This window comes from Rhizobium sp. BIGb0125 (assembly GCF_024810055.1).
GTDB lineage: Bacteria > Pseudomonadota > Alphaproteobacteria > Rhizobiales > Rhizobiaceae > Agrobacterium.
This window is the reverse complement of the sequence record NZ_JANUDV010000002.1, coordinates 402,387-459,206: the sequence shown is the minus strand read 5'-3', so window position 1 is coordinate 459,206 and position 56,820 is coordinate 402,387. Positions and strand designations below refer to the sequence as shown.

Below are 56,820 nucleotides of genomic sequence, written 5' to 3'. Positions count from 1 at the left end.
TGAAAATGCGGCTGAAGCGTGGATAGCCCGTCGCAAGGAGCTTTGTATGTTCAAGGGATCCATTCCCGCCCTCATTACTCCGTTTACCGCCTCAGGCGCGGTAGATGAAACGGCTTTCGCCGCTCACGTCGAGTGGCAGATTGCGGAAGGCAGCAGCGGCCTTGTGCCGGTTGGCACGACGGGAGAGTCGCCAACCCTTTCCCATGACGAGCACAAACGTGTCGTCGAGCTGTGTGTGGAGGTCGCGGACAAACGGGTTCCAGTGATCGCAGGTGCCGGTTCTAACAACACCAGCGAAGCCATCGAGCTTGCAAAGCACGCACAGGACGTTGGTGCTGACGCACTGCTGGTGGTGACACCTTATTATAACAAACCAACGCAAAAGGGGCTCGTCGCTCACTTCTCGGCTATTGCTGAAGCGGTGAGCCTGCCTATCGTCATTTACAACATTCCGCCGCGCTCAGTCATCGACATGAGCCCGGAGACGATGGGTGCGCTTGCCAAGGCACACAAAAACATTGTTGGCGTTAAAGACGCTACTGGTAAGATTGAACGTGTATCCGAGCAGCGCATTTGCTGCGGCAAGGACTTTGTTCAGCTATCCGGTGAAGATGCCACAGCACTTGGCTTTAACGCCCATGGTGGTGTTGGCTGCATTTCCGTTACCGCAAACGTTGCTCCCCGCTTGAGTGCAGAGTTCCAGGCCGCCATGCTGGCTGGAAACTATGCTCTCGCACTGGATTATCAGGATCGTCTGATGCCGCTGCACAAGGCGATCTTCATGGAGCCAGGCGTGTGTGGTGCAAAATATGCACTTTCGAGAATTCGTGGCATCAACCGCACCGTTCGCTCTCCGCTAATGAGTTCGCTGGAACCAGCGACCGAAAGCGCTATTGACGCCGCGCTGAAACACGCAGGACTCATCAACTGATATCAACTGGTTGAGGTGCGTTGTGTTGCGTGCCTTCACATTCCGACATGCCTGCACTAAATAAGGCGTATAAAGCCGTTTGCGCATACAACGCGACGACATAACAAAAAAACGACAAAAGGCGGATCGGATTCCATGGCTCCCAAAGGCAGTCAGCGCACGGTAAAGAAGATTGTCGCGGAAAACCGCAAGGCACGCTTCAATTACGAGATTATTGATACCTACGAAGTCGGCTTGGTACTCACGGGCACCGAGGTCAAATCGCTGCGTGAAGGCAAGGCAAACATCGCTGAATCCTATGCGTCGGATGAAGGTGATGAAATTTGGCTGATCAACTCGCATTTGCCGGAATATCTGCAGGCCAATCGGTTCAATCATGAGCCGCGCCGCCGTCGCAAGCTGCTGCTGACCAAGCGTGAAATCAATCGCCTGCGTTCTGCCATAAATCGTGATGGCATGACACTTATTCCGCTCAAGATTTATTTTAATGATCGTGGCCGCGCCAAGATGGAGCTTGCGCTAGGGAAGGGCAAGAAGTTGCACGACAAGCGCGAGACGGAGAAGGAACGCGATTGGAATCGCCAGAAGTCCCGAATACTCAAGGGTGATTCCCGCTAAGCTTTCTATCCAAAAGAATGCCATCAAAAGTAGGCTTAAGATAAAAAAAGGCTCCAAAACCGACGTTTTGGAGCCCTTCTTGTTTTGTTGTACCTTAAGCTGCGCGGTAAACCGGTTGTTCGAAGCTCATCTGGGTAGAGACCTTGAAGCGGGAAACAAGATCCGCAAGGCTGCTGCTGATATCGCTGAGGCCGTGTGTCGCTGCATTGGTTTCTTCAACCATCGCAGCATTCTGCTGCGTCAATTGATCCATGCTTGCAACGGCGGTGTGAATCTCCTGAATTCCGGCCGCCTGTTCCTGCGCAGCCGTCGAAATCGCACCGATATGCTCTTGAATGCTGTCGACTTTTTCACCAATGGAATGCAGGGCTTCGCCGGTCTTGTTGACGAGAGAAACACCGTGCAACACATCCGCGAAGGACTTGTCGATCAGGGTCTTGATTTCCTTGGCAGCAGAGGCGGAGCGTTGTGCCAGTTCACGGACTTCCTGGGCAACCACGGCAAATCCCTTGCCGGCTTCGCCAGCGCGCGCCGCTTCAACACCGGCATTGAGTGCCAGAAGGTTTGTCTGGAAAGAAATTTCGTCGATCACGCTGATGATCTGGGTGATCTTCTGCGAAGAATCTTCAATTGCCCCCATTGCCTGAACGGTCTCGGCGACAATATCTCGTGATTTATTGGCTTGTTGGGCCGAACTGCGCACAATATCTTCGGCCTCACGCGTACGCTGGGCAGATTGGCGGGAAATTGTGGTAATTTGCTCGATCGCGGTCGAGGTTTCTTCGAGCGCTGCAGCCTGTTGTTCTGTTCTGCGCGCCATATCGTCCGTCGACGTTGTCAATTCACGCGTATTGGCTGAAATCTTGTGTGTCTCGACGACGATATTGGAAAATGCTTTGGAAAGATTGCTGACAGCCTGGTTGTAGTTATCGCGCAGTGATTCAAACTGCAGCGCAAGGGTTGCATCAATCTTGGTGGCGAGATCACCACTGGCCAATTTATTCAGGGCCTGGTTGAGAACTGCCAGAGCATTTTCCTGTTCAGCTTTCATCTGCTGCTGCTGAATTTCCGCTTTTTCACGTTCTTCAGCCAGCGCATCAAGATACACAGTGATGGAGTAATCCATGTCGAGCAGGGCGGCTTTGAGCACAACGGAAATGTCGCGCGTCAGTGCCTTGGCCTTGCTGTCGTAGAGAAAGCCTTTCAGCTGGTTTTCGATCAGCGCCTTAACAATGCCTTCGACAACAAGCGCATAGGCGCCGATATACCAGCGTGGTTCAAGTCCCAGCTTGGCATGGGTGTGGCCAATAGCACTGACGGCCTTGACGTAATCTTCGTCGAAACGACCGCTGGCAATGCGCGACCAGTGTTTGACCTGCATGCTCTTGGCGTGTGCAATATGCGCATCATTAGCGAAGAACTTTGCGGTATGGGGAACCGTCTTTGCCTTGTTGTAGAATGTATCCAGAGAGCTGCTCAGCGAATCTGTGATAACAGGCATGATGTTGTGAAGATCACGCTTTTGGTTTGCGGCGATTCCCAAAAAGGAAAGTCGTTCTTCCAGTGCCTGATAACTGTTCTGCTTGCCACTCATGAATTTAACTCGTTCATTTGCCCGAGGAGAAGAGTCTCCTGGTCCCGTGGCGTGACAAGGCCACAATTAGGTTTAATCAATTCCTAACAAAGGTTTTGATGAAATAGGCAGTGTGGAGCAGATAGTGCCAAGTATCCTCGGTTGCATCGCATATTTCTCATGCATCCAAGCGCAGCGGTTATCTTGCCCAAGTGTCCAGCAAGAATATAGATGGTTAGGTTAAGTTAAAAAAATTTTTTGCAGCAATTTGACTTTGAGCAAATTGAATGTGTGCTTAGTTTTATTCTGTTATTGTTTTGATTGCAGAAAATAATGCGGATTAAACAAAAACTATAAAATCCATTATGTGGAAATGCAGAGAATGTAAAAATGATACCGCACTGTCAAAGCACTAGGCTGTTCGACAGTGCAGTCTTGTGAAGATGAAGTATAAATTCCAGAACAAGATTTTATTCCTGAATTGCGCCTTCGGTAACACGCTGTGGTTTTTCCGACGGGTCACGGCCAATCTCTGCTTTCAAGGATACGAGATCGATGAAGTGATCTGCTTGGCGACGCAGGTCGTCAGCAATCATTGGTGGCTGTGTTGCCATGGTGGAAACGACGGAAACCTTGCGGCCTCTACGCTGCAGGGCATCGACGAGCGTGGTGAAATCACCATCGCCAGAAAATATGACAAGATGGTCGACAGTGTTGGATTGCTCCATGGCATCTACGGCCAGTTCAATGTCCATATTGCCTTTGATTTTACGGCGGCCCATGGAATCGGTAAATTCCTTGGCAGGTTTGGTCACAACCTTGTAGCCGTTGTAATCAAGCCAATCGATCAATGGTCGGATGGAAGAATATTCCTGATCTTCAATAAGGGCCGTGTAATAATACGCACGCAGAAGGTAACCTCTTTTTTGGAAAGCCTTCAGCAGCTTGCGGTAATCAATATCAAAGCCGAGATTTTTAGAAGCTGCGTAGAGATTTGCGCCGTCGATGAAGAGAGCAATTTTCTCTCGGGGATCGAACATGTATGGTTGGTCCTTCCTCATAAATGCGGGCCAGAAATGCTGACCAGGATTTCAAAACCGGTAGTAGCAAATCACTTTAGTTACTCATCATACATTATGAGCACGTCATATAAAGTTCATTATTCGAGGTTTAGCTTTATTCCAAGTCAATTATGGCTGATAATTCACCTAAAAGCGCAAACAATGCGCAAATCCTACTAAAGTTACGCCCATTCACGAAAAACTTGAATTTTGTGCCCAATCACTGTATCGGGCAAGCATACAAGCGATATAACGACCGCAAAGGACAGGCAATGGCCCGTGTCACAGTAGAAGATTGCATTGATAAGGTAGACAACCGTTTTGAGCTGGTGCTTCTCGCAAGCCACCGCGCACGGCAGATCTCTCAGGGCTCGCAGATCACGATTGATCGCGACAACGACAAGAACCCGGTCGTGGCTCTGCGCGAAATTGCTGACGAAACCCTGTCTCCTGACGACCTGAAGGAGGACCTCATCCATTCGCTGCAAAAGCATGTTGAAGTGGATGAGCCAGAGCCCGATCCCGCTGCTGTTGCGGCAAATGCTGCATCTTCCGACAGCGAAGAGGATGACCAGCCAGAAGCGATCACATTCGACCAGATGTCGGAAGAGGATCTGCTGGCCGGTATCGAAGGCCTCGTTCCGCCGGAAAAAAGCGACGATTATTGATTCTCTTATGTCGGCTAGGGCAGGCGGTTACCGTCTGTAAATCTTTGCTGTCATAATTTGATCCCATATGATGCAGAATTGTGCGCCAATCGAATAGATTGGCGCGCTTTCTTTTTAATGGCGGTTGGTTTCCAATGATGAGGCAATACGAACTCGTTGAGCGGGTTCAAAAATACAAGCCGGATGCAAACGAGGCGCTGCTGAACAAAGCCTATGTTTATGCGATGCAAAAACATGGCCAGCAGAAACGCGCCAATGGCGACCCCTACATTTCGCATCCGCTTGAAGTTGCCGCCATTCTCACCGAAATGCACCTCGATGAATCGACCATCGCTGTTGCTCTCCTGCATGACACAATTGAAGATACCTCTGCCACCCGTCAGGAAATCGACGAGCTGTTCGGTGAGGATATCGGCCGCCTTGTTGAAGGTCTAACAAAGCTCAAGAAGCTGGATCTGGTCAGCAAGAAGGCCAAGCAGGCGGAAAACCTGCGCAAGCTGCTGCTGGCCATCTCCGACGACGTGCGGGTGCTGCTGGTCAAGCTGGCCGACCGTCTGCACAACATGCGTACCATGGAGTACATGCCTGCGGACAAACGCAGCCGTATTTCCGAAGAAACCATGGAAATCTATGCGCCGCTTGCTGGCCGCATGGGTATGCAGGATATGCGTGACGAGCTGGAAGACCTGTCCTTCCGCTATCTCAATCCTGAGGCCTACGAAACCGTGACAAAGCGGCTCAGTGAGCTTGAAGAGCGCAATCAGGGTCTCGTCAAGAAGATTGAGGACGAACTGCGTGATCTGCTGGTAGCGAACGGAATAATCGGTGCCATGGTCAAGGGGCGGCAGAAAAAGCCCTATTCGGTTTTCCGCAAGATGCAGTCGAAGTCACTGTCGTTCGAGCAGCTTTCTGACGTTTACGGCTTCCGTCTTCTGGTTGGTGATATCCCGTCCTGTTACCGTGCATTGGGCATTGTGCATACGCGCTGGCGTGTGGTGCCTGGCCGCTTCAAGGATTATATCTCGACGCCGAAGCAGAACGACTACCGCTCTATACACACCACCATTGTTGGTCCGTCGCGTCAGCGTATCGAGCTGCAGATCAGAACCAAGCGCATGCACGAGATTGCCGAGTTCGGCATCGCTGCGCATTCACTGTACAAGGATGGCGAAAACGGCGAGGGGGATTTGCTCTCTCCGGAATCCAACGCCTATTCCTGGCTGCGTCACACAATCGAGGCGCTTGCCGAGGGCGACAACCCGGAAGAGTTTCTGGAGCACACCAAGCTCGAACTTTTCCAGGATCAGGTGTTCTGCTTCACGCCGAAGGGCAAGCTGATTGCGCTGCCGCGTGGTGCAACGCCCATCGACTTCGCTTATGCGGTTCACACCAACATCGGTGACACGACCGTAGGTGCGAAGATCAACGGCCGTATCATGCCTTTGGTAACGCGCCTTAATAACGGTGATGAAGTCGAGATCATTCGCTCCGGCGTGCAGGTGCCTCCTGCCGCTTGGGAAGAGATTGTGGTCACCGGAAAGGCGCGTGCCGCCATTCGCCGTGCAACCCGTATGGCCATCCGCAAACAATACGCAGGCCTTGGCTACCGTATTCTGGAGCGCACCTTTGAGCGCGCAGGCAAGGCCTTCTCTCGAGATGCGCTGAAACCAGCCCTGCATCGTTTGGCGCAGAAGGACGTTGAAGACGCGATCGCGCTTGTTGGTCGTGGCGAAATGTCGTCGCTCGACGTGTTGCGTGCAGTTTATCCTGATTATCAGGACGAGCGCGTCACCGTGAAGCTGAATGGCGATGACGGCTGGTTTAACATGCGCAGCGCATCCGGCATGGTCTTCAAGATCCCCGGTAAGTCGCGTTCTGTTTTGGAAGACGATGGTGCGGCAGAGATTGCCGAAGGACCTGATCCTTTGCCGATCCGCGGTCTGTCCGGAAATGTTGACGTACATTTCGGTTCGGCTGGTGCCGTGCCGGGTGATCGTATCGTCGGCATCATGGAAAAGGGCAAGGGTATTACCATCTACCCCATCCAGTCGCCGGCATTGCAGCGCTTTGATGATGAGCCGGAACGCTGGATTGATGTGCGCTGGGATCTGGACGAGGCCAACAAGTCACGCTTCATGGCGCGTCTGATGATCAATGCCTTGAATGAGCCCGGCACGCTTGCCTCTGTTGCGCAATCCATCGCCACGCTCGACGTCAACATTCGCAGCCTGAACATGATCCGCATCGGTACGGACTTCTCCGAGCTGTCGCTTGATGTCGAAGTCTGGGATTTGCGTCAATTGAATCAGCTTCAGTCGCAGTTGAAGGACCTCGATTGCGTCTCAACCGTGACACGTGCCTTCGATTGAGGCAGAAATTGCACGCAAAATAGACATTAATGCCGTTGTTATGCGTTGAGTGCATACCAGCGGCCTTTTCATGTCTGTAGTCAAGTTGCTCGTGCAGGACTATCTTCCAGATCAGAAAACAGGAACAAAGTTTCCGACGCCTTGGTGAAAACTCAATTCAGGGCCGGTTTGGAAGAAAAGGAAAAGATCATGTTTAGTCCTATTCGTAAGATTGCTCGTGCTGTTCGTGGTAAGACTGTCCAGGAACGCGAGTTTGACTACCTCAATGCTTCGATGTCGCAGGTTGATCTTGAGTTTCGTCAGCGCGAAATCGATCGCGGCCTGTTCCGCCGTTAATCTAGTCAGGTTTAACGGCAAGGCCTCTATGGATTGCATTTTGTAACAAACGCCGCTTGGCGGTTTTGAAACGATGCAATAAGCTAATCAGATGCCATTTCGCCGGAAAAAACCTGCTGGATTTGTGAAAAGATTGCGCGCGCTGATTTGGCCGCGCAAAGGGTTTAAGCGTTCGTTTCGCTATCTGGCGCTGCGACTTTCACGCCTCTCGGCGTCGCCGCATTCAATTGCGGCAGGCTTTGCCATCGGTGTTGCCGTTGCGTGGACGCCATTTCTGGGTGTCCACATTATTCTGGCATTGGCTGTGGGCTTCATATTGCGTGTCAGTCTTGTGGCTGCGGCACTGGGAACGGCGGTTGCCAATCCTTTGACACTTCCCTTCATCTGGGCATCCACATGGGAAATCGGTCGCCTGCTTTTGCGTAGGGACGAAACGGCTGCCACAAATAATCTCGATCTGGGTTCACTTATCCACCATGTCAGTTTCCGCGAACTCTGGCAGCCCGTGCTGGAGCCGATGATTGTCGGATCGGCGCTTCCTGCACTGTTAAGCGCCTTCATTGCATATTTTGGTGTCTTTTTTCTGCTGCGCGCCATGCGCCGGCAGCGTCAGCAAGCACTTTCTTTCTCCAATAACGATACAGGAATTTCTGCATGATAATCGGCATCGGCAGTGATCTCATCGACATTCGCCGGGTCGAGAAGTCTATTGAACGTTTTGGCGAACGTTTCACCCACCGCTGTTTTACGCCCATTGAACGGGCCAAATCCGACGGACGGAAAAACCGGGCTGCGTCCTATGCCAAACGTTTTGCAGCCAAGGAGGCCTGTTCCAAGGCTTTAGGCACCGGGCTTTCGCATGGCGTGTTCTGGACCGACATGGGTGTTATCAATCTGCCGGGTGGAAAACCGACCATGGCCCTGACTGGCGGGGCAGGTGAACATCTGGCAAAATTGCTGCCGGCAGGCCACGAAGCATTCATCCATCTAACGATCACAGATGAATTTCCTTACGCTCAAGCATTCGTGATTATTGAGGCGAGGCCCGTCAGCGCTTGAGCAATTTCCGCCAGGCAGTGGTGAAATTGCCGCCACGGTCTGGCATTGAAACAGAATACTTTCCTTTACGCTGGAAAGGTTCTAGAGAAGTCTTCGATTTTAGGAACGAGCAGGCAGGTCTTTAAGTGTCCGATAAAGCTGAAAAGAAGCAGAGCGCCCTTTGGGAAAACATCAAGGTCATCGTGCAGGCACTGCTGCTTGCGATGGTTATTCGTACGGTTCTGTTTCAGCCTTTCACCATTCCGTCCGGCTCGATGATGCCGACGCTGCTGGTTGGCGACTATTTGTTCGTGAACAAGTTCTCCTATGGCTATTCGAAATATTCGCTGCCATTTTCGCCAAACCTGTTTTCGGGCCGCATTTTTGCGAGCGAGCCGGAGCGTGGTGACATCATCGTATTCCGTCTGCCGCCAAACCCGGAAGTGGATTACATTAAGCGTCTCGTCGGCCTGCCGGGTGACCGTATTCAGGTGACCAATGGCGTGCTGTTCATCAATGGCAAGCCGGTTCCAAAGCAGCCTGACGGCACCTTCACCTCTGATTACCGCCTTGATCCAGGCTCTGACGTTCCGGTATTCCGCGAAACGCTCGATAACGGCGTGACCTATGATACGCTGGATCAGGTGCAGGATTCGCGCGGCGATAACACCCGTGAATTTGTCGTGCCGGAAGGCCACTACTTCTTCATGGGCGATAACCGTGACAACTCTCTCGACAGCCGTTTTGACGTCGGATTCGTTCCAGCGGAAAACCTGATCGGCCGCGCCAGCATCATCTTCTTCTCGCTGGGCAACGACACATCCTTCCGTGAATTCTGGAAATGGCCTGCCAACATGCGTTGGGACAGACTGTTCAAGGCCGTGGAATGAGCAAGGCAAAACCTCTTTCGCCGGAGGAAATTGGCCGTATCGAAGCTCTCATCGGTCACGTATTCACAGAAAAGGCGCGGCTTGACCGCGCCTTGACGCATGCAAGTGCCCGTTCTGCGTCCGCCGGAAATTATGAGAGACTGGAATTTCTGGGCGACCGCGTTCTGGGCCTGTGTGTTGCAGAACTTCTGTTTTCCACTTTCCGCTCTGCTGCGGAAGGTGAGCTGTCCGTTCGTTTGAACCAGCTGGTCAGCGCAGAATCCTGCGCCGCCATCGCCGATGAAATGGGCCTGCATCAATTCATTCGTACCGGCGCCGACGTCAAGAAATTGACCGGCAAAAGCATGCTGAATGTTCGTGCCGACGTTGTGGAAAGCCTGATTGCCGCGATCTATCTCGACGGCGGGCTGGATGCTTCGCGACGCTTCATTCTCAAGTTTTGGCAGAAGCGTGCCACCCGCATTGATGCCGGTCGCCGTGACGCCAAAACCGAACTTCAGGAATGGGCGCACGCCCGTTTTGCTGTCACCCCATCTTACAGGGTTGACGATCGCAGCGGACCGGATCACGATCCACGCTTTACAGTGACTGTGGAAATTCCCGGCGTCGCACCGGAAACGGGTGTTGAACGCTCGAAACGCGCAGCAGAACAGGTTGCCGCCACCAAATTACTCGAACGAGAAGGCGTCTGGCACAAAACGCCCGCCGCAGACTGATTGGACATTATGACCGAACATGAAAACACTGAAGGCCTGGGCGACGAAACCGTTGCCGCCGGTCCAACCCATTCCGGGTTTGTTGCGCTTATCGGCCCGACCAACGCCGGCAAATCGACGCTGGTAAACCGGCTGGTCGGTGCAAAGGTGTCCATCGTCAGCCACAAGGTGCAGACGACACGCGCCGTGATGCGTGGCATCGCCATTCATAACAATGCCCAGATCGTGTTCATGGACACGCCTGGCATTTTCAAACCACGCCGTAAGCTGGACCGCGCCATGGTGACGTCGGCCTGGGGTGGTGCCAAGGATGCGGATGTCATTCTGTTGCTGATCGACAGTGAGCGCGGTCTTAAAGGCGATGCGGAAGCCATTCTCACCGGCCTCAAAGATGTGCCACAGCCAAAGATCCTGTGCCTCAACAAGATCGACCAAGTGCAACGCGAAGATCTTCTGAAGCTGGCGGCCGCTGCCAATGCCGAAGTGAATTTCGAGCGCACCTTCATGATTTCGGCCACCAATGGTTCCGGCTGTGATGACCTGATGGATTATCTGGCGGAAAAGCTGCCGGAAGGCCCTTGGTATTATCCTGAAGACCAGATTTCCGATCTGCCGATGCGCCAACTGGCTGCTGAAATCACCCGTGAAAAGCTGTTCCTGCGTCTGCATCAGGAGCTTCCTTATGCATCGCATGTCGAAACCGAAAAGTGGGAAGAGCGCAAGGATGGTTCTGTTCGCATCGAACAGGTGATCTATGTCGAGCGCGACAGCCAGAAAAAAATCGCCCTTGGCAAAAACGGCGATGCGATCAAGGCAATTTCAACCGCGTCCCGTAAGGAACTGTCTGAGATCCTCGAGCAGACGGTGCATCTCTTCCTATTCGTGAAGGTGCGCGAGAACTGGGGCAATGACCCGGAACGCTTCCGCGAAATGGGTCTGGAATTCCCAAGGGGATAAGGCTGATTTTCAATGGGACGGTTGGAACAATTTTTAAGTGTACGAGTTGGTAATCGCATAACTTAATTGTTCACAACCGTTCTGAGATCAATGGCCCCTCGAAGTCCAGCTGGATCGTCAACCACCCCATGTGAAAAGTGTCCCTTGCGGCACATGCCGCATTTTCGAGATTTTTCTGGTAGTGAACTCGCATTTGTATCCCGTTTCAAAACCGGTGAACTGACCGTTGAACCGGGCGCGCTGATCCTGATGGAAGGATCGCACAGCGCCCACCTTTATACCGTGCTCGACGGTTGGGGATTTCGCTACAAGACGCTGGAGGATGGGCGCCGGCAAATCCTCAATTACCTCATGCCTGGCGATCTTGTCGGTCTTCAGGGCACGGTTATGGGAGAGATGCAGCATTCTGTCGAAGCGCTCTCTCCGGTCACCCTGTGCGTTTTTGAACGTGGCAGGCTGAACAACCTTTTCACCGATCATCCGACGCTTGCCTATGACCTGACCTGGATTGCCGCCAGTGAGGAGAGAATGCTGGACAGTCACTTGCTCAGCATCGGTCGACGCACTGCGCTGGAGCGTGCCGCCTACCTGATTGCATTTCTTTACAGCAAGGCGCGTGCGGTCAATCTGCTTGGTAAGGAAGATACTCTGCCGGTTACCCAGCAACATGTGGCCGATACGCTGGGCCTGTCGATCGTGCATACCAACAAGACCCTGCGCAAACTCTCCGATCGCAATCTGTTGCGCTGGACGGACAAAGGCTGTCTCGTGCTGGATGAGGCAGGTCTGGCGGCGGTTGCGGGTTGGGACGGTGACGACAAACAGAGTCGGCCGTTTATCTGAGCTAACGCCCAGGAACATGTCTTTTTTAAATGACGTCGTGGTCCGTATTTGCGATTCCATAATACGGGTCGCAGTGTTGCGAGGGCCGGGCAGACGGGTGAGGATAGAGAAAAGATATGGTGCGGCAACGAGCTCTCGTGCTGGAAGATGAATATCTCGTCGCGCTGGATATCGAGACAACCTTGCTTGGTATGGGGTTCGATACGGTTGACATCGCGACATCTATTGCAGGCGCAGTTACGGCTCTGGAAACGCACATTTATGATTGCGTGTTTCTGGACGTGAACATCGCAGGAGAAAACAGTTTTGATCTGGCGCGTGCGCTGGGCGAGCGGCAAATTCCCTTCGGCTTTATCAGCGGGTATAACGATACCAGTGGCTTCCCCGAGGATTTGAAGCAGGCGGTAGTGCTGGGCAAACCGTTTGATGACGGCGAATTTGCGACCTTTGTGTCCGGCATTCTCGGCAAACATGAAAAACGCGCCTCGTCTGAGGCGCGATAGTCTGTAAAGCAATTTCGCTTCACGGGCCGATGCTGTAGAGTGACTTGAATCAGCATAGCGGCAGTTTATTCCATGCAGTGGCAGGACGAGGCAATCATTCTTGGCGTGAAGCGCCACGGCGAAACGAGTGTTATCGCCGAGGTGATGAGCCGTTCGCGTGGCCGCCATTTGGGCATGGTTCGGTCCGGTCGTTCCCGTAGCATGCAGCCGGTGTTGCAGCCGGGCAATCTGGTTGATGTGACCTGGCGTGCGCGTCTGCATGACCATCTTGGTGAATACCGCATGGAGCCGGTGCGCTTGCGCGCCGCCCAGTTGATGGAAACCGCAACGGCGGTCTATGGTGTGCAGGCCATGGGTGCGCTTCTCAGATTGTTGCCCGAACGTGATCCGCATCCGCATCTGTTTGAAGCGATGAATGTGATTCTTGAAAACATGACCAATCCCGCCGATGCCGGGGAACTGTTCGTGCGGTTTGAGCTCGCCGTGCTGAACGATCTCGGTTTTGGACTGGATTTGAGTGAGTGTGCCGCAACCGGCACGCGCGACGAACTTGTCTATGTCTCACCCAAAACCGGGCGTGCTGTGTGTCGTGCTGCCGGTCAACCCTATGCAGACCGAATGTTGATGTTGCCGCCGTTCCTTGGGCATCAGGGCAGAGCTGCCGCCACCTGTGAGAGCCTGACCGCCGCTTTCCGACTGACCGGTCATTTCCTCAACCGCCATGTTTATGAGCCGCGTGGCCTAAACGACAATGCCGCCCGAGACGGTTTCGTCCAGGCGGCATTAAAAGCGTTGATGGCTGTCCAGCAGCCAGTGCTGGATTAGGCGATCGCTGGTCGCTCAACCGCCTGTTCGCGGATTGGCCAGTGAACAATGGCTGCAAAGATACCCATTCCGACACCAAGCCACCATACGAGATCGTAAGACCCGAGAATATCGTAGAGGTAGCCGCCCATCCAGACGCCAAGGAATGAGCCGATCTGGTGCGAGAGAAACACCACGCCACCGAGCATGCCCAAATGACGCGTGCCGAACATAATGGCGACCAGTGCATTGGTTGGCGGAACGGTGGACAACCACAACAGACCCATCACGGCGGCAAAGATGACCACGGAAAGCGGCGTCTGCGGCAGCAGCAGAAAGGCCGTCACGGCAATCGAGCGGCCAATATAGATATAGGCAAGGAAATAAGGCTTGGAGTAACGCTGGCTGATGTAACCTGCCGCCAGCGAGCCGATGACGTTGAATAAACCGATCAGTGCCATGGCAATGACAGCGTAACGTGGTTCAATGCCGATATCCCCGAGATAGGCCGGGAAGTGGGCGGTGATAAAGGCCACCTGAAAACCGCAGACAAAAAAGCCGGTTGTCAGCAACAAATAACTTTTGTGGCCAAGAGCTTCCCGCAGGGCCTCGCCAGCCGTTTGTTTAAACTGCGCCTGTGACTGCGTGCCGGATGTCGCGTTGCCGCGCAGCGGCCATGCCAGCAATGGCACGATCAGCATCATTGCACCGATATAGACAAGGCTGTCGGACCAGCCATAGGCCGAAATCAGGCCTTGGCTGATGGGCGCAAACAGGAACATGCCGGCAGAACCGGCGGCCGTTCCGATACCAAACGCCATCGTGCGCTGCTGCGGCGTCACATTGCGGGCAAAGGCCGACAGGATGACGCTGAACGAACCGGCGGCAATGCCAAGGCCGACCAGTACGCCGCCGCCAAAATGCAGCCAGAAGGGTGATGTGCCAAAAGACATGCACACCAGACCCGCAGCGTAAAGAATGCCGGACTGAATGAGCACACGGCCTGTTCCATATTTATCGGCAAGCGCACCGAAAAACGGCTGGCCAATGCCCCAGAACAGGTTCTGCAACGCCATGGCAAGCCCAAAGGTCGAGCGATCCCAGCCAGTGTCCTGCAACATTGGCAGCTGGAAAAAGCCCATGGCCGAGCGCGGGCCAAAGGTCATGACGGCAATCAGCGATCCGGCAATGATGATGAGCCAGGGCATCGGCTGGCGGATAGAATCGGGCATTCAGTAATCTCCTGATAGGCGCCCATATTAGCTTTCATCATATTTTCGCGCCAATCAGTTTTGTTGAGGTTGTGCATAATGCGCGTTGATGGAAACTGCATTTGGTGTCAAAAGCATCGCCACCATTCTATGTTGTATTTAAAAGGAAAATCTCAGCCAATGATATGTGTTCGCCGTGCCCGCTCTGCCGATGTCGACGCCATTTTTGATATCCGGACGAGTGTAACGCAGAACCATCTGACGCATGAACAACTGCTGGAGATGGGCATCTCGCAGGATGTGGTGACCGAAACGCTGGAGAGTGCAGAATGCGGCTGGATTGCCGAGGTGGACGGGCAGCCGGCTGCCTTCGCCATCGTGGACTTTGAAGACGCCTCGGTATTTGCGTTGTTCGTGAAACCGTCATTTGAAGGCCGTGGCCTTGGCCATCTGCTGATGGATAAAGCCGAGAAAGCCCTGTTTGCCAGCCATGAAACCATCTGGCTGGAGACGGACGCATCCCCGGATATTCGCGCCAATGGCTTTTACCAGAAACGCAACTGGATTGCCGTTGGCGTCGATGACAAGGGTGATGTTCGTTACGAGAAAAAGCGCGGTTGAGGTTTAACCGCGCTTCTTGATTGCCCAGCCGTCATTGCGGCTTTCGATAATGGTTGCCGTGTCACCCACGGCAATCTGGCCTTCACCACGCGGTGTGACGTTCCAACCGAAAAGCGGGCCGGGCACACGGCGGTCGGCCGACATGCGTAACCGCCCCATCGCCTTCATTGGCGACGCACCCTCGCGCGAGCCAGTCAACTGGTCCTGAGTGGTCATGATGCAGCGGGCACAGGGTTTGACCAGATCAAAACGGATGCCGTTGATGTCCAATGCTGCCCAGCGGTCTTCCGCCCATGGCTCATCCGTGTCGAGCACGATGTTGGGACGGAAACGATCCATGCCAATACCATCTTCGCCATTGGCGGCCATGTTTTCATTGAGTGCAGCCAACGAGGCAGTTGTCGTGACGAGGATCTGATAGCCATCGGCAAACGTGACGGGCGTTTCATCGCCAGCCCATTCTTCAGAGGCGATGCGCGTGGACGCCTCATCAAAAAACACCAGCTTGAGTTCGGTGCCCATCCAGCCTGATAGCACGGTGTTGATCTCATCCGGTGCCACGGCTGCATTGACTGTCGATTTCCACACCACGACATCCATGCGCTCTGTCGAGGGCAGGGCGAGAATCTCGCCATCCGTGTCGGTGGACAGGCGCAGTCCGCTGCCGGACTGCAAGGCGGTAATCCGCGCGATGGATGGCAATTCGCGTTGGGTAATGAACTGACCGGAAGCATGCACAAACATGGCGCGGCGATCGCCGGGCAAACCCTCCCAGGTGAAAGGGCTCTGCGAAAGCGGAATGCCGCGCGCACTTTTCAGCGGGTAGATATTCAGCGCAGATATGCGCATGCAAACCTCCTCAGATTTCATCCAGAAACAGATCCAACACCTGCTGTAATCTGTCATGCCGTTCCTTCGCCAGCGCCCTTCCGGTTTCTGTCTTGAAACCGTCGGCCAGCTTGAACAACTTCGTCTGGAAGTGGTCTATTGCAAATGTCCTGTCGTCAAGGGGGCGTTCTCTGGCGAGTGGGTCTTGCGGGTCATAAAGTGCTGAACCCAACCGACCAGCAATATAGAAACACCGGGCTGCCCCCACCATGCCAATGGCGTCCAGCCTGTCCGCATCCTGCAGGATTTTTGCTTCCAGCGTCTGCGGCTCCAGATTGGCGGAAAAACTGTGCGTGGTAATGGCGTGTTTTACCGCCTCGATATCTGCGGTCTGCCAATTTAGCGCCAGCAATATGCCTTCGGCCTTTTCCGCCGCCAGCCGTGAGGCCTGTGCCCGCAGCGGTGAGTTCTTCTCAACGGCCACGCAATCATGCAGCAACACACTTGCCGCCAGAACAGGTCCATTGCCGCCTTCGGTCGCATGAATACGCATTGCGTTGCGAAACACCCGGTGGATATGGGCCAGATCATGCGAGCCATCATCGCCCTCGGTTGCGTGAGGAATCAACTGCTCGGCAAGCGAAGCGAAGGGGGCGAAGGATTGGGCCTGCATATGTTCTTTCCTTGGAATTTTTCCGCTGTTTAGAACCAAGTGCAGGCCATGGCAATCTGCATCACGTCTTGCTTTCGGCGAGAACTGTCGCCGCTGATTTTCCGGTCAGTATCTTCTGGTAGAACAGGCCAATTCCGATCAGCACCACGCCCAGACCAATGAAGGAGAGGGCGCGCAGCACACCTTCAAGGTTGCTCATGTCAATGAGGAAGGCTTTGGCAACCGCCAGCAGCACCAGCCCTGCGGACGCAAGACGCAAGCTCTTGGCATCAAATTTCGAGCCGAGCGCCAGCAGCAGAACGCCGATTGCCAGCCATACTACCGAATAGGTGTAGGTTTCGCTCTGCAGGAAGCCTTTCCAGCTGGCGATATTTTCGCCCTGCCAGAAACGGCGCACCGACAGCGTTGCCCAGGCAAACAGAAGTGCTGCACCAGACAGTGCCAGCATCACCACATAGGCAAACGGGCGTTTGCCGCGCGCGTAGTAGGCAAGTCCGCCATAGGCGATCCCGGGCAACAGATAACCGATCAGCAGCAGGTTGAGGAACGGCCATGGTCCGGTATTTTCACCGCTGAAATACGGGTTGAGTGCGCCGAAATGCATGGTCAGAACATTGACCATGGCAATGGCACCGGCAATCATCGAGCCAACACGGAAGATCGGGCTTGGTGATTTCAGGTCGAGCGTCATCAACACGCCGGACATGCCAATGGTCAAAAGCGTATAGATCGACTGTTCACCAAGTGTCGGAACCGCGTCGTTCAGTATGCCGCCATTCATGGCGTGTCGAACGAGGATGGCAATCGCCAGCAGGCCCATGAGGCTGGCAATGGCCTGCAGGAAGTTCTTGATGCGATTTTCCGGCCAGTTGCGCAGCAGGTAAGCGGCAGCGATGGCCAGCACCGCGGGAATGCCGTAGCCGGGCAGCAGCGCGTTGAACACCGGCGTCAGCCCAAGGTTTTGTGGTCCGACGATTGTCGGTTCCCAGGCGATGCAGCCGAGAACGCCGACGCTGGCGATGGCCATGATCCACGGCAAAGCGTCCCATGTGCGCCAACGGGTGGCCAAAACATAGACAAAGCCCAGCACGGAAAGCAGAACGGTTGTTGCCAAACCATCGGTCAGCGTATGCAGGGTAAAGGCGAAGGCGATAAATGAGCCTGTCACCAGCAGGTTGAGCGGCATCCGATAAGCAGCATCCTTCTCCTGCCTGTGCAGCCACTCTGCCCCGGCAATCAGGATAAGGCCAAGTGCCAGACCATAGGCTGCGTGCAGCCAGTCGCGGGTCAGGTTGCCATATTCAACAAAGCTAATTGTGCCGAGCCATACGGGAATGATGGCTGCAATGCCGGCCCAAAGCAACGCAAAGTCAGGATCTTGCTCGCCCTTGCGCTTGAGGAAGGCAAAGCTGCACAGCAGGAAAATGGCGCCAAGGCTGAGTGCGATGGTAATATCGGTACCATTGCCATGTGCGACTGCCGGCAGGGCAATGTTGGTGCCGGTAATCATTCCCGAGAAATAGAATACGCTACGGGTGGTCAGTGTGACGATGGCAAGGGCGCCAAGTGCGGAAAATACCGCCGGCCATACGGCAAAATGGCGGCTGGCACCCAGCGCCGCGAGGGCAGCGATCATGCTTGCCATGGCAAAGCTTGGATGAATATTTGTCGATGCGGCTGTCAGGACCATGGCCATTGCGGGCAGGATCGCCGCCAGTGATGCGGTCAGGCTGATAGCGATCGGGTGGCGCGCCGCCAGTTTCAGCATGCGCACGGACAATCTGGCAGGTGTGGGCTTCTGCGGCGGATCCGTCTCTGCGACGCTTTCCTGTTGTTGCAGTTGTCCATCAAACGCCTTGCCCGGCCAGATGAAGATGGTTCCAGCCAGCATTGCCAGCAAGGCTAGTGTTGGTGGTGTCAGGTCAACGACAGCGCTGGTGCCGATATAACCAAGCGCCCAGAGACCGAGGCCGGCATTGGCAAGTGCCGGGACAATTTTCCAGTTCTGGCTGCGACAGGCGAATGCGGTGGCGGCCCAGGAAATGGTGAGGAAAATGAACAGCGCCCAGATGTTGGGTGTCTCTGTCGAAACCAGTGCTGGCGTTAACATGGAGCCAAACAGACCAAGCCCGGCCAGTGCCTGCCCATGCAGCAGCGAAAGTCTAAGAGTGGCAAAGGCCACCAGACCAAGCGTTATAAACGCTGTTGTCGGGCCGATATACTGGTAGATTCCATAGGCAGCAAAGACCACGCCAAACAAGGTGAGTGAGCCTGCAGCCGTCAGAACGCCAGGGATCATGGCGTTTGAATAGGCGGCAGTTACGCTGGGGACAGCTTTGCGGCGAATGGCTTCACCGGCGGCCCACAACAGAAGGCCGAAGATACCGGCCAGAGCAAGGCGTACGGCAGGGCTGAGCAGTCCGCTTTCAATGGAATATTTGACAAGGAATATGCCACCCAAGGCCAGCGCAATGCCACCGGCCCAAACCGCCCAGCGCGCGCCTAGACGGTTTTCAAAGCTTTCGCGCGGCGGCAAGGTTGCTGCTGCTGGCGGCTGTTCTGACAGTGTCTCTGTGACAACATTCTGGTCCTGTGCCACATCCTGCGCGACGAGATCAGCGGGGCGTGAGGGTTGCTGCTCTTGTGGTCCAAGCGTGAGGTCGGAGGCGGTAATGTCGTTTGCTGGCACACCTGCGCCAAGGAAAGCGTCCTGCTGTTCTGCCTCTGCCTGCAGGCTCTCTTGCGTTGCAACGGGCGACTGGCCAGTTGCCAGCATTCTTTTCAGCGCCTTGACTTCTCGTTCAAGGACATTGATGCGGCTGGCACTGCGGAAACTGGAAACGAGCGTGTAGATAAAGGCGGCCACATAGGCTACGGCCAGCAGAACGAGCATTTCCAATAGTCACTCTCCCGATTATAGCGGTTCAGAAACACGAGCGCGTGGCCATGTCTGCTAAACAGCGCATAAACAGGAATGAGGGGCGTTTCCGTGACAAAACATGTCCGGAAGCACTGTTCATTCCTGTGCCTCATCCGGTTTTATACGTGTGTGCGAATTTATTGTGCAAGCCATGATTTAGCCAGCTCAATATCGGATGCACCGATATCGTGTCCCTGAGGCACGGTTTCCAGCCGGATTTCTGCGCCTGCGCCTGACAATATCTCGGAAAGACGCACGGTCTGATCGCGGTATTTGTCGGTCTCTCCGGCCGAGAGCAGGATTTTGCGGCCGCTCAAATCCGCCGCCGGCCAATGTTCCAACACCGGCATGGCCCGCAGTAGAAGTGTCTCGGCCGCAAACTGCGGGTGAAGCGCAAAAAATGCCGCCAGGAAGTTGGCACCGTTGGAGTGACCGATGAAACGCAGTTTTTTGACATCAATGCCATAGGCGGCAATCGCGCCCTCGACAAAGGCGGCAAAGGCCTCGGCTTCGCGGGCAATATCGTTCTGGTCAAAGGATGAATTGCCAAACCGTCGGAACCAGCGGGCAATGCCTTCTTCGGTGCTGCGCCCGCGCACCCCAAGCAGGGTGGCGTTTGGTGCCGCTTTTGCGGCGAGAGGCATAAGGCTCGTTTCGCTGCCGCCGGAACCATGCAGCAATATCAATACGCTGCCATCCGGTTGCTGCGGTGTGTAGAAGCGGTGCACGAACGGCAATTCGCGGTAAATCACCCGCTCATCGCCCGGCATTGCAAATTGCGGCAGGGAAACTCGGGCAGCCTCAGCGTCGGCCTCAAAATCGGGTGGAATGAACAGCGCTTCACCGAGTCTGTCGGGCGCTTCGTCAATGGTCATGCCGGGACCATCGGTCGCCATTTCGATCAGCACGCCGCCGGGCTCACGCACATAGAGTGAGGCGAAATATTTGCGGTCATGGGCATTGGTGACGCTGGAGTTCAGCTTTTTCAACTCGGCATGCACGCTGTTCAACTCGTCGTCGTTGCGGGCACGAAAGGCAATGTGGTCAACCGTGCCGGTGCCGGGTGCGCTAGACCAGAAACCGGTAGCATCGCGCACATCGATAATGTCGCCGGAAGCAGAAACCATGCGGCGGATGGCGCCTTGCTGTTGTGTGAAGACGTAACCGAAATAGCGGGACAGAAAGCTCTGGGTTTCATCCTGTGCTTCGCTGAGCATCGTCGCGCCACGGATGCGGCGGATGGCATGCTTACGCGGAATGCCCGGCGCGTCATGCGGATCGGCCTCTGCAAATGCGGTTGTACCACACAGCTTGACGATGATGCCGTCAGGATCTTTCAGTCGGATGACCGGTTCGCCAAATTCCTCCATCGGGCCTTCGGTGCGAATGCCCGCCGTTAGTGCACGGGTCAACCAGAAGCCAATGCTGGCGGGATCAATTGCCAGGGATACTTCGAGCGTTTGCCCGTGGCCGACACGGCCTTGGCCACCATCTTCCCAGATCAGGAACGTTACGAGGGAACCGGGGCTTGCGGAGTGATCGCCATAGATCAGGTGCAGCTGCATCGCATCTTCAAAACCTGCAGTGCGTTTGACGAGGTGCAGGCCGAGAAATCCGGCATAGAAGTCGACATTGGCCTGTACCTTTCGGGCAATCATGGTGATGTGATGAATGCCTGCATCCGCGATCATGCTCAAACGACCTTTCTTCAATCCTTGTCAGCTCTGCACCATATGGTCGCGTCACCTCACATTACGCAAGGGCAGGGGTGTGGATATCACTAGGAGGTGAAGGTTTTGCGCAAAAAGCGTGCGTTGTGCTTTTTGTCTTGCCGGTGAATGATTAAAAAATAAACATCGTTAAATATAGCATATTTTATGTGCATTTTTCACTTGCGCCTTGGGTTTGAATTGGATTTGATAAGGCTAATTCAATCAAAAACTTCCAGGGGGAAGAACAATGTTAACGCGCAGGTTGTTTTCGAAAATCGCGACATTTACAGCTCTTGGCCTTTCGGTCGGCTTCGCCGCTCCGGCTTTTGCCGAAACGCCAATCAAGTTCACGCTCGATTGGAAGTTTGAAGGTCCGGCTGCCGGCTTCCTGCTGGCGGTAGACAAGGGTTACTTCAAGGCCGAGGGACTGGATGTCACCATCGATAGCGGTAACGGTTCGGTGGAGGCCATTCCGCGTGTTGCCACCGGTGCCTATCAGATGGGTTTTGGCGACATCAATTCGGTGATGAAATTCCTGGATGAAGACCCAAGCCAGAAGGTGAAGGCGGTCTACATGGTTTATGAGCGCCCGACATTTGCGGTTGTTGGCCGCAAGTCGCTTGGCGTCACCACAGACCCGAAGTCGCTGGAAGGCAAGAAGCTTGGTGCGCCACCGCCAGATGGTGCGTTTGCCCAGTGGAAGGCCTTCAAGGAAGTGGCTGCTCTTGATGACAGCAAGATCACCATCGAATCAATCGGCTTCCCGGTCCGTGAGCCGATGCTGGCCAAGGGTGATGTCGATGCGGTCTTCGGTTTTGCATTCTCGGTCATTTTGAACCTGAAGGCGCAGGGCATTTCTGACGATGATATCGCCACCATTCTGATGGCTGAAAACGGCTTGAATCTGTATGGCAACGCCGTGCTGGTAAACACTGATTTTGCCGAGAAAAATCCAGAAGCCATCAAGGGTTTCCTAAAGGCTCTCGCCAAGGGTTTTGCTGATGCCGTGGCCAAGCCGGAAGAGGGTGTCGCAGCCGTTCTTGCGCGCAATGAAACCCTCAACAGCGAGATCGAACTTGAGCGCCTCAACATGGCCAATGCCATGAACATCAAGACACCTTACGTCGTTGAAAACGGCATGGGCGGTATTGATCCGGAACGTCTGGCCGCCTCGATCGAAACACTGAAGATTTCGCTTGGCCTCAAAGGCAACGTCAAGGCTGAGCAGGTTTTTGACGCGAGCTATCTGCCAGCCAAGGAAGACCGCATGCTGCCTTGATTGGCCGCAAACTCGCATCGTTATGCCCGGGCTGTTCCCGGGCATTTTCCAACGCTCATAGACTTGCATGGGTGACTAAACCGGGTAAGGGCAATAATCGCCCGGTCCCCGCCCATGCAGGTGAGCGTCAGAATTACAGGGACTGGGAACATGGCTCATCTGGTTGAAATCGATAACGTTGACATGCGTTATGGCGGCGCGGCGGGAACGCTTGCCGTTTCAGGTCTGAACCTCACCGTGGACAAGGGGCAATTCACTGCGGTCGTCGGGCCTTCGGGGTGTGGAAAATCAACGCTGATGAAGCTGGTGACCGGCCTGCACATTCCGCAGGTTGGTCACGTGATTGTTGCCGGAAAACAGGTGACACAGCCTGTGTCGATTGTCGGCATGGCGTTCCAGAACCCGACCATGCTGCCGTGGCGCACGACGTTGGAAAACATCCTGTTGCCGCTGGAAATCGTCGAAAAGCACCGTCATCGCTTGCGTGCAAACAAGGCCGAATATGTCGCCAAGGCAGAACGCCTGCTGGAGATTGTCGGCTTGAAAGGCTTTGGCTCGAAGTTTCCCTGGCAGCTCTCAGGCGGTATGCAGCAGCGCGCCAATCTGTGCCGTGCACTGATCCACGAGCCGGAACTGCTGATGCTGGACGAACCGTTTGGCGCGCTGGATGCTTTTACCCGTGAAGAACTATGGTGTGTGATCCGCGATCTGCACGCAGCCCAGAACGTCACCATCATTCTCGTCACGCATGATCTGCGTGAAGCGGTATTTCTGGCGGACAAGATTTTTGTGATGACGGCTCGACCGGGCCGTATCCTGAAAGAACATACGGTGCCGTTTGCCCGGCCCCGACAACTGGACCTGATGTATGAGCATGGTTTTAACGACATGGTGCACGAACTGCATGGTGAAATTGCAAAGGCGAGGGTAGCCGCATGAGTGCGTTCGTCGAAACCGGGGTCGCCACGGAACGTCCAAAACCTTTGATCGCCCGCGTCAACTGGGTCAAGGCAGCGCCGTGGCTTTATACGCTGGCGCTATTTCTTTCGTGGGAACTGCTGGTCAAGGCGCTGGATATGCCGCCGACCATCCTGCCGTCGCCGACACGGGTGTTTCAGGCCATTGCCCAATATTGGTCACCCATCTGGAAAAACTCGCTGCAGACGCTTTACACGACGACGCTCGGTTTCATTCTGGCGGTTGTCGCAGGTCTGGCTATCGGCCTGTTCATTGGTTGGTCAAAGACCATTTATGCCGGGCTTTATCCGCTGATGATCGGTTTTAATGCCATTCCGAAAGTTGCCTTGGTACCAATCCTGGTTATCTGGTTCGGTATCGGCACGGTACCGGCTGTGCTGACGGCGTTTCTGATTTCCTTCTTCCCGATCGTGGTGAATGTAGCCACGGGTCTCGCGACCATCGAGCCGGAAACCGAAGATGTACTGAGGGCGCTTGGCGCGAAGAAAATGGATATCATGCTGAAGGTGGGTATCCCACGCTCCATGCCCTATTTCTTTGGATCGCTGAAAATCGCCATCACGCTAGCCTTCGTGGGGTCTGTCGTCTCAGAAACGGTGGCCTCCAATTACGGTCTGGGCAATATGATGAGCTCCGCGCAGAGCCAGTTCAACGTGCCCCTGGTGTTTGCTGGCCTGCTGATGCTGGCGATAGAAGGCATCGTCATGTACGCGGTCATGGCCTGGCTTGAAAGACGCATGACCGGTTGGGCGCATCGCTCCACCATGGGACAATAACCCAAACAAAAAGGCCGATTGTGAAATCGGCCTTTTTGTTATCTCGTTTGTTATTCTGCCGGTTGCGATGCCGTCACTTCTGACCGTTCGTCAAAGGCCAGTTTCATCGCTTTTGTCATGTCACGGGTCGTTGACCACCAGCCTTCGCTGCGCGCCCAGTAACGTAATTTCACGGTGGCGGTATCGCCACTGACGGAATCAATGAAGGTAACAGGGGCCGGATCAAGCAGCACGCGGCTGTTGGAACGAGCGACATTCATCAGCGTGTCCTGCGCCTCTGCCAGGCTTTCGCCCTTTGGTACGGTCACGCTTAACTCGTGGCGACGAGACGGAAAACGGCTGTAGTTGGTAATCGGCACATTCCACAGCGTTGAGTTTGGCGCCAGTCTGTATAGTCCGTCACTCGTTTTCAGCTCGGTGGCAAATAGACCAATTTCAATCACGGTTCCGCTGACCGCGCTGGTTTCAATATATTCACCAACCCGAAACGGGCGCAATACGAGTAGCATGATACCGGCGGCAATATTCTGCAGCGTGCCTTGCAGGGCAAGACCGATGGCCAAACCTGCTGCACCAAGAGCCGCCAGAATGGAGGCGGTCTGCACGCCAAACTGGCCAAGCACCATGACGATGACCAGAATAAGGATCACATAGCGGATAGCACCGGAGAAAAACCGCGCCAGCGTTTCGTCAAAACCGCGAATGCGTGACAGGCCCTCGAAAGCCCAGCGCTGCACGAACGATGCCGCCAACCAGCCGATACACAAGAGCAACAAAGCGCCCACGATCGAGAAGGAATATTGCACAAGCAGCGCGCTTGCCTGACCAAGAGCCGCCTGCGAAGCGACAAAAAATTCCGTAGCTTGTTGTTCCATAAAACTATTCTGAAGCCCTGTTTCCTAAATGTTCAAATTGCCAACGACAAAGATTGGAAATGGTTCCGCCAAAAATGCAATGCATTTTATATAGCGCGCGACGCGTGCTTCGAGCCAGTCAAACCTGCCGTTGGGTGTCGTCAGCCGTTCAATGGCAGTACAAAGGGAACATTTCCATCGGTATCGGCGCCCCGGCCAATAGCCTTAAAGGCGGCAACCAATCGGCCATCACGGTTCAGCAGGCGGTCGCCAATTTCGATGATCCGTGAATTGGGTGTTGCATAGGGTGAGGCCTGCCGCAAACGTTTGGCCAGATCCTGTTCGTTCTGTTCCGGGTATAACGCCAGAGAAACAAGGGCAGCAGCAGCCGGAGAGCGGGAGACCCCCATCCAGCAGTGGACCAGCAGCGGAGCCGACTGATCCCAACTCTTCGCAAAATCGATCAGGTTCTGGATGTGACCATCCTGCGGGGCGATCAAATTACCGGTGCCAGCAAAACTGATGTCATTCATAGCAAGCGTCAGGTGACGCTCTGCAAGAATGACCGCAGGGCGGTGGAAATCCTGTTTCTCGGCCAGTAGGCTGACCATTTCCCGAGACTTGTGGCGTACCGCCATTTCTGCAATTCGCCCCAATGGTGAAACAACAATTGCGGTCATGCAACACCGCTTTTCTGTTGGGTGCGTAAGGATTCGATGGCGTTGAAACGCTCAATGAACAGGTGCTGGGCCTCAAGGGCTGGCAAAGGGTCAATCAACAGCATGTCGCAGGTAATACCACGGGGTTGGCCAAAGAACTTCTTGGCCTCGGTCATCGAAAAACCGGCAAGCTCGGTTGCCTCGAAATAGGCCGCAACCGTATCGGCCTTCTTGATGCGGTCCTTGAGTTCGCTGGATGGGTGCGGCGCCAACGAGAAGCGCAGATGAATGGCCGCCTCCAGCCGTTTCTCCACCGACTTGTAACCGCCTCCGACGACCGACTTGAACGGGGAAATCATGTCGCCGATCACATATTCCGGTGCATCATGCAGCAAGGCCATCAGCATTTCGTCTGGAGTGGCGTCATTGCTGCGGCTGAAAATCGTCTCAACGATTAGGCTATGCTGTGCAACCGAAAATGCGTGATTGCCGTGCGTCTGGCCGTTCCAGCGCGCAACGCGAGCAAGCCCATGGGCAATGTCGGCAATTTCAACATCAAGCGGCGAGGGGTCCAGCAGGTCGAGGCGGCGGCCGGACAACATCCGTTGCCATGCGCGGGTGTTGAGCTTTGCGGCCACCCTTATTCCTCCGCGCTGGCTGTGGGTTCCGCGGCCGGGAAGCTCAAACCGCTCCACGCAGGCAATGTGAGTTTGACGGGCGTCTCGCCAGCTAGGATAGGTGTCTCGGTGGCCAGAGCATCTGCCACGCGGTCAATACGCACAATCGCCACGCCGTTATTGCCAGACACACTGCCCAGTGTGCCAATCGTTTTGCCATTGGCCGTCAAATCGGTGCCACCAGCCGGAAGGTGAGCATCGGCCTCCACGATCACCACACGTCTACGGGCAGTGCCACGATGCTTCATGCGCGACACGACTTCCTGTCCGACGAAGCAGCCCTTCTTGAAGGATACACCATCATTGAGGTCCATCAGCACGTCATGCGGAAAGGCATCCTGCAATGCGTAGTCTGAGCCCGAATGAACAATGCCAGCAGAAATCCGCAATGCATCATAGAGCTCAGTTGGGCCGCTGGCAGAGGCACCGGCTGCGCGATAGAGTGCAATGCCGGCCTTGGCAAAGCGGCTGTCCAGTTTTGCACCTTCAGGCTTGTCGCCATCCCAGAAAATACTGACACCTTCCTGCGCGTGCGGTTTGATCTCAACGGCCGCTCGCAGCTTGTACATGGTCAGGCGGCGGATCAGTGTATCCAGCTGGCTGTTATCGGTTTCTAGAATAAAACCCTCCGCCTCACGCGACACCAGAAAATCAAACAGGATTTTGCCTTGTGGTGTCAGAAGGGCGCCAGCGCGCACCTCATTCTCCGGCAGGTTCTCAACGTCAGTGGTGATGAGATTGTTCAGGAATTCCTGTGCGTCTTTGCCCGTAATCTCGATCTGGCGCTGCTGCGGTAAAAAGGCGGAGGACATTTATGTGTTCCTGTTGAAGTGTCAGGTGTGATGGATCGCGATATCCCGTCGCGCTGACGACAGCCGGCGAAAAGGGATCAGTCAACACAAGGCAAGACTGTATGTCAGGGATTTAGGCATTGAACGTTCATGCGGCAAGCCATGCTTGCCACATTATCGAATGCATCGGCTTTCAGTTCAGTCGCCTGCGGTGAAAAACTTCCACTGGCCATCCGGCGTGATGCCGATGCGGTAAAAGCTGTAGGTGCCGTATTCCTGCATGTCGGCAAGATCACCCGCGGTGATGATGCGCAGCAACTCGACCTTTTCAGGTGCGGTCAACTCATTCAGTGATTTGCCCACAAAGTAAGGCCAGACATACATTTCTTCCGGGGTGCCGGCATCCATATGGGCATAACCCGTGGACAGCAGATCAAGAAGAATGGCCAGAACTTCCAGCCCGTCAGGATCGCCGGAGAAGCTTTTCAGCGCAGCAATCGGGTCATCCCCGTCGTCCCCTGTAATCTGAGCCTGGTTCGGGCCGGGATTGACCAGCGGACGCAGCTTTTCGATGTCGCCTGTGGCCGACGCTTCAACAATTAGCTGACGCAGGCGCTGCACGGCGGCAGGGGCCTTGGTATTGTCGTGCTGAATATCGGAAACAACAGGCTGATCTTCGTCCGGTTCACCGGCCGTCTGGTCATTGGTGCCAGCAGATTTATCGATCAATGGGCTCGGCATGGGAATGCCGCCGTCCGAATCACCCTCTACGGTATTCGGCTCAGTCACCTGCGGTGCGCTCTGTGCACTCTCGCCAGTAGCCTGATCAGGCATGTTTTTGAGTTCTGAAAGCGCAAATACCGGTTGGGCTGTCACCAGAAACGCAGCAAAAATAGCTACCGACAGGGCCAGTTCTTCCCTCACACGAAACGTCATAATGCTACCCTCCGGTTTTACTGGATGGTGCGGGTCGGGGAAAATTCGCCTGCCAGCATTCTTTGGCGCAGTGATTCGAGCATGGCTTCTGCTCCAGCCTCACCATGCAGGCGAATCGTTTCGCGCATGGCCAGTGCAATGGCAGCGTCGGCAATGATTTCCGGTTCGATGCCGTCGGCCATACCGTCGGCCCAGGCCTCGTTCTGGTGTTCCAGAGCGACCTGCATCTTCTCGTGAACAATCATTTCGGCGATGTCGTTGCGGCTTTCTTGCATACTTTCTTCCTCGTCGAGACGGTTGAAGTCTTACCACCTCGTTAACAACTCTAACAGCCTTTTATCAAAACGGCACGGGTTGCGGTAAAAACAGGTTAATTATTTCCTAATTTCCGAAGCGAGAAGCAATTTCTGACGCAAGTGTTGCACCTTCGTTACGGTATTGCTCTTCGGCCATCACGGCAGCCTGTGTGCATTCGGTATAAACAGCAGCAAATGAGCGGTATCCACGGTTGAAGGCGGCGGTCAATTTCTGCCGTCTTTCCGGTTCGTTGGCTGTTTCTGCAGCCAAAAGATCGCTCATCGCCTTGCGCCAGTCTTCCTTGACATCCTTCTGGCAAAGGTTGCGCAGGTAATGCACGGCACCTGTGACTTCGGCCAGACGTGACAGTTTTTGATCATAAGCTGTCGAGGCTGAATTGGTAGGCGCTAAACCTGATGGAGCAGTGGCCGACGGGGCTGACGGTTGCGCAAACGCACCCATGGCAACAAACAGCGTTGCGCAAAATGCAGACGATGCTGAAAGTCGTGACCGTGGTTTGCTCATTGTGGTTTCATGCCGCGATTCTGTAATGAGTGCAATTGCTTGGCCACGCGTTCACAGCATTCGAGAACGCTTGGCGGAACCGGCAGATTGCGCACTTCCTCCACCGTGTACCAACCGGGATCTGCCGCATCATCATTGGCAACCGCTTCTGCCGTATGGTCTGCTTCCACCAGAAAGACCGACAGGAAATAATGGCTGGACGCGGCGCCGCTTGCCGTTTCAGGCCTGAGATCATAGGTGGCAAAAAGCTGTGGATTGCGCGCCTCGATGCCGGTCTCTTCCATCAATTCACGCAGTGCCGCGTCTTCTGGTCTCTCACCCGGCTCTGCCTTGCCGCCGGGAAAGGCGAACATGTCGGCCGATGGCGGGTTCTTGCGCCTGACCAGCAACATGCGGTCACCGCGTGTGACGATTGCGGAAGAGGCGGGGCGAGGCTGCTGCATGAAAAAGGACCTGTGCGTATGATGTATGCGATACATGCTTAGTCGTTCAGGAAGCGCTTTGGAATGTCTTCATGGAAGGGAAACATTGCAAAACAGGGGCGTGCTTCGGCGATGACACGTTTTACCGAAGGGCGATGCATCAGCCGTTCGAAGTAACGATCCAGTGCCGGTTTGCCTGTCCCGACAGGATGGACGATGGACGAATAGAACAAGGCAGGGGCACCAGAACAATCTGCCAGCGTGAACTCTTCTCCGCATATCCAGATTTTGCCGGAGAGTTGTCGTTCCAGCATTTCATAGGCGGTATTCAGCGTTTGCCGCGCTTCGTTCACCCCAAAGGCATCCTGATTGCCTTCCGGCCTTATTTTGTCTGTGACAATTTTCTGCATGGGTACGCTGATATAGAGGTCAAAGAACCGGTCCCATAACCGCGTTTCCAGCTGTGCATCCGGGGCGCTCGGCAACAGCCTTGTGTCGCCAGGATAGTGCTGCTGCAAATATTCGATGATGATGCTGGTTTCAGCCAGCACCTGATGACGCCGTTGGTCCTCCAGCACCGGTATCTTGCCGACCGGCCAATGGTCGGTAAGTTTTTGCGTGGACTGCGCGTCGGAAAAATCGATCAGTGATTTTTCAAACTCGGTGTCGTTCTCATAAAGTGCAATCAGCACCTTGTGACAGAACGAGGCAAGCGGATGCATGTGCAAGGTGAGTGTCATCGCTCGGGTTCCCCAAGATTGCACCTAGACTGGCGTGTTTTAGCAGCAGCCCCAAACCGCTATCATAAGCAGGGAATCACTATGTCTTTCCTGTGACGCAACATCTCATCCGGGCCGAAAACCGAACCAATGAAGATTTATCTGATCTATGCCGCCGCCGCTTTGGCCGAAATTGCCGGATGTTTTACCTTCTGGGCATGGCTGCGGCTGGAAAAATCGGCGCTATGGCTGGTGCCGGGCATGGTCGCTTTGGCCGCCTTTGCGTGGTTGCTCACATTGGTGCCGTCTGAAGTGGCAGGGCGGGCTTATGCCGCTTATGGCGGCATGTATATTGTTGCCTCACTTTTCTGGTTATGGGGTGTCGAAGGCCAGTCACCTGACAGATGGGATTTCGCGGGCGGCGCCATCTGCCTTGCTGGTGCAAGTCTCATTTTGTTTGGTCCGCGTGCCTGAGATCATTTTGCCGATGCAGTGACACTGGTTGCCGGAGGAAAATAACATGTGCGGACGATTTGTATTGCTGGCAACGCCCGACGAACTCGCTGAGTTTCTAAGCCTCATCGAGCTTGATGACTTTCCCGCGCGTTACAACATCGCCCCCACCCAGCCGATCCTTGTCGTGGTGGAATCAGAAACCTCGCAGCCCGGCAGCAACCTGCCGAGACGGCAGGCGGTGCTGGCGCGTTGGGGGCTGTTGCCCGGCTGGCTGAAAGATCCCAGTGATTTTCCTTTGCTGATCAATGCTCGAGCCGAAACCGCAATAGGCAAGGCGTCGTTTCGTGCGGCCATGCGTCACCGTCGTGTACTTGTCCCGGCCAGTGGATTTTACGAATGGAGACGTCCTGACAAGGATGAAGGCGGCAAACCGCAGGCCTATTTCATAAAACCGAAACGCGGTGGCATTGTTGCCTTTGCGGGCCTGCTCGAAACATGGTCGTCGGCCGATGGTTCCGAGGTCGACACGGCGGCCATTCTCACCACGTCCGCAAATCGGTCGATCAGCCGTATTCATGATCGGATGCCTGTGGTTATTGCGCCGGAGGATTTCAGCCGCTGGCTGGACTGCAAGACGCAGGAGCCACGTGAGGTGGCGGACCTGATGGTGCCAGCGGATGAGGATTTTTTTGAAGCTATTCCGGTATCCGACAAGGTGAACAAGGTCGGCAATGTCGGCCCTGATCTGCTTGAGCCGGTTGAAGAAACGCTTCCACAGAAGAAAAAGAAAACGGGGCCGGACTCTGGCCAGATGTCACTGTTTTAAACGGTGACATACCCTAATGCGCTTTGGCAGGCTCCGTGAAGCCGCTGAGAATGTCGAGGTCGGCAAATACCCGGTTTCTGCCATTGCTCTTCGCCATGTAGAGCAGTTGGTCTGCGGCATTCAGCTGGTTGTCGAAAGGTTCACCCTTTTCGATTTCGACCACGCCGAGCGAAATCGTCACAGCGATTTCGGTGCCCGTCAGTTTTACGCCAGCGGTCTCAACGGCATGCCGCAGGTTTTCGCAAAATGCGCGAGCCTGTGTTGCATCGAAACCTCTCAGGAAAATGGCAAATTCTTCACCGCCAATACGGGCGGGAAGATGTTTGTTTGTCTCGCAGCTTTCAGCCAGCAGGGCAGCGATATTTCTCAACGTGCGGTCGCCTGCATCATGGCCGTAGGTATCATTGATCTTCTTGAAATGATCAATGTCGAGAATGGCAAGCGCACCTTTGCCATTGTTCTTTTGCAGATCCGCCATCATCAACTTGGTCTTCTCAAAGAAGGAGCGGCGGTTCGGCAGGTTGGTCAGGTGGTCACGTTCGGCCAGATGCCGCAGGCGCTTCAACTGCTTCAGCGTCTCAATGTTGTTGTCGATACGGCATTGCAGTTCTTCCAACACAAACGGCCGATAGATAAAGTCGGATGCACCGGCCTTCAGAAAGCTGGCTGACAGCAGGCGGTCCGTCGAGGATGACACGCCGATAATGCGCAGGTCTTCCGAACTGCGATATTCGCGAACCTTACGGGTCAACTGATAACCGTCCATGTCTGGCATATGGTAATCGGTAATAACCAGCTCGATTGTCTCATCTTCTTGCAGAATGTCGAGTGCCTGTTTGCCGCTGAGAGCTTCTATAACTCGGAAGTTCTGCCGTTCGAGTATTTCAACCAGCCCTGAGCGGGCAGAGCGAGCATCATCCACAACGAGAACGGAAAATAGCCGGTTGGTGATAATCCGCTCAACTGTTTTGATGACAGCATCCACCGTCCGATGGCCGTCCTTGATGATGTAGTCGATGATCTTCTTTTCGGTGTAACGCTTGCGCGCCTGTTCATCGAATGTCGCGGTAAACACAATTGTTGGAATTCTGGCGGCCGAAAGCAGCCCGAGAATCTCGCCATCAGGTGCGTCAGGCAAGTTCAAACCGGTCAAGGCAAGGGTAAATTCATGTTCGGCAATCAGAGCAGCGGCTGCCTTCATAGTATCGCAATGAATGACCTCGGCGCTGGTTTCGCCTTCCAGCCGTTGCTTCAGCAACATCGACAGCGCAATGGAATCTTCGACAAGCAAGATCTTGTGGGGCAGGGCGTTCACGTCAGTGTAGTGCGCATCCCGGTTATCCCGTACGTAAGACATTGCATTCCCCTTGGCCGTTACTCTTCACGAGTCAGATAATGAAGGTGGATTACCAATATCTTAGGATAACTTAACACGGACGAAAGGTCGCAGCACTTTCCAATTCCTATGTGTGGTTTCTCAGAAACCCTCGACGCGGGGCTTGATAATACTTGCGGGAAGCCAGTAGTAAATTTGTCATTGTCCAATGACGCAGAGCCCGCCTCGCGGATGGCTGAGAGCCCCGCATGAATTTCAGGAAAACAGAGATATGCCGCCTTTAATGTCTGCCAGCCTTGCCGGTTTTCTGCTGGGGGGCTCCCTGATCGTCGCAATCGGCGCCCAGAATGCCTTCATTCTGCGACAGGGGCTTATCCGCAATCATGTCTTCCTGCTGTGCCTGATCTGCGCGCTGTCCGACGCCTTGCTGATTGCCGCAGGTGTTGCCGGCCTTGGAACGCTAGTGTCGCAGTCACCCATTTTGATTGCGGTGGTGACGCTGGGTGGTGCGCTTTTTCTGGCATGTTACGGTTTTCTGGCTTTCCGCCGTGCGTTGAAGCCGGGCGTCATGCAGGCCGATAATTCACGAGGGCTGGGCCTGCGCGCTGCGGTCATGACCTGCCTGGCATTCACCTTCCTTAACCCGCATGTCTATCTGGATACTGTGGTTCTGCTGGGCAGCCTGTCAGCGGCCTACGAGGGAAGTGCGCGTGTCGCCTATGGTGCAGGTGCCGTCGTCGCATCATTCGTGTGGTTTTTTGCCTTGGGATACGGCGCCCGTTATCTGGCGCCGTTATTTGCCCGTCCATCTGCCTGGCGTGTGCTGGATGCCATTATCGGCGTGGTCATGAGCCTCTTGGCTATCAGCCTTCTGGTCCGGTTCGTAAAGCAATTCGTCGTGTAGAAGCAGTGGCGGCAGGAAAAGGTGCTGGCTCACCAGAGTGAGCCGGTATTCCCGCGGATCAATCAGGCCTTTTTGGCCGGTGCTTGGGCTGGCTTGCTCTTCTGCATCATCGATGCGGCGGCAACAGCTTTCAGTCCCAGTGGCTTGTAGTGGCTGTTCAGATCAGGTTTCGGCGTCGGGTTGGCAGTCTTGTTTTCACTCATTGTCTCTCTCCTCGAATAGTCCATGGTCTTGATATTTGGCAGATTCGTTGCCGTGTTGTTTCATGACCAATCATGACAAATTCGAGGCGATTACAAATCAATTGAAGATTGCAGCCTGCGACAAATCGTGCGCGGATGCTGCCAATCTTCAATCAGAGGTACCTGTTTTTCTCTCAGATACCGCGATCTAGGCCGTCACCGCTATCGCCGTGACTGTCCTCTTCGATTGTCAGCGTGCCATAGCGCTTGTGCCAGACGCGGGCGCTGAACGGCAGGAAGAGGAGATAGGCTGCAACGGTCACCGCCAGCACTTCCCAGGTAAAGCTCATCAACAATGCAACATAGAGCACGACGATCAGCATCAGCGGCAGAACGATGTCGCGGCGAATACGGGTTTCGGATTTGCCAGACCATACCGGAAGGCGGCTGATCAACAGATAACCAATCAAAACTGTGTAAGCGCTGGCAACATAGGAAAAGGGCGCCGTTGGCGGCATGCCGAGAAAACCGAGATAGACCGGCAGCAATACCAAAAGCGCGCCCATCGGGGCTGGGACACCGACAAAGAATTCATTCTGCCAGGGTGCCTTGATTTCACGTTCAATCATCACGTTGAAACGTGCCAGTCTAAGGCCAGCGGCGATGACGTAGATCAGCGCGGCAATCCAGCCGAAGCTGCGGGCCTGATCCAACATGAAGGCGTAGAGTACAAGCGCCGGCGCAACACCAAAATTGACGATATCGGCCAGCGAATCCATCTGTGCGCCGAATTTGGAGGTCGCCTTCATCATGCGGGCCACACGTCCGTCGATACCATCGAGGAACGCAGCCAGCAGAACCATGCCGACTGCCAATTCGAAGCGGTTTTCGAAGGCAAGCCTGACACCGCTAAGCCCCGCACAAATCGCCAATACCGTGATCAGATTGGGGATGACCAGCCGCATGGGGATTTCCCGCAGGCGTGGCCCACGGGCATTGTCCTGCCCATTTTCATGTTTGCCGTTCGGTGCCGGTTCTACGGGGGTAGGGGTTTGCATGAAGGCGTCCTTGCGGTTATCCGTCAGTTGCGGCGGCTGATGACCGGACCCTTGGTCGCGGCAAATTCAGCGAGAACCGTTTCACCGGCAATGGCGGTCTGGCCGACAGAGACGCGCGGCTCGGTGCCGGCTGGCAGGAAAACGTCAAGACGCGAACCAAAGCGAATAAGGCCAAAACGCTCACCGGCATCTACAGGCTCGTTTGGCTTGACCCAGCAGACGATACGACGGGCAACCATGCCAGCAACCTGAACGACGCCGATCTGGCCGTGACGGGTTTCGATAACCAGACCGTTGCGCTCGTTGTCTTCGCTGGCCTTGTCGGCTTCAGCGTTGAGGAACAGGCCCGGACGGTAAGCAATATTGACGATACGGCCACGAACCGGTGCACGGTTCACGTGGCAGTTAAAGACGTTCATGAACACCGAGATGCGCAGCATCGGCTCTTTGCCAAGCTCCAGCTCATGCGGTGGAACAACCATCTGGATTGCGGAAACCTTGCCGTCTGCCGGGCTGATGACGAGGTCATCATCCTGCGGTGTGACGCGCTCAGGGTCGCGGAAGAAGTAGGCGCACCACAGGGTCAAAACCAGACCAACCCAGAACAGCGGCTCGGCAATCCAGCCTAGCACCAGCGACGCCACGAAAAAGGCAGCGACGAAAACGTAACCTTCCTTATGGATCGGTACGATGGTGTTACGAATGGTATCGAACAGGTTCATAGGTATTTTTCTCCGATTTTTATATTTCTTGCATGCCGCCCGGAAGCATCGATTGTTTCCAACATGCGCGCCAAACCAGACCCATGCTGACTACAGGCAAAAGGCCGGATGGGCAATGCGTCAGACCAAAGCATCAACGGTTTGTGTGTGCTCTGCCTGCGATAATAAGGGGATAATAGGGATTATCTCCCCATGTCGCAAATTACCGCATGTCTCCCAAAAGTGGTTTCCCGGTTTAGGGATAAAGACATGCGGCAGCTTCGGCATAGGTCACATTGCTGTCGCAAGGTGGTTCAGTGTGCCGGTGTTCCCCGGTCTACAATGCCGAGATCGTCGGTCTCGCGCACCTGACGCAAGCGCTCTTCGGCACGGCTTGCTTCGCGCTGGCGATCCCACATCGATGCGTAAAGGCCATGGGCCGCGATAAGGTGGGGATGTGTTCCGCGCTCAACGATGCAACCATCCTTCAGCACGATGATCTCATCGGCATGAATGACGGTGGACAGGCGGTGCGCAATGACAAGTGTCGTGCGGTTTTTCGAGACGATATCCAGTGCACTCTGGATTTCCTGTTCGGTATTGGTGTCGAGCGCCGATGTTGCCTCGTCAAGAATGAGCACAGGTGGAGCCTTGAGTATGGTTCTGGCAATGGCAACACGCTGCTTTTCACCGCCTGACAGTTTCAGGCCGCGTTCGCCCACCATTGTCTCGTAACCCTGTGGCAAGCGTTCGATAAAGCCGCTGATCTGCGCGGCGTCAGAAGCAGCCTTCACATCGCTGTCAGCGGCAGACGTGCGGCCGTAACGGATGTTGTAGGCAATTGTATCGTTAAACAGCACGGTGTCCTGCGGTACGATACCAATGACAGAGCGCAGGCTCTTCTGCGTCACGTCACGGATTTCCTGCCCATCAATGGTGATCGTGCCATCCTGAACATCATAGAAGCGATAAAGAAGCCGCGAAATGGTCGATTTGCCGGCCCCTGAGGGGCCAACAATTGCAATAGTCTTGCCAGCCGGCACGTCAAACGAAATGCCCTTGAGGATCGGACGGTCAGGGTCGTAGGCAAAATGGACGTCCTTGAAGGAAATCGCGCCGCTGCCGATAATCAGTTCCTTGGCATGTGGGGCATCGGTAACTTCTGCTTCCACTTCCAGCAAATCAAACATCTGCTCGATGTCGGTCAGGCCTTGACGGATTTCGCGGTAGACGAAGCCGATGAAGTTCAACGGCACGGAAAGCTGCAACAATAGCGCGTTGATAAACACGAAGTCACCAATGCTCTGCTCGCCACGCTGTACGGCCAGTGCCGACATGACCATCATCACCATCGAGCCGATGCCGAAGATGACGCCCTGGCCGAAGTTCAGCCAGCCAAGCGACGTCCAGATGGCGGTCGCGGATTTTTCATACCGCGCCATCGCACCGTCGAAACGGTTGGCTTCCATGTCTTCATTGCCGAAATATTTGACGGTCTCAAAATTGAGAAGTGAATCGATGGCCTTTGTGTTGGCGTCCGTATCGCTGTCATTCATTGAGCGGCGAATACCAATGCGCCAGTCGCTGGCCTTCACCGTGAACCACACATAGGTCCAGACCGTGATGACTGTTACCAGCACATAGGTAAAGCCATAGGTCCACCACAGGATGACGGCGGTCAGCAGAAATTCGATGAAGGTTGGGGCGGTATTGAGGATCGTGAACCGGACAATGGTTTCAATGCCCTTGGTGCCGCGCTCGATGATACGCGACAGACCACCTGTCTTGCGCTCCAGATGGAAGCGCAGGGACAACTGATGCATGTGCACGAAGGTCTTGTAGGCAAGTTGGCGCACCGCGTGCTGGCCAACGCTGGCAAACAGCGTATCGCGCAACTGGTTGAGGCCAACCTGTAACAGACGGGTAAAATTATAGGCGATGACGAGAGCGACCGCCCCCAGCAGAAATACCGGCAACAGGCTGGTCGCATCCTGTTTGCCATTCAGCGCATCTGTTGCCCATTTGAAGAAATAGGGCACAAGGATCAAAACCAGCTTGGCAGCAACAAGAAACAATGTGGCCCAGACCACTCGCATCTTGAGATCAGTTCTGCCATGCGGCCACATATAGGGCCACAGGTTCACCAGTGTGTTCAGCGGATTGCTGGAATCCGCGGAGATGGTTTTTTTCTTGTCTTGCTGCATGTTCTGGCTCCGACCACTGCCGAAAGGCCGACAGCATAACGGCGGCTGTGATAGCCGCCGTTGATTGCGAAATAAGTGCTGAACTTGACGATTGCAATCCTACCGGAGGATTTTACCGCCCTTAGCCACCGGTCAAACGCTTGCGGTGCAGTTCTTCTGCATTCGGCAGTGCCTTGTCAGGCAGGCCGAAAATCTGGCCGGGTTCAATCAGGTCGGGGTTTTTGATCTGGTCCTGGTTGGCAAGGTAGATCGTGGTGTAACGAACGCCCTGTCCGTAAACGCGGCGGGAGATCTGCCACAGCGTATCACCACGGCGAATGATGACGGCATTTTCATTATGGGCAAGCGGTGCCTGCTCAAATGTCTTGGGGCCTTCATTGCTCTGTGGAACCGGCTCGGAGGTCAGTTCGGCAATGCGGGCGGCAAGGCCTTCAAGAGCATTGCCGACGGCTCTTACGTCATTCGGCAGCTTGTCGAGAACAGCAGCAATCTCGCTGGCGCGGTTTGCCGTTGTACCAACAAAGGCTGCAAAACCTGCTTCTGCAGAGGCGGCCGCACGGAACTCCGACAGGGACTTCAGTGCAAACGAGGTGGCGGAACGTGCGGCAACCATCTGTTCCATCTGCGGTGTCTTGCCGTCAGCATATAGTGCCTGCAACAGACCGAATGCCTTGGCGACTTCTTCGCGCAGGTTCTTGAACACCGAAACATCGCTGAGTGGGCTTTCGGCAGCGGCTGTGCTGGTGGCCGCAGCAGCGCCGGGCTGTACCGTTACGGCAACCTGTTCGCCTGCCGGGCGTGCAAATGGAACATTGACGCGCACCAAAACCTTGCCGGTGCTGTCAAGCATTTCGGTGCTGACGGTGTGGTTGCCTACGCTGAGATCAATCGTGCCTTCAACGACAAAGCTGCCAGACGCCAGCGTGGTTGTGGTGCCAATTTCCTTGTCATCCACCAGTGCGCGGATGGTAGAATCGGCAGGAGCCGAACCGGCAACGAAAATCTTGTCGCCTTCGAATTCAACTGCGGTGACCTGAATGGCTGCCTTCTCGCTTGTGCCTGCATCGGTTGGCGCTGTTCCGTTAATTGCAGGTGGCTGTGCTGCAACTTCGTCGGAGCCGGCAGGAAGACCGGGCAGGGCCGCGGTTTCAGCTGGTGTTACCGCTTCGCCCGTGGCAGGGGTGGCCGGTACGTTTGCTGCCGGTGTCTGCTCCGGCAGTGTCAGCAAGCGGCTTGCTTCGCCTGGCTTGGTGACCATGGCCAGCAGGTTACCTGCCTTGTCTTTCGGAACAGAGACCGTGGCGATTTCATCAGACTGCAGAACCTTTCCGTCCTTGTCTGTGCTGCGCAGGATCAGTTGATGGTCGCCAGGAGGCAGCGGATTGTCGAGAACGGCCGCAAAGTCTCCGCTCTGCCCGATGTCGGCCTTGGAGATGACCTGACCATTGTTGAGAATTTCGAGTACCGAACCGACCTTGGCCTTGCCGGCGATAACGGCAGAGCCATCCGGCTCAACGCGCAGCACGTCAAACACCGGAAGGTCATTGGAAGACTGCTGGTTATCTGCCGGTGCCGCAGCAGGGGCAGATGCCGGCGCGACAGGTGCGCCATCATCGGTACCTGCAAAAATACCAGCCAGACGGCCGATCTGTGCGGCAGCATCCTTGGCGCTTACTGGCAGTTGACGCAGGAACGTGCCAGCACGCTCGGCTGCTGCACGCGCCGTGGTGATCAGTTTGGATGTCGTGTCATCCAGCGTTTCGGGAATATCGACGTCAGACAACTCCTTGAGAGCAGCCTCAACCTTGGTGCGGGCTGTGGCGTAGTCTGCATCAGATGGGATGGCGCCATTGGCAAACAGGCCGGTCATCTGGTTGATAGAATCCGTTGCAGAGGCCGCAAGGCGTGCAACCTTGTCGGCAACCTTGGAGGTTTCTTCTGCTGCATCGTTAAGAATATCGGACGCACTCTGGCCGCCCAATTCGACGGCATCCTTGACGGCAGTGCCCGCATTGTTGATGGCATCGCCAATCGGCTTGCCGTCCTGCGATATCCGTGGAAGCACAAAGAACACCATGAGCAACGTCGCTACCGCGAGCACGATAAGCGCCAGTAGGCCGGCCCGTTTGTTTTTCATCCTTTGAGTCTCCGGATATGTCTCTTTTCTATCAATCGGAATTGCTAGCTTTTTCCACCCCTATACACAAGCGTTTGCAAGGGAAAACAGCGTTTTCGGGTAATTCATTCACCCATATTTTCTTGACGGATGACGAAAGGCATTGTTCCTTCGGTCCATGACCAGTGAAAAACATTCGATTCGATCCATTTGCGTATATTGCGGCTCTCAACCCGGTCGTGATCCGGCCTATATGGAAGCCGGTCGCGCGCTTGGAAAAGCTATAGCCGACAACGGTCTTCGCCTCGTTTATGGCGGCGGCACAAAGGGCATCATGGGCGCCGTTGCAAGCGGCGTACTCTCCAATGGTGGCGAAGTGACCGGTATCATACCGGAGTTTCTTGTCGACATGGAGGCGACCCGCCATTCTCTCGGACAATTGAACGAGTTGATCGTCACCAAGGACATGCATGAACGCAAACACAAGATGTTTGAACGTTCAGACGCGTTCGTCACCTTGCCGGGCGGTGTTGGCACTTTGGAAGAGATCGTGGAGATCATGACCTGGGCGCAACTTGGCCGTCACGCCAAACCGATGGTCTTTGCCAATATCAACGGTTTCTGGAATCCGATGCTGGAGCTTATTCGCCACATGCGCGACGAAGGGTTCATTCACCGGGCCCATATGCTGAACCCGCTGGTGATTGACGAAATCAAGGATATCGTTCCGGCTATCATTGAACGGGCAACGGCACAGGCCAATCCGGATGGCGATAGCTCGGTTATCTCCCAGCTATAACAAGCACTGTACAAAAATGACTTTCCTGCCTTGTTGAAGACAGGAAAGTCTCATGCTTTAGCGGCCTTTGAGCTGCCGCAGCATGGCGAATGTATAAATCACCAATGCAGTCCAGATCAGGCAGAACGACACCAGTTTGGCCGTGCTGAAATGTTCGTTGAACAGGAACACCGCAATCAGGAAGACGATGGTCGGCGCGATATATTGCATAATGCCGATGGTCGAAAGCTGCAGCAGCTTGGCGCCATTGCCGTAAAGCATCAGCGGTATGGCCGTCACGGCACCAGCAACCAGAAGCAGTATGGTGTCACTGGAGCTATCGGCCAGGAAATGGCCGCCGCCTGTCACGCCAAGATAGATCATGTAGCCAATGGCAGCCGGGCTGAGCAGCAGAACCTCGAGCAAAAAGCCCTGATTGGCGCCAACCGGCAGGGTCTTGCGGAAGAAGCCGTAAAAACCCCAAGAACATGTCAGGCCAAGCGCGACCCACGGCATGGTGCCAGCATCCCAGGTCAGGATGACGACGGCGACCGCGGCAAGAGAAATGGCCGCGATTTGCAGGGGAAGCAGACGTTCTTTCAGCAGCACCGCACCGAGAAAGATACTGAACAGCGGATTGATGAAGTAACCAAGGGCCGCATCGATCGCGTGGCCGGCACCAATCGCCCAGACATAAATGCCCCAGTTGATGGTGATCAGCGTTGCCGTCATGCAGGCAAGCAGAATGGTGCGCGGCGACCGAAAGGCCGCCTTGAGGTCCTTGGTCTGGCCCAGCACAATCAGCACGACGGCCGCAATGGGAATGGACCAGAGAACCCGGTGGGCCAGCACTTCTGCTGGTGAGATATGCGCCACTGCCTTGATGTAGAGCGGCAAAATACCCCACAGAAGATAGGCGCTCAGCGCAAGGCTGAATCCGCGCGTGCTTTCGCTGCGTGGTGCAGCGGGGGTGATGCGTTCGATTTCCATTGGGGTTTCCTGCCGGATTTTTTTATTGAGAACGCAATAGTCCAGTCCGGCAGAATAAGCCAATTCATTTCAGTGAACCATCGATCAGCAAAGCTTCACCGTGCTGACGGACGCTCAGGCCGTTATTTGCCGGCAAATTGGTCAAGGGCGCGGATGGTGCGATCCAGAATGCCCGGTTCTGACAGGGCGTGTCCCGCACCTTCGATGACATGAAGCTCCGCCTTCGGCCATGCCTTTGCCAGTTGCCAGGCATATTTCAGCGGGCAGGGCATGTCGTAACGGCCATGTGCGATGACGCCGGGAATGTCTTTGAGCTTGTGGGCATTACGCAACAACTGCTCTTCTTCAAGCCAGCAGTTGTTGACGAAATAGTGGTTCTCCAGGCGGGCAAAGGCGATGGCAAATGTATCGTCACCATGTTTGGCCAGAAGATCGTCGCTGGGCAGCAGGCATATGGTGGCACCTTCCCACTGGCTCCAGGCCTTGGCGCATTCCAGCTTCTTAGCCTCGTCGTCGCCAGTCAGGTAACGATGATAGGCCAGCATCAGGTCGCCACGTTCATGTTCCGGAATGGGTGCAATGAATTTTTCCCAGCGATCGGGATACATCTCCGAGACGCCGAACTGATAATACCAATCCATCTCCGGCTTGGTTACAGTGTAGATGCCACGCAGGACCAATTCACTAACGCGGTCTGGATGGGTTTCGGCATAGGCGAGCGCCAGTGTCGAGCCCCATGAGCCACCGACCACCAGCCATGTATCGACACCGACCATCGCACGCAGACGCTCGATGTCATCAACAAGGTGCCAGGTCGTATTGGCTTCCAGATGGGCGTGTGGCGTGGAGCGGCCACAGCCGCGCTGGTCAAACAGAATGACATCGTAGAGCGCCGGGTCGAAGATACGCCGCTGCATGGCGTTGACGCCGCCGCCTGGGCCGCCATGCAGGAACACCGCCGGTTTCGCGCCCGGTGTGCCGACCCGTTCCCAGTAGATCGTATGCCCGTCACCGACATCCAGCATGCCCGTCGCATAGGGCTCGATCTCGGGATAGAGGGTACGAAGGTCATTGCTCATGCTTGGTCCTCTGGTGGCCAGACTGCTGTGTCATGGTCGGGATGCTGGAAAGAAATGATGGTGGCTTCATCCACACTCTGCTGGACCGACGGTTTTTCAAAAAGTTGGTCGATCCATGGCATGCGATGTTCGAAATTGACCTGAACCTGCGGTTCCAGCACCTCTGGCGTGTCGAACGCGCCGATGGCCAGTTCTACACCGCCGGGGTAATGATAGGTCAGGGGCGTGCCGCATTTTTCGCAGAAGCCACGGTGGATTTTGGCAGAAGACCGGAACAGCTTTGGCTGCCCACGTGTCCATGTCAGGTGGGCCTGATCGGCGCTGACAAGAGCACCGAAAAAATTGCCGAACTGTTTCTGGCACATGCGGCAATGGCAGATCGATGGTCGTCCGATCTTGCCCGCATGAAACCGCACTGCGCCACACTGGCAGCCACCGGAAAATCCGCTCTCTTGCATGATGCGCCTTTGCTTACTTCAGGACTACATAGGTCATGACCGCACCAATCACGATCACAATCAAAGCGCCCTTGGCAATTAACCCATAGAGCAGCCATGTGGGCATTTTCATGCGTGGATCTTGCGTGGTCATGCTTTTGTGTCTGGCCAATTTGTCGTGTCGTGATCAGGGTGTTGGTAAGAGGTCAGATTGACCAGATAATCCACAGAGGTCAAATCTTCCTCGGTCGCAACGGCAGGCAGGCTGTGCAGATCGTCCACAAAGCCAACCTTGTTTTCGACACCCCACTGGATAACAGGCGGCAGCAGGGACGGATTGTCGAAGGCACCAGCGGCAATGGCGATGCCATCAGGCGCTTCGTAGGTTAGGGGTGTGCCGCAGTCGGCACAAAATCCGCGCTTCACCACATCTGATGACTCGAACCGTTTCGGTTCACCTCGCGTCCAGGTGAAGTTCGCTTTTCGCACCGACACCAGCGGCGCATAATAAGCGCCAAATGCCTTCTGGCACATGCGGCAATGGCAGATGGAACTGTCTTTCAGGTCACCATCGGCACGAAAACGTATCGCGCCACACTGGCATCCACCGGTGTAAATCGTCATGACTGGCTTCCTTCTATCATCCGCAAAACACGAAGACTAACATTGTCGATATCTTGCAGGACATCGTTGTTCCAGAAACGCAGGACGGTCGATCCGTGTTGCAGTTTAAGTTTCCTATATTACTGATCATCGCCCCTCAGAGCGATGATCTATTGAAGATAGAGCCGGACAGGGAAGGCGCTGTTACCGCTTCAATTCCCAGGTCGTCACCCGTTCGCCGGTTTCCTTGTCCTTGCCGTCCTTGAGCTGAATGCCCTTTTCAGCAAGCTCGTCACGAATGCGATCCGCTTCAGTAAAGTTCTTGGCTTTCAGCATTTCAAGGCGCAGTTCCACCAGCGAATCGATAGCCGCAGCAACGGCTTCATCCACTTCCGCCTTCTTTGGTAAGACACCGAGAAGGGCCGCACTGGCAGCAAAGACCGCCATCTTGGACGGGTCGGCGTTGGCGGCCTGCGCCAACGCATGCAACGCCTGAATGGCAGCAACCGTATTCAGGTCATCGGCAAGCGCATCCAGAACCGTTGTGTCAGGTGTGGCATCGCCCGGCTCAGCCGCTGGCCACTTCGCCAGCAACCGTTCGGCCTCTTCCAGTCGCTTGACGGAGAAGTCGATCGGCTCGCGGTAATGGGTCATCAGCATGGCGAGGCGCAAAACCTCGCCCGGCCACTGCCGCTCGCCAAAGCGGTCGGTATGCAGCAATTCGTAGATGGTGAAGAAGTTGCCGTCCGATTTGGACATCTTGCGGCCTTCAACCTGCACGAAGCCGTTATGCATCCACAGATTGGCCATGACATGCGTGCCATGCGCACAACGCGACTGGGCGATCTCGTTTTCATGGTGCGGGAAAATCAGGTCGAGACCGCCGCCGTGAATATCGAAAACGTCGCCGAGGTAACGGCCGGACATTGCCGAGCACTCAATGTGCCAGCCCGGACGACCACGACCCCACGGGCTTTCCCAGCCAGGTTCGTTATCGTTGGACAGCTTCCACAAAACGAAATCGGACGGATGTTTTTTGTGAGCATCGACGGCAACGCGGGCGCCAGCCTGCTGCTCATCCAGCGGTCGCTTGGACAACTGACCGTAATCGCTCATCGAATGGGTGTCGAAAAGTACTTCACCGCTAGCATTGTAGGCATGGCCACGGGCAATCAGCTTTTCGATGATATCGATCATCTGGGCGATATTGTCGGTCGCACGCGGCTCGATGGTGGGCTCGAGATTGCCAAGTGCAGCAACATCCTGATGGAACTGCTCTGCGGTCTTCTGGGTAACCGCATGAATGGCGTCATTGAGCGGCAGGTGAGGGTAGTCACGCAATGCACGCGCATTGATCTTGTCGTCGACGTCGGTGATGTTGCGGGCATAGGTGACATGGCCTTCACCATAAACATGGCGCAGCACACGGAAGAGCACGTCAAACACGATTACTGGCCGCGCATTGCCAATGTGGGCAAAGTCATACACGGTTGGGCCGCAGACATACATGCGCACGTTCTGTTCATCGATAGGCGCAAATGCAGCCTTTTCGCGGGTCAGGGTATTGTAAAATTTCAGGTTCATTTCAATTTCTCCCGAACAGAACCGTAACGGGCGCGGGCGCGTTTGTCATCTTGCCGTTGAGAAGATGCGAAACAGCCGGGCCGGTTTGGAGACTAGATAACGTGCTTTGAGTGACGTGACTGTGCAGGTGCCTGCACAAAATGCGCTTAGCGGTCTGAACAGGAACATCGTGCGCCGCGAACATCAAGAATGATCTTCGGGTCGATGTCGCAAACCGTATCAAAACCATGGTTGAAGGGCGCCATTTTCATGGTCAGCCTTATGGCGCGCCCGATAGATTTGGTCAAGAGCCTGCAACCTTGCTGCGGTGTCATGCCTCCCGGAACAGGTCTCCACTTGGGAGGCATGTTTGGCAGGTCTTATTCCGGCAGATGGTAGTCCAGGAACTTGTTGTCACGCACAGAAAACAGCTTGCCTGTTTCGGTCTGTTCAGGTGCCAGCAAGGGCAGCAGGGTCTTTGCAACATCGGACGGTGTCGGCAGCGTCGACGGATCTTCGCCCGGAACCGCCTGCGCGCGCATGGCAGTGCGTGTCGCACCGGGATTGACGCAGTTGATGCGCAGCGCAGTCTTCTGCGTTTCTGCAGCCCATGTGCGGCCAAGCGCTTCGACGGCAGCCTTGGAGGCGGAATAGGCGCTCCAGAACGGGCGACAGGAATGGGCAACGCCCGACGACAGCAGGATGGCGCGTCCAGCATCAGATTTGATGAGCAGCGGCTCCACCGAACGGATCAGACGCCAGGTCGAGGTGACGTTGATGTTCATGACCTTTTCGAAGACTTTCGCCTCGATATGGCCGATGGGGGAAATCACACCTAGCACACCGGCATTGGCTACCAGAATATCAAGCTTGCCCCAGCGTTCGTTAATGGAGGCGCCAAGACCATCGATTGCATTCATGTCGGCGAGATCGAACGGCACCAGCGTGGCCGAGCCGCCTGCGGCCTGGATGGCATCGTCCAACTCCTCAAGACCGCCAACCGTACGCGCGCAGGCGATGACGTGTGCGCCAGCTTTTGCCAGTTCCAGTGCGGTGAAGTAGCCGATGCCGCGTGAAGCACCAGTTACCAGTGCGATCCGGCCAGTAAGGTCGATGGTCATGTGTCTCCCCCGAAGAGTAAATCAGTCTGTGACTGCCGTCTTATGAGGAAGCGACATGGGCGGCAATAGGCCAGAAGGTCGCAAAGCAACTGCCACAAACAAAAAGCCCGCGCAGTGGGCGCGGGCTAAAGCTTGGTTTATCAGCCGTTGCTGGCCAGCATCGATATCTTACTGCCCATGGCCTCGCCGTTCTGATCGAGAAGGCGGGTCGGGTAATCACCCGTGAAGTAATGATCGGTGAATTGCGGACGCGCATTGTTGCGGTCCTCACCACCAACGGCGCGGTACAGGCCGTTGATCGACAGGAAGGCCAGCGAATCCACACCGATGAACTTCGCCATGTCCTCGACATTGGCGTACTGGTTTGCCAGCAGTTTGTCGGCGTCAGGCGTGTCGATGCCGTAGAAGTCCGGATGGAAGATCATCGGGCTGGCAACACGGATATGCACTTCCTTGGCACCTGCTTCGCGGATCATCTGGACGATTTTTACAGAGGTCGTGCCACGAACGATGGAATCGTCGACCAGCACAACGCGCTTGCCTTCAATCATTGCGCGGTTGGCAGAGTGCTTCAGCTTGACGCCGAAAGCGCGGATCTGCTGGGTCGGCTCGATGAAGGTACGGCCGACATAGTGGTTACGGATGATGCCGTATTCAAACGGAATGCCACTCTGCTGGGCAAAACCAAGCGCTGCAGGCGTGCCGCCATCCGGGACAGGCACAACGACGTCACCTTCGACCGGCGCTTCCTTGGCCAGGTTCATACCCATGTTCTTGCGGGTGGTGTAAACGTTGCGGCCGCCAACCACGGAGTCAGGGCGTGCAAAATATACATATTCGAACAGGCACAGGCGTTCTGGCTGCGGTTTGCTTGGCTTGCGGGCGTCGATAGTGACCGAACCATCCGGCTGCACTTCGCAAATGATCACTTCGCCGTTTTCAACATCGCGCACGAACTTGGCGCCGATAATGTCGAGCGCACAGGTTTCCGAACAGAAGATCGGCTTGCCGTCCAGTTCACCCATGACCAGCGGGCGGATACCGGTGGGGTCGCGTGCGGCAATCAGCTTGGTGCGTGTCATGGCCAGCATCGAATAACCGCCTTCCATCTGACGGATTGCGTCGATGAAACGGTCGGATGTTGAACTGTGGCGCGAACGGGCGATTAGGTGCAGCACAACTTCGGTATCGGAGGTCGACTGGCAGATTGCGCCAGTAGCGATGATCTGGCGACGCAGGGTCAGGCCGTTGGTGAAGTTGCCGTTATGGGCAATCGAAATGCCGCCTTCTTCCAGTTCGGCAAACAGCGGCTGCACGTTGCGCATCGCCACTTCGCCGGTCGTGGAATAACGAGTGTGACCAATGGCGATATGGCCGGGCAGGCGGGAGAGGGTTGCAGGGTCGGTATAATGATCACCGACCAGACCCATGTGGCGTTCCTGATGGAAGCGCTTGCCGTCGAAGGAAACGATACCGGCGGCTTCCTGTCCACGATGCTGCAAGGCATGCAGGCCAAGAGCGGTCAGCGTAGCTGCGTCCTCATGCCCCAAAATGCCAAACACGCCACACTCTTCATGCAGCGTGTCGCCATCGATAACATCTTTGATCGTGGAATGCGAAAGCGGCTGGTTCATGCGTCTTGCCTTTGCTCCCTACAGTACCGTGCTTCATGTCATCAAGCGTTCGAGGTACTGTAATATTTTGATCTTCGCCCAACCTTCAAATAGTCGTGGATTTGAAAGTCATGCGCCCAAAAAACAAAGACCTGACCGGTGAAATCTTTCTCCGGGAAGGTCCGTTACTGCTCTATTGAAAAAACCATACCACATGTAAGGCGTCTTGCGTATCACGCAAGACGCAACACAGTGTCAATTGTTTGTTGCCGGTGCGTTGGTTGCAGGGGCCTCTTCAGAAGGCGCCTGTTCCGTCGTCGCGTCCTGATTACGGCCCATGATGCGGTCTAGAACTTCGGGCTCGATGTTGCTTGGCAGCACAGCTTCCAGCTTCTGCACCAGCATGTCGAGGAATGGCTTGGACTTGGCCTGGGTCATCCATGTCGGCTGGATCTTGACGTCAACCAGCCAGTTCCAGAATGCCAGTGCAACGACCAGCAGCAGAAGGCCGCGGGCCACACCGAACAGGAAGCCAAGCGTGCGGTCCAGCGCGCCGATGCGGCTGTCGATGATGAAGTCGGCAATCTTGGACGTGATGAACGAAATAACGATCAGCGCAACAAGAAAGACCACACCTGCCGAACCGGCAATCGCGATGCGGTGGTCATTGGTGTAGTTGTTGGCGTAAGGCACCAGAACCGGGTAGAGATAGTAGGCGGCAGCAGCCGAACCAACCCAGCTTGCTATGGACAGAACTTCGCGGGAAAAACCGCGCACCATGGCCAGAACGGCTGAGAAAAGTACAACGGCGAGAACAATACCGTCGAAAATCGTGATGGGCATATACCAGCTCCAAAGGTCGCGGGGCTTTATCAAAGCACCGTCTTGCCTGTTTGCGATCCTCTTACACCACAGGCTTAGCCAGCGAAAGGATCAATATTCATCTTCCTCAACCTGTTTGAAGCGGTTGGCGGAACCTGCGATGCGCGCAACGAGATCCGGCAGGCTTTCAATTTCTGCCCATCGGCCGTTGCCGGTTTTAGGCAATTCCGCCGATGCTGTCGGAAGCAGTGCCTGGGTAAAGCCCAGTTTTTCCGCTTCCTTTAACCGCTGCACCGTGTGCGAAACGGGTCTTACCGCTCCTGACAGGCTGACTTCGCCGAAATAAACACAATCGGCCGGAAGGGCAAGACCGGCAAGCGACGAAACCAGTGCGGAAGCCACAGCCATGTCGGCGGCCGGTTCCGAGATGCGGTAACCGCCAGCGACATTCAGGTACACATCGTGCTGACCAAGTCGCACCCCGCAATGGGCTTCCAGCACCGCCAATATCATCGCAAGGCGTGACGAATCCCAACCGACTACGGCGCGGCGCGGGGTGCCGAGAGACGTGGCTGCCACCAGCGCCTGCACTTCAACCAGTACAGGGCGGGTGCCTTCCATGCCGGCAAAAACCGCAGCGCCCGGGGCTTTTGCGTTGCGTTCACCCAGAAAAAGCTCGGATGGATTGGAAACTTCCCGCAGGCCCTTGTCGGACATTTCGAACACGCCGATTTCATCCGTTGGTCCGAAACGGTTCTTCACCGTCCGCAGGATTCGGTAGTGGTGACCGCGGTCGCCCTCAAAATAAAGCACCGCATCCACCATGTGTTCAACAACACGCGGACCGGCAATCTGGCCTTCCTTGGTCACATGGCCAACAAGCACCATGGCGGCACCGGTCTGTTTGGCAAAACGGATCATCGCCTGTACGCCGGTACGCACTTGGGTGACTGTACCGGGTGCCGAATCGGCCGTGTCGCTCCACAGGGTTTGGATAGAATCGATAATCACCAGATCCGGGCGCTTGCCTTCGGAAATGGTTGCCAGAATATCTTCGACATTTGTTTCTGCCGCCAGCAGCACGTCGGTTTGTGCCGCGCCCAGACGCTGCGCACGCAGACGAACCTGTGCCACGGCCTCTTCACCCGAGACATAAATAATACGCTGGCCACGTCGCGACAGGGCTGCGGCGGCCTGCATCAGCAGCGTCGATTTGCCGATACCGGGATCGCCACCGATCAACACTGCCGAGCCACGGACGAAACCGCCACCGGTTGCGCGGTCCAACTCGTCCATGCCGGTTGCAATGCGCGGCGCTTCTTCGGATTCCCCTGATAGTGCCGTCAAAGCGACCGGACGACCTTTCTTGGGTGTTTTGCCGGGCCCTGAGCCGATGCCACCCATCAGGTCATCTTCAATGATGGTGTTCCACTCACCGCAACCTTCACACTTGCCAACCCAGCGGGTGTGCACCGTGCCACAGTTCTGGCACACGAATTGGGTTTTGGTCTTGGCCATGCGGTTGTGGCTCCCGGCAGTATCTTGAATGAGAACAAATAAAGAACTTAATGCCGGGATAAACGCCTGCCGTCGGCTTTGCAAGCCTGTTGTTTAAAGGCGGTGCGGTTTTAATTATTCGCCGTCGAACAAATACTGCCGCTCATAACGCAGACCAAGGCCGGTCAGCATTTCATAGCCGATGGTTCCTGCCGCACGCGCGACCTCATCCACCGGTACATTGGGGCCGAACAGTTCAATGTAATCTCCAGCGCGCACGGCATTTTCGGGCACATCGGTGACATCGAAAATGGTGAGGTCCATGGTCACGCGACCGGCAACCGGGACCCGGTGGCCGTTGATGAAACCATAGGCGCCGCCATAACCCATTTCCCTCAAAGGAATGCCGGAACCGGAAAGCGAACGCTGATAACCGTCGGCATAACCGACTGATGCTATGGCAAGGCGGCTGGCGCGCTTGAGCAGGAAAGTGCCACCGTAGCTGACGGTCTGTCCTTCACCGGCTTCACGCACCTGAATGATGCGCGCTTCCGCCTTGGCGACCGGGCGCATCGGATTATCCACGTCATTGACGGCTTCGCCGCCGTAAAGCGCGATGCCGGGACGGGTCAGATCGAAGTGATAGTCTGGACCCAAAAATATTCCAGCAGAAGCTGAAAGGCTTGATTCGACACCTTCGAAAGCAGCGCTAACCTTACGGAATGATTCAAGCTGTGCCTTGTTCATGGCGGAAGAGGGCGTGTCCGCCGATGCTAGGTGCGATAGCACGAGAACCGGGTCGAAGCTGGCTGGTCGCGAGATATCGTCGGCCAGAAACAGTGCCTCATCCAGCGGCAATCCAAGACGGTTGAAGCCGGTATCGACATGAAGGGCGAATGGATGATCACCCCGTTCGGCGAGCGTCGACATCCAAAAAGCCAACTGCTCTTCCGACGCGACGACAGGCACAAGATCATTGTTGAAGAAATGCGCTTCCTGTCCTGGCCAGATGCCTGACAGCACGAAGATACGTGCTTCCGGAGCGTGCGGACGCAGTGTCACGCCTTCGGCAACGGTTGCCACGAAAAAGTCCCGTGCCCCGGCATGGTACAGCGTGGTGCCGCAATCTTCGATACCCATGCCATAGGCGTCAGCCTTGACCACGGCGGCGGTCCGCGCCTTGCCGGAGCGTTTTTTCATGTCGCGCCAGTTATCCGCCAGTGCACCGAGATCAACAGTCAGCCGCAGCGGCGCATGCTCGAATTCGTCATAATCGGAAAGGCTATCGTCGAAATCGGTCATGCTGTCTCGCAATGCTGCTCAAAAACTATTTGAGCCAAAGCCTATCACTTTTGTTCAAGACGGTAATGACGGATTGCTTTATTCTTTCACTATGCACAGCGTTTCGCAGAAACAGGCCCTTGACGATATGCCGCTTGCCACGACGGAAACCACGCGTTTCTGGCGCGACAGGCGGTTCCAGCATATGGAGTGCCTGAGCGCGACTTTCCTGACGCATGAATATTCCCCGCACGCGCATGAGACCTTCAGCATTGGCGCCATCGAATCCGGCTCGCAGATATCGACGATCAATGGCACCCGAGAGCAGACTGGTCCCGGCAATCTTTACCTGATCAATCCCGGCCAGATCCATGATGGTGCACCGGGAGGTGAAGGTTATCGCTACCGGATGATCTATCCCGACATGGAGTTGTTGCAGGAGGTGATTGAGGACGTGACGGGCAGGGCGTTTCATGGCACGCCGTCTTTCCCGCGCTTTTTGCCAAAAGACCCGCAAATGGCTGCCGCGTTCCAGATTGCCCATCAGCGACTCGAGCAGAAGTCCGGTGCGCTGGAGGCCGATGAAGGTATGTTCAGCGTACTGGCAGAACTATTTCGTCGCCACGGCAGCACGATCATCCTGCCGGTGGAAACGCGCGAACGTACAGCGGTTTACCGGGTAAGGGATTATCTCACCGACAATTGCGAGATCGACATCGGGTTGGAACAACTAGCGGCCATTGCCGGGCTCAGCCGCGCGCATTTGATCCGGGCGTTTCGCAAGGAATTCTACATCACGCCGCACGCCTATCTGACGGATGTGCGTATTCGCAAGGCGCGTCGTTTGCTGCGGTTGGGTGATAATCCCGCCTCTGTAGCACTGGAATGCGGATTTGCCGATCAGGCGCATTTCACTCGCCACTTCAAGGCGCGCACCGGCATTACACCGGGTCAGTTCCGCGCTGCCTGAGACCAAATCGTCTGGCAACGGTTCCGTGGTGTTCTCTGTCCCCATCACTTTTGTTCAAGACGCACCCATCATCCTTCTCTACCTGCCATCTCCCAGGATATCGGAGATGGTGATGGCAAAGATAGTGAAGTCGGGTGACGTGCTGGCGGGGTTGCGGGCCGCAGCGCCGCTTTTGGTGGCGATGGTACCGATTGGCGTGGTGTTTGGTGCGGTCGCGGTTTCAAAGGGTCTGTCGGCACTCGAGGCCTGCCTGATGTCGCTGTTTGTCTTTGCCGGCGGCTCGCAGTTCGTTGCAATGGATTTATGGACCCATCCGGCAAGCTGGGTGGCGCTCGGTTTTGCCGCTCTGTTGGTCAATCTGCGCCACGTGCTGATGAGTGCGTCCATCGCCTCGAAGCTGGATGGGTTCAACGGCTGGCGTAAATATGCCGCCATGCTGGTACTGACGGACGAATCCTGGGCGTTGTCAGAATTCCGTGCGATGAAGGCTAGGCTGACACCGGCTTTTTTTGCCAGTGCTGCGCTGTCGATCTACGCCGTCTGGAATGTCTCGACACTCGCCGGCGCCTTGCTTGGCTCGGTCATGGGCGACATGACGGTGATCGGGCTCGACTTTGCCTTTCCCGCCGTGTTCATTGTATTGCTGATGGGGTTCTGGAAGGGCACCGAAACCGGACTTGTGCTGCTGGCCAGTGCATTGACCTCATGGGTGACACACCTCTACATTCCCGGTGCCTGGTACATTGCCACGGGCGCGCTTGCCGGGCTGGCAGTTGCAGCCTTTGGGCGGACGGAAACTTTGCCGGATGAGAACAAGGCTGATGCGGAGCAACCGGCATGAGCCTTGATACATCAACATTTTTTGCCATCCTTGCGATGATGGTGGCAACGGTAAGCACCCGTATGGGCGGTTTGCTGCTGGTCCGCTACACCAATCCCGGCCCACGCATGAAAAAGGCACTGTCATCGGTGCCGCCAGCGGTGCTGATGGCCGTGGTGACGCCAACCGCCTTGTCAACCGGTACGGCGGAAAGCATTGCCTGTCTGGTAACGGCCGTTGCCGCACTTCGCCTGTCACTTTTGCCTGCAGCTTTTGCTGGCGTGGCAACGGTCGCAGTCCTGCGTTCAATCGGTTTTTGAAAACCCCGCCTGAGGCTGCTGCGGGTTGAAATACCCGCCCGCGACCTTTACTGCGGTTATTCACCTTGAGTTGTCTCAACCTGGGGAGTGCCGTTTATGCGGAATAATTACAGCGCTGCAATCGGGCCGCTTCTTCGCATTTATGCTGACTACTGGAAGAATGCCCGGCTGTCGATTTCCCTTCTAGTCTTGACCATCCTTGCCGGATCGATGCTGGCTGTCACCGGTCCTTATGTCTTTTCCCGACTGGTGGACGATCTTCCGGCTACGCCGGTGCGCTGGATGCTGGCCTTTACCTTTTATGCGCTGCTGACAGCCGGTGCCATGGGCGTGCAGCGCTGCACGCAATATATGGCCGTCATTCATTCCGAACGGCTGGATTACATCGCTGCGACCGGTTTCTTCGAGCGTATCATCAACAAACCGCCATCGTTTTTTACCGATCACAATCCGACCGAAATCCAGGCGGCGCAAACGCAAGGCGCATCGGCAACATCCATCTTCATGCAGATGATGTTCATTTCGTTTTTGCCTGGTATTTCGGCTTTCCTGTTTGCAACGCTGATGCTGGGTGCGGTCATCAGTTTTGATGTGCTGCTGATCGTATGTCTCTATGGTGCGATCTTTATCGGCCTGACACTCGTCTCCAACCGTATCACCGGTCCTTATCTCGAAAAGGCCATTGATGCCGGACAGCAGAATGCCGGCTTTGTCGGTAATGCCATCAGCATGATCGAACCTTTGCGGCACACCGACAGTACGGAATGGATGAAGGCACGCTTTGCCGAAAGTGCAGGTTCGATCTACGACAATTGGCGGCTGTATTCGCTGCGTCGTATCGTGTTCGTGGCAATGATTTCGCTGGCGTTGGCTCTGCAATTCATCATCACCTTCTACCTGCTTTTGCCACGCTATGAGCAAGGGCAACTGTCCGTGGGTGACATCGTGCTGTTCAACATGCTGTTGTTGCAGCTGAATGTGCCGTTTGAACTGATTGGCCAGTCGATCAATGAAACAGTAAGGGCGCTTGCCCGTTTTGCGCCCTTTGCCCGCATGTGGAATGCACCGGAAGAGCAAAGGGCGGGCGGGGAGGCCGGACTGGTTCTGTCGCAGGGCGTAATCGAATTTGAGGATGTCGGTTTCCGCTATGAAAATGGACGCGGTGTTGAAAATGTCTCGTTCCGTGCTTCGCCCGGACGGCTCACCTTTATCACCGGCGAAACCGGTTCGGGAAAATCGACCCTGTTCAAGCTGCTGCAAAAAACCATGCTGCCGCAAAAGGGGCATATCCGTATCGATGGCCGCGATATTGGAACGATCGACCGAGATGACTGGTTTTCAGCGGTCGGTATCGTTCCGCAGGAAGTGCAACTGCTCAATGATACTCTCACCGCCAACATTGTTCTGGGACGTCCCTATGACGAAGTGCGGCTGCGCCGTTCAACCGAGCGTGCGGCGATCCTTGAGCGTATCGAGGCCATGCCACAAAAGTTCGAAACCAGGGTGGGTGAGCGTGGCTTGAAGCTGTCAGGAGGGGAGCGCCAGCGCATTGCCATTGCCCGGGCGCTTTATGCAGAGCCGGTCATTCTGTTGCTGGATGAGGCAAGCTCTGCCCTTGATGATGAAACCGAACGCGAGATCATGGACCAGTTGCGCAGGGTCGATGCCGACATGACCATCATTGCGATCACACATCGCCAAAGCAGTATCCGGCCACAGGATCAGGTCATCGCTTTGCCCTCAGGCGTTAAAGCAGAATGAGAGCGTGTTCCCCGATATTCGGAATCAGTTTCTGAGAGCGCCAGCTCAAGACATTGAAAACAAATCGCCCCGCTGAAAAGCGGGGCGTTTGGTATCAGTGTTCTTCGTATTGGCTGAAGGATGGGTCGGCCAAATCCGCAAAGCGGGTGAATTCCGACTGGAAGGCGAGTTTAACAGTGCCGGTCGGTCCATGACGCTGCTTGGCAATAATCACGTCAGCCGTGCCCTTCACCTTGTCGAACAGTGCTTCCCACTCCGCATATTTCGGATCATCCGGATCACGCGGTTCCATGTTCTTGACGTAATATTCCTCACGGAACACGAACAGCACAACGTCAGCGTCCTGCTCGATCGAACCAGATTCACGAAGGTCAGAGAGCTGCGGCCGTTTGTCTTCGCGGCTTTCCACCTGACGGGACAGCTGTGACAGCGCGATGATCGGAACGTTCAGTTCCTTGCCCAGCGCCTTCAGGCCCGTGGTGATCTGGGTGATTTCCTGCACGCGGTTTTCACCGCTTTTGCCGGAGCCGGTCATCAGCTGAATATAGTCGACTACCAGGCAATCAAGGCCGCGCTGGCGCTTGAGGCGACGCGCACGTGCCGACAGCTGGGCAATGGAGATACCACCGGTCTGGTCGATATAAAGCGGAACCTTTTGCATCATCTGGCTGCAGGCAACCAGCTTTTCGAAATCGGCTTCGGTGATTTCACCACGGCGGATTTTTGAGGATGACACTTCTGTCTGCTCGGAAATGATACGGGTTGCCAGCTGTTCGGACGACATTTCGAGTGAGTAGAAACCGACGACGCCGCCGTTCTTGGCCTTGAAGGAGCCATCCGGCTGGATTTCCTGCTCGTAGGCAGCGGCGATATTGTAGGCAATGTTGGTGGCAAGCGAGGTCTTGCCCATACCCGGACGACCCGCAAGCACGATAAGGTCAGAACGCTGCAAACCGCCCATACGGCCATCCAGCGAGTGGATGCCAGTGGAAATGCCCGACAGGTTGCCGTCACGTTCAAACGCCTGGCCCGCCATGTCGATGGCCAGCGATACCGCGTCATTGAATGACTGGAAGCCACCGTCATAACGGCCGGTTTCCGCCAGCTCGAACAGGCGGCGCTCGGTGTCTTCAATCTGAGTCTGCGGTGGCATGTCGAGCGGCGCGTCGTAGGCAATGTTGACGACATCCTCACCAA

58 protein-coding genes and 1 pseudogene (1 of these 59 cut by a window edge) are annotated in these 56,820 nt (G+C 55.4%); 25 read left to right on the top strand and 34 right to left on the bottom strand.

What is annotated here, in order from left to right; translation table 11 throughout:
* Positions 1-46: 46 nt before the first annotated feature.
* Complete coding sequence (gene dapA / locus M2418_RS06230; protein ID WP_250982995.1) at positions 47-931, top strand: 4-hydroxy-tetrahydrodipicolinate synthase; 885 nt, start codon at positions 47-49, stop codon at positions 929-931.
* A 135-nt stretch (positions 932-1,066) separates the two neighbouring features.
* Positions 1,067-1,549 (top strand): SsrA-binding protein SmpB, encoded by a 483-nt coding sequence (smpB, locus tag M2418_RS06225; protein WP_259145491.1) that lies wholly within the window; start codon positions 1,067-1,069, stop codon positions 1,547-1,549.
* A gap of 94 nt (positions 1,550-1,643) precedes the next feature.
* On the opposite strand, the gene M2418_RS06220 is transcribed toward smpB, so the two are convergent.
* Positions 1,644-3,143 (bottom strand): methyl-accepting chemotaxis protein, encoded by a 1,500-nt coding sequence (locus tag M2418_RS06220; protein ID WP_259145489.1) that lies wholly within the window; start codon positions 3,141-3,143, stop codon positions 1,644-1,646.
* 449 nt (positions 3,144-3,592) lie between these two features.
* A complete protein-coding gene (locus M2418_RS06215) occupies positions 3,593-4,162 on the bottom strand; it encodes an NYN domain-containing protein (RefSeq protein ID WP_259145488.1) in 570 nt (189 codons plus the stop codon).
* Positions 4,163-4,455: 293 nt separating this feature from the next.
* Here M2418_RS06215 and rpoZ point away from each other — a divergent pair, with 293 nt between their 5' ends.
* The 11 genes from rpoZ to recO all read left to right on the top strand — a co-directional run bounded on the left by rpoZ (position 4,456) and on the right by recO (position 13,328).
* Positions 4,456-4,851, top strand: coding sequence for a DNA-directed RNA polymerase subunit omega (gene rpoZ / locus M2418_RS06210; RefSeq protein ID WP_192487377.1), 396 nt, complete (start codon positions 4,456-4,458; stop codon positions 4,849-4,851).
* 134 nt (positions 4,852-4,985) lie between these two features.
* Positions 4,986-7,220 carry a bifunctional (p)ppGpp synthetase/guanosine-3',5'-bis(diphosphate) 3'-pyrophosphohydrolase gene (locus tag M2418_RS06205; RefSeq protein ID WP_192487378.1) on the top strand — a complete coding sequence of 745 codons (2,235 nt, stop codon included), beginning with the start codon at positions 4,986-4,988 and terminating at the stop codon, positions 7,218-7,220.
* Positions 7,221-7,409: 189 nt separating this feature from the next.
* Complete coding sequence (locus M2418_RS06200; RefSeq protein ID WP_192487379.1) at positions 7,410-7,556, top strand: DUF3563 domain-containing protein; 147 nt, start codon at positions 7,410-7,412, stop codon at positions 7,554-7,556.
* A 124-nt stretch (positions 7,557-7,680) separates the two neighbouring features.
* Positions 7,681-8,214, top strand: a complete 534-nt coding sequence (locus M2418_RS06195) for a DUF2062 domain-containing protein (protein ID WP_259145486.1) — start codon at positions 7,681-7,683, stop codon at positions 8,212-8,214.
* On the top strand, positions 8,211-8,615 hold the full coding sequence (gene acpS / locus M2418_RS06190) for a holo-ACP synthase (protein ID WP_192487381.1): 405 nt from the start codon (positions 8,211-8,213) through the stop codon (positions 8,613-8,615). Before M2418_RS06195 ends, acpS begins: the two co-directional genes overlap by 4 nt.
* A gap of 125 nt (positions 8,616-8,740) precedes the next feature.
* Positions 8,741-9,484, top strand: coding sequence for a signal peptidase I (lepB, locus tag M2418_RS06185; RefSeq protein ID WP_192487382.1), 744 nt, complete (start codon positions 8,741-8,743; stop codon positions 9,482-9,484).
* Positions 9,481-10,200, top strand: a complete 720-nt coding sequence (gene rnc, locus M2418_RS06180) for a ribonuclease III (protein WP_192487383.1) — start codon at positions 9,481-9,483, stop codon at positions 10,198-10,200. The genes lepB and rnc overlap by 4 nt, the downstream gene beginning before the upstream one ends.
* A gap of 9 nt (positions 10,201-10,209) precedes the next feature.
* Positions 10,210-11,157 carry a GTPase Era gene (gene era / locus M2418_RS06175; RefSeq protein WP_250982991.1) on the top strand — a complete coding sequence of 316 codons (948 nt, stop codon included), beginning with the start codon at positions 10,210-10,212 and terminating at the stop codon, positions 11,155-11,157.
* A 90-nt stretch (positions 11,158-11,247) separates the two neighbouring features.
* Positions 11,248-12,000 (top strand): Crp/Fnr family transcriptional regulator, encoded by a 753-nt coding sequence (locus M2418_RS06170; RefSeq protein ID WP_192487385.1) that lies wholly within the window; start codon positions 11,248-11,250, stop codon positions 11,998-12,000.
* Between the two features lie 116 nt (positions 12,001-12,116).
* On the top strand, positions 12,117-12,503 hold the full coding sequence (locus M2418_RS06165; protein ID WP_250982990.1) for a response regulator: 387 nt from the start codon (positions 12,117-12,119) through the stop codon (positions 12,501-12,503).
* 72 nt (positions 12,504-12,575) lie between these two features.
* The gene (gene recO, locus M2418_RS06160) at positions 12,576-13,328 is read left to right on the top strand and encodes a DNA repair protein RecO (protein ID WP_192487387.1); all 753 of its coding nucleotides are present in this window, start codon (positions 12,576-12,578) and stop codon (positions 13,326-13,328) included.
* On the opposite strand, the gene M2418_RS06155 is transcribed toward recO, so the two are convergent.
* Positions 13,325-14,539, bottom strand: a complete 1,215-nt coding sequence (locus tag M2418_RS06155) for an MFS transporter (RefSeq protein ID WP_259145484.1) — start codon at positions 14,537-14,539, stop codon at positions 13,325-13,327. The genes recO and M2418_RS06155 overlap by 4 nt on opposite strands.
* Positions 14,540-14,698: 159 nt before the next feature.
* Here M2418_RS06155 and M2418_RS06150 point away from each other — a divergent pair, with 159 nt between their 5' ends.
* The gene (locus tag M2418_RS06150; protein WP_192487389.1) at positions 14,699-15,139 is read left to right on the top strand and encodes a GNAT family N-acetyltransferase; all 441 of its coding nucleotides are present in this window, start codon (positions 14,699-14,701) and stop codon (positions 15,137-15,139) included.
* Between the two features lie 3 nt (positions 15,140-15,142).
* Here M2418_RS06150 and M2418_RS06145 read toward each other — a convergent pair whose 3' ends face one another.
* The 4 genes from M2418_RS06145 to M2418_RS06130 form a co-directional block, all read right to left on the bottom strand.
* Complete coding sequence (locus M2418_RS06145; RefSeq protein WP_259145482.1) at positions 15,143-15,988, bottom strand: MOSC domain-containing protein; 846 nt, start codon at positions 15,986-15,988, stop codon at positions 15,143-15,145.
* A 10-nt stretch (positions 15,989-15,998) separates the two neighbouring features.
* Positions 15,999-16,640: an HD domain-containing protein gene (locus M2418_RS06140; protein WP_259145480.1), complete on the bottom strand. Its 642-nt coding sequence runs from the start codon at positions 16,638-16,640 to the stop codon at positions 15,999-16,001.
* A gap of 61 nt (positions 16,641-16,701) precedes the next feature.
* Positions 16,702-19,533 carry a DUF2339 domain-containing protein gene (locus M2418_RS06135; RefSeq protein ID WP_259145902.1) on the bottom strand — a complete coding sequence of 944 codons (2,832 nt, stop codon included), beginning with the start codon at positions 19,531-19,533 and terminating at the stop codon, positions 16,702-16,704.
* Between the two features lie 164 nt (positions 19,534-19,697).
* Positions 19,698-21,251, bottom strand: coding sequence for a VOC family protein (locus M2418_RS06130; protein WP_259145479.1), 1,554 nt, complete (start codon positions 21,249-21,251; stop codon positions 19,698-19,700).
* Positions 21,252-21,519: 268 nt separating this feature from the next.
* Between M2418_RS06130 and M2418_RS06125 the strand changes: the two genes are divergently transcribed.
* From M2418_RS06125 to M2418_RS06115, 3 genes are all read left to right on the top strand, one after another.
* On the top strand, positions 21,520-22,551 hold the full coding sequence (locus M2418_RS06125) for an ABC transporter substrate-binding protein (RefSeq protein WP_259145478.1): 1,032 nt from the start codon (positions 21,520-21,522) through the stop codon (positions 22,549-22,551).
* A 150-nt stretch (positions 22,552-22,701) separates the two neighbouring features.
* Positions 22,702-23,490, top strand: coding sequence for an ABC transporter ATP-binding protein (locus tag M2418_RS06120; RefSeq protein ID WP_259145476.1), 789 nt, complete (start codon positions 22,702-22,704; stop codon positions 23,488-23,490).
* Complete coding sequence (locus M2418_RS06115) at positions 23,487-24,305, top strand: ABC transporter permease (protein ID WP_259145474.1); 819 nt, start codon at positions 23,487-23,489, stop codon at positions 24,303-24,305. The genes M2418_RS06120 and M2418_RS06115 overlap by 4 nt, the downstream gene beginning before the upstream one ends.
* A 50-nt stretch (positions 24,306-24,355) precedes the next feature.
* On the opposite strand, the gene M2418_RS06110 is transcribed toward M2418_RS06115, so the two are convergent.
* From M2418_RS06110 to M2418_RS06070, 9 genes are all read right to left on the bottom strand, one after another.
* Positions 24,356-25,180: a mechanosensitive ion channel family protein gene (locus M2418_RS06110; protein ID WP_259145472.1), complete on the bottom strand. Its 825-nt coding sequence runs from the start codon at positions 25,178-25,180 to the stop codon at positions 24,356-24,358.
* 140 nt (positions 25,181-25,320) lie between these two features.
* Positions 25,321-25,839: a tyrosine phosphatase family protein gene (locus M2418_RS06105; RefSeq protein WP_259145471.1), complete on the bottom strand. Its 519-nt coding sequence runs from the start codon at positions 25,837-25,839 to the stop codon at positions 25,321-25,323.
* The gene (locus M2418_RS06100; protein WP_192487875.1) at positions 25,836-26,420 is read right to left on the bottom strand and encodes a YfbR-like 5'-deoxynucleotidase; all 585 of its coding nucleotides are present in this window, start codon (positions 26,418-26,420) and stop codon (positions 25,836-25,838) included. Before M2418_RS06100 ends, M2418_RS06105 begins: the two co-directional genes overlap by 4 nt.
* Positions 26,421-26,458: 38 nt before the next feature.
* Positions 26,459-27,307: a folate-binding protein YgfZ gene (locus M2418_RS06095; protein WP_259145469.1), complete on the bottom strand. Its 849-nt coding sequence runs from the start codon at positions 27,305-27,307 to the stop codon at positions 26,459-26,461.
* 177 nt (positions 27,308-27,484) lie between these two features.
* Entirely contained in the window at positions 27,485-28,222 is a 738-nt protein-coding gene (locus M2418_RS06090) for a hypothetical protein (RefSeq protein WP_259145468.1), read from the bottom strand.
* Positions 28,223-28,239: 17 nt separating this feature from the next.
* Positions 28,240-28,497: a hypothetical protein gene (locus M2418_RS06085; protein WP_192487399.1), complete on the bottom strand. Its 258-nt coding sequence runs from the start codon at positions 28,495-28,497 to the stop codon at positions 28,240-28,242.
* Between the two features lie 106 nt (positions 28,498-28,603).
* Positions 28,604-28,981, bottom strand: coding sequence for a TIGR02301 family protein (locus M2418_RS06080; protein ID WP_259145901.1), 378 nt, complete (start codon positions 28,979-28,981; stop codon positions 28,604-28,606).
* A gap of 59 nt (positions 28,982-29,040) precedes the next feature.
* Complete coding sequence (locus M2418_RS06075; RefSeq protein WP_259145467.1) at positions 29,041-29,487, bottom strand: NUDIX hydrolase; 447 nt, start codon at positions 29,485-29,487, stop codon at positions 29,041-29,043.
* A gap of 38 nt (positions 29,488-29,525) precedes the next feature.
* Complete coding sequence (locus tag M2418_RS06070) at positions 29,526-30,206, bottom strand: glutathione S-transferase family protein (RefSeq protein WP_259145466.1); 681 nt, start codon at positions 30,204-30,206, stop codon at positions 29,526-29,528.
* Positions 30,207-30,335: 129 nt separating this feature from the next.
* On the opposite strand from M2418_RS06070, the gene M2418_RS06065 reads away from it, so the two are divergent.
* Together M2418_RS06065 and M2418_RS06060 are read left to right on the top strand one after the other, a co-directional pair.
* Complete coding sequence (locus M2418_RS06065) at positions 30,336-30,659, top strand: YnfA family protein (RefSeq protein WP_192487403.1); 324 nt, start codon at positions 30,336-30,338, stop codon at positions 30,657-30,659.
* A gap of 46 nt (positions 30,660-30,705) precedes the next feature.
* The gene (locus M2418_RS06060) at positions 30,706-31,467 is read left to right on the top strand and encodes an SOS response-associated peptidase (protein WP_259145464.1); all 762 of its coding nucleotides are present in this window, start codon (positions 30,706-30,708) and stop codon (positions 31,465-31,467) included.
* Between the two features lie 13 nt (positions 31,468-31,480).
* Here M2418_RS06060 and M2418_RS06055 read toward each other — a convergent pair whose 3' ends face one another.
* Positions 31,481-32,773: a PleD family two-component system response regulator gene (locus M2418_RS06055; RefSeq protein WP_259145899.1), complete on the bottom strand. Its 1,293-nt coding sequence runs from the start codon at positions 32,771-32,773 to the stop codon at positions 31,481-31,483.
* Positions 32,774-33,074: 301 nt separating this feature from the next.
* Between M2418_RS06055 and M2418_RS06050 the strand changes: the two genes are divergently transcribed.
* Positions 33,075-33,707, top strand: coding sequence for a LysE/ArgO family amino acid transporter (locus M2418_RS06050; RefSeq protein ID WP_259145463.1), 633 nt, complete (start codon positions 33,075-33,077; stop codon positions 33,705-33,707).
* 62 nt (positions 33,708-33,769) lie between these two features.
* Here the strand turns inward: M2418_RS06050 and M2418_RS06045 are convergent, their stop codons facing one another.
* The 5 genes and pseudogenes from M2418_RS06045 to M2418_RS06025 form a co-directional block, all read right to left on the bottom strand.
* A complete protein-coding gene (locus M2418_RS06045) occupies positions 33,770-33,910 on the bottom strand; it encodes a hypothetical protein (protein ID WP_250982974.1) in 141 nt (46 codons plus the stop codon).
* A gap of 173 nt (positions 33,911-34,083) precedes the next feature.
* Positions 34,084-34,947, bottom strand: coding sequence for a CDP-diacylglycerol--serine O-phosphatidyltransferase (gene pssA, locus M2418_RS06040; protein WP_250982973.1), 864 nt, complete (start codon positions 34,945-34,947; stop codon positions 34,084-34,086).
* Positions 34,948-34,970: 23 nt separating this feature from the next.
* Positions 34,971-35,678: pseudogene (locus M2418_RS06035) on the bottom strand (phosphatidylserine decarboxylase); the annotation flags it as partial.
* Positions 35,679-35,962: 284 nt separating this feature from the next.
* Positions 35,963-37,852 carry an ABC transporter ATP-binding protein/permease gene (locus M2418_RS06030; protein ID WP_250982972.1) on the bottom strand — a complete coding sequence of 630 codons (1,890 nt, stop codon included), beginning with the start codon at positions 37,850-37,852 and terminating at the stop codon, positions 35,963-35,965.
* A 121-nt stretch (positions 37,853-37,973) separates the two neighbouring features.
* Complete coding sequence (locus M2418_RS06025; RefSeq protein ID WP_259145461.1) at positions 37,974-39,989, bottom strand: LysM peptidoglycan-binding domain-containing protein; 2,016 nt, start codon at positions 39,987-39,989, stop codon at positions 37,974-37,976.
* 157 nt (positions 39,990-40,146) lie between these two features.
* Here M2418_RS06025 and M2418_RS06020 point away from each other — a divergent pair, with 157 nt between their 5' ends.
* The gene (locus M2418_RS06020; protein WP_192487411.1) at positions 40,147-40,767 is read left to right on the top strand and encodes a TIGR00730 family Rossman fold protein; all 621 of its coding nucleotides are present in this window, start codon (positions 40,147-40,149) and stop codon (positions 40,765-40,767) included.
* Positions 40,768-40,824: 57 nt separating this feature from the next.
* Here the strand turns inward: M2418_RS06020 and rarD are convergent, their stop codons facing one another.
* The 11 genes from rarD to alr all read right to left on the bottom strand — a co-directional run bounded on the left by rarD (position 40,825) and on the right by alr (position 51,773).
* Entirely contained in the window at positions 40,825-41,736 is a 912-nt protein-coding gene (gene rarD, locus M2418_RS06015) for an EamA family transporter RarD (protein WP_250982970.1), read from the bottom strand.
* Positions 41,737-41,858: 122 nt separating this feature from the next.
* Positions 41,859-42,815 (bottom strand): prolyl aminopeptidase, encoded by a 957-nt coding sequence (gene pip, locus M2418_RS06010; RefSeq protein WP_259145459.1) that lies wholly within the window; start codon positions 42,813-42,815, stop codon positions 41,859-41,861.
* A complete protein-coding gene (locus tag M2418_RS06005; RefSeq protein WP_259145458.1) occupies positions 42,812-43,273 on the bottom strand; it encodes a GFA family protein in 462 nt (153 codons plus the stop codon). The genes pip and M2418_RS06005 overlap by 4 nt, the downstream gene beginning before the upstream one ends.
* Before the next feature lie 129 nt (positions 43,274-43,402).
* Complete coding sequence (locus tag M2418_RS06000; protein ID WP_259145456.1) at positions 43,403-43,876, bottom strand: GFA family protein; 474 nt, start codon at positions 43,874-43,876, stop codon at positions 43,403-43,405.
* Complete coding sequence (locus M2418_RS25740) at positions 43,873-43,980, bottom strand: DUF559 domain-containing protein (RefSeq protein WP_405049392.1); 108 nt, start codon at positions 43,978-43,980, stop codon at positions 43,873-43,875. The genes M2418_RS06000 and M2418_RS25740 overlap by 4 nt, the downstream gene beginning before the upstream one ends.
* A gap of 79 nt (positions 43,981-44,059) precedes the next feature.
* On the bottom strand, positions 44,060-45,439 hold the full coding sequence (gene cysS / locus M2418_RS05995; protein ID WP_259145455.1) for a cysteine--tRNA ligase: 1,380 nt from the start codon (positions 45,437-45,439) through the stop codon (positions 44,060-44,062).
* 359 nt (positions 45,440-45,798) lie between these two features.
* A complete protein-coding gene (locus M2418_RS05990) occupies positions 45,799-46,539 on the bottom strand; it encodes an SDR family NAD(P)-dependent oxidoreductase (protein WP_259145452.1) in 741 nt (246 codons plus the stop codon).
* A gap of 140 nt (positions 46,540-46,679) precedes the next feature.
* Positions 46,680-48,173, bottom strand: coding sequence for an amidophosphoribosyltransferase (gene purF / locus M2418_RS05985; protein ID WP_259145450.1), 1,494 nt, complete (start codon positions 48,171-48,173; stop codon positions 46,680-46,682).
* A gap of 234 nt (positions 48,174-48,407) precedes the next feature.
* Positions 48,408-48,995, bottom strand: coding sequence for a CvpA family protein (locus M2418_RS05980; RefSeq protein ID WP_192487419.1), 588 nt, complete (start codon positions 48,993-48,995; stop codon positions 48,408-48,410).
* 90 nt (positions 48,996-49,085) lie between these two features.
* On the bottom strand, positions 49,086-50,492 hold the full coding sequence (gene radA / locus M2418_RS05975) for a DNA repair protein RadA (RefSeq protein WP_192487420.1): 1,407 nt from the start codon (positions 50,490-50,492) through the stop codon (positions 49,086-49,088).
* A 114-nt stretch (positions 50,493-50,606) separates the two neighbouring features.
* Positions 50,607-51,773, bottom strand: coding sequence for an alanine racemase (alr, locus tag M2418_RS05970; RefSeq protein WP_259145449.1), 1,167 nt, complete (start codon positions 51,771-51,773; stop codon positions 50,607-50,609).
* A 127-nt stretch (positions 51,774-51,900) separates the two neighbouring features.
* On the opposite strand from alr, the gene M2418_RS05965 reads away from it, so the two are divergent.
* From M2418_RS05965 to M2418_RS05950, 4 genes are all read left to right on the top strand, one after another.
* Complete coding sequence (locus tag M2418_RS05965; RefSeq protein WP_259145898.1) at positions 51,901-52,722, top strand: AraC family transcriptional regulator; 822 nt, start codon at positions 51,901-51,903, stop codon at positions 52,720-52,722.
* Between the two features lie 112 nt (positions 52,723-52,834).
* The gene (locus tag M2418_RS05960) at positions 52,835-53,563 is read left to right on the top strand and encodes an AzlC family ABC transporter permease (RefSeq protein ID WP_259145448.1); all 729 of its coding nucleotides are present in this window, start codon (positions 52,835-52,837) and stop codon (positions 53,561-53,563) included.
* Positions 53,560-53,862 (top strand): AzlD family protein, encoded by a 303-nt coding sequence (locus tag M2418_RS05955; protein ID WP_192487423.1) that lies wholly within the window; start codon positions 53,560-53,562, stop codon positions 53,860-53,862. The genes M2418_RS05960 and M2418_RS05955 overlap by 4 nt, the downstream gene beginning before the upstream one ends.
* A 96-nt stretch (positions 53,863-53,958) precedes the next feature.
* A complete protein-coding gene (locus tag M2418_RS05950; protein ID WP_259145445.1) occupies positions 53,959-55,623 on the top strand; it encodes an ABC transporter ATP-binding protein in 1,665 nt (554 codons plus the stop codon).
* 94 nt (positions 55,624-55,717) lie between these two features.
* Here M2418_RS05950 and M2418_RS05945 read toward each other — a convergent pair whose 3' ends face one another.
* Positions 55,718-56,820 carry the 3' portion of a replicative DNA helicase gene (locus M2418_RS05945; RefSeq protein WP_192487425.1) on the bottom strand. 394 nt of this gene lie beyond the right edge of the window, so 1,103 of the gene's 1,497 nt are visible here — the last part of the coding sequence; its start codon lies beyond the right edge, outside the window; the stop codon is at positions 55,718-55,720.

Coding starts and splice junctions, on each gene's coding strand:
- M2418_RS06205 (WP_192487378.1), top strand. CDS start 4,986: ATGATGAGGCAATACGAACTCGTTGAGCGGGTTCAAAAATACAAGCCG.
- M2418_RS06140 (WP_259145480.1), bottom strand. CDS start 16,640: ATGCAGGCCCAATCCTTCGCCCCCTTCGCTTCGCTTGCCGAGCAGTTG.
- M2418_RS06025 (WP_259145461.1), bottom strand. CDS start 39,989: ATGAAAAACAAACGGGCCGGCCTACTGGCGCTTATCGTGCTCGCGGTA.
- M2418_RS05950 (WP_259145445.1), top strand. CDS start 53,959: ATGCGGAATAATTACAGCGCTGCAATCGGGCCGCTTCTTCGCATTTAT.
- M2418_RS06150 (WP_192487389.1), top strand. CDS start 14,699: ATGATATGTGTTCGCCGTGCCCGCTCTGCCGATGTCGACGCCATTTTT.
- M2418_RS06060 (WP_259145464.1), top strand. CDS start 30,706: ATGTGCGGACGATTTGTATTGCTGGCAACGCCCGACGAACTCGCTGAG.
- M2418_RS06020 (WP_192487411.1), top strand. CDS start 40,147: ATGACCAGTGAAAAACATTCGATTCGATCCATTTGCGTATATTGCGGC.
- M2418_RS06045 (WP_250982974.1), bottom strand. CDS start 33,910: ATGAGTGAAAACAAGACTGCCAACCCGACGCCGAAACCTGATCTGAAC.
- M2418_RS06005 (WP_259145458.1), bottom strand. CDS start 43,273: ATGCAAGAGAGCGGATTTTCCGGTGGCTGCCAGTGTGGCGCAGTGCGG.
- pssA (WP_250982973.1), bottom strand. CDS start 34,947: ATGCAAACCCCTACCCCCGTAGAACCGGCACCGAACGGCAAACATGAA.
- M2418_RS06075 (WP_259145467.1), bottom strand. CDS start 29,487: ATGCAGCAGCCTCGCCCCGCCTCTTCCGCAATCGTCACACGCGGTGAC.
- M2418_RS06165 (WP_250982990.1), top strand. CDS start 12,117: ATGGTGCGGCAACGAGCTCTCGTGCTGGAAGATGAATATCTCGTCGCG.
- M2418_RS06130 (WP_259145479.1), bottom strand. CDS start 21,251: ATGATCGCGGATGCAGGCATTCATCACATCACCATGATTGCCCGAAAG.
- M2418_RS06135 (WP_259145902.1), bottom strand. CDS start 19,533: ATGCTCGTTCTGCTGGCCGTAGCCTATGTGGCCGCCTTTATCTACACG.
- era (WP_250982991.1), top strand. CDS start 10,210: ATGACCGAACATGAAAACACTGAAGGCCTGGGCGACGAAACCGTTGCC.
- M2418_RS06115 (WP_259145474.1), top strand. CDS start 23,487: ATGAGTGCGTTCGTCGAAACCGGGGTCGCCACGGAACGTCCAAAACCT.
- pip (WP_259145459.1), bottom strand. CDS start 42,815: ATGAGCAATGACCTTCGTACCCTCTATCCCGAGATCGAGCCCTATGCG.
- M2418_RS05965 (WP_259145898.1), top strand. CDS start 51,901: ATGCCGCTTGCCACGACGGAAACCACGCGTTTCTGGCGCGACAGGCGG.
- M2418_RS06065 (WP_192487403.1), top strand. CDS start 30,336: ATGAAGATTTATCTGATCTATGCCGCCGCCGCTTTGGCCGAAATTGCC.
- M2418_RS06090 (WP_259145468.1), bottom strand. CDS start 28,222: ATGACGTTTCGTGTGAGGGAAGAACTGGCCCTGTCGGTAGCTATTTTT.
- M2418_RS06155 (WP_259145484.1), bottom strand. CDS start 14,539: ATGCCCGATTCTATCCGCCAGCCGATGCCCTGGCTCATCATCATTGCC.
- M2418_RS06095 (WP_259145469.1), bottom strand. CDS start 27,307: ATGTCCTCCGCCTTTTTACCGCAGCAGCGCCAGATCGAGATTACGGGC.
- dapA (WP_250982995.1), top strand. CDS start 47: ATGTTCAAGGGATCCATTCCCGCCCTCATTACTCCGTTTACCGCCTCA.
- M2418_RS06110 (WP_259145472.1), bottom strand. CDS start 25,180: ATGGAACAACAAGCTACGGAATTTTTTGTCGCTTCGCAGGCGGCTCTT.
- radA (WP_192487420.1), bottom strand. CDS start 50,492: ATGGCCAAGACCAAAACCCAATTCGTGTGCCAGAACTGTGGCACGGTG.
- rarD (WP_250982970.1), bottom strand. CDS start 41,736: ATGGAAATCGAACGCATCACCCCCGCTGCACCACGCAGCGAAAGCACG.
- M2418_RS06170 (WP_192487385.1), top strand. CDS start 11,248: ATGGCCCCTCGAAGTCCAGCTGGATCGTCAACCACCCCATGTGAAAAG.
- M2418_RS06085 (WP_192487399.1), bottom strand. CDS start 28,497: ATGCAAGAAAGCCGCAACGACATCGCCGAAATGATTGTTCACGAGAAG.
- purF (WP_259145450.1), bottom strand. CDS start 48,173: ATGAACCAGCCGCTTTCGCATTCCACGATCAAAGATGTTATCGATGGC.
- M2418_RS05980 (WP_192487419.1), bottom strand. CDS start 48,995: ATGCCCATCACGATTTTCGACGGTATTGTTCTCGCCGTTGTACTTTTC.
- cysS (WP_259145455.1), bottom strand. CDS start 45,439: ATGAACCTGAAATTTTACAATACCCTGACCCGCGAAAAGGCTGCATTT.
- rnc (WP_192487383.1), top strand. CDS start 9,481: ATGAGCAAGGCAAAACCTCTTTCGCCGGAGGAAATTGGCCGTATCGAA.
- rpoZ (WP_192487377.1), top strand. CDS start 4,456: ATGGCCCGTGTCACAGTAGAAGATTGCATTGATAAGGTAGACAACCGT.
- smpB (WP_259145491.1), top strand. CDS start 1,067: ATGGCTCCCAAAGGCAGTCAGCGCACGGTAAAGAAGATTGTCGCGGAA.
- M2418_RS06105 (WP_259145471.1), bottom strand. CDS start 25,839: ATGACCGCAATTGTTGTTTCACCATTGGGGCGAATTGCAGAAATGGCG.
- M2418_RS05955 (WP_192487423.1), top strand. CDS start 53,560: ATGAGCCTTGATACATCAACATTTTTTGCCATCCTTGCGATGATGGTG.
- acpS (WP_192487381.1), top strand. CDS start 8,211: ATGATAATCGGCATCGGCAGTGATCTCATCGACATTCGCCGGGTCGAG.
- M2418_RS06080 (WP_259145901.1), bottom strand. CDS start 28,981: ATGGGTGCGTTTGCGCAACCGTCAGCCCCGTCGGCCACTGCTCCATCA.
- M2418_RS05990 (WP_259145452.1), bottom strand. CDS start 46,539: ATGACCATCGACCTTACTGGCCGGATCGCACTGGTAACTGGTGCTTCA.
- M2418_RS06030 (WP_250982972.1), bottom strand. CDS start 37,852: ATGCAGCAAGACAAGAAAAAAACCATCTCCGCGGATTCCAGCAATCCG.
- M2418_RS06070 (WP_259145466.1), bottom strand. CDS start 30,206: ATGACACTCACCTTGCACATGCATCCGCTTGCCTCGTTCTGTCACAAG.
- M2418_RS06050 (WP_259145463.1), top strand. CDS start 33,075: ATGCCGCCTTTAATGTCTGCCAGCCTTGCCGGTTTTCTGCTGGGGGGC.
- M2418_RS06215 (WP_259145488.1), bottom strand. CDS start 4,162: ATGTTCGATCCCCGAGAGAAAATTGCTCTCTTCATCGACGGCGCAAAT.
- M2418_RS06220 (WP_259145489.1), bottom strand. CDS start 3,143: ATGAGTGGCAAGCAGAACAGTTATCAGGCACTGGAAGAACGACTTTCC.
- M2418_RS06100 (WP_192487875.1), bottom strand. CDS start 26,420: ATGTTGTCCGGCCGCCGCCTCGACCTGCTGGACCCCTCGCCGCTTGAT.
- alr (WP_259145449.1), bottom strand. CDS start 51,773: ATGACCGATTTCGACGATAGCCTTTCCGATTATGACGAATTCGAGCAT.
- M2418_RS06000 (WP_259145456.1), bottom strand. CDS start 43,876: ATGACGATTTACACCGGTGGATGCCAGTGTGGCGCGATACGTTTTCGT.
- M2418_RS06120 (WP_259145476.1), top strand. CDS start 22,702: ATGGCTCATCTGGTTGAAATCGATAACGTTGACATGCGTTATGGCGGC.
- M2418_RS06125 (WP_259145478.1), top strand. CDS start 21,520: ATGTTAACGCGCAGGTTGTTTTCGAAAATCGCGACATTTACAGCTCTT.
- M2418_RS05960 (WP_259145448.1), top strand. CDS start 52,835: ATGGCAAAGATAGTGAAGTCGGGTGACGTGCTGGCGGGGTTGCGGGCC.
- M2418_RS06145 (WP_259145482.1), bottom strand. CDS start 15,988: ATGCGCATATCTGCGCTGAATATCTACCCGCTGAAAAGTGCGCGCGGC.
- recO (WP_192487387.1), top strand. CDS start 12,576: ATGCAGTGGCAGGACGAGGCAATCATTCTTGGCGTGAAGCGCCACGGC.
- M2418_RS06200 (WP_192487379.1), top strand. CDS start 7,410: ATGTTTAGTCCTATTCGTAAGATTGCTCGTGCTGTTCGTGGTAAGACT.